Source organism: Streptomyces roseus, from assembly GCF_001044425.1.
Lineage (GTDB): Bacteria > Actinomycetota > Actinomycetes > Streptomycetales > Streptomycetaceae > Streptomyces > Streptomyces roseus.
Genome location: NZ_LFML01000122.1, coordinates 794 through 57649, shown reverse-complemented (window position 1 = coordinate 57649; position 56856 = coordinate 794). Strand labels below are relative to the sequence as shown.

At 70.4% G+C, this 56856-nt stretch carries 56 protein-coding genes, 2 tRNA genes and 2 pseudogenes; 46 read left to right on the top strand and 14 right to left on the bottom strand.

What is annotated here, in order from left to right:
- Positions 1-121 precede the first annotated feature (121 nt).
- The gene (locus ACS04_RS26855) at positions 122-607 is read left to right on the top strand and encodes a ribose-5-phosphate isomerase (RefSeq protein WP_030159399.1); all 486 of its coding nucleotides are present in this window, start codon (positions 122-124) and stop codon (positions 605-607) included.
- Positions 608-678: 71 nt separating this feature from the next.
- A complete protein-coding gene (locus ACS04_RS26850; protein WP_048479363.1) occupies positions 679-1485 on the top strand; it encodes an Fpg/Nei family DNA glycosylase in 807 nt (268 codons plus the stop codon).
- Positions 1486-1546: 61 nt separating this feature from the next.
- Here ACS04_RS26850 and ACS04_RS26845 read toward each other — a convergent pair whose 3' ends face one another.
- The gene (locus tag ACS04_RS26845; RefSeq protein WP_048479362.1) at positions 1547-2779 is read right to left on the bottom strand and encodes a GNAT family N-acetyltransferase; all 1233 of its coding nucleotides are present in this window, start codon (positions 2777-2779) and stop codon (positions 1547-1549) included.
- 118 nt (positions 2780-2897) lie between these two features.
- On the opposite strand from ACS04_RS26845, the gene ACS04_RS26840 reads away from it, so the two are divergent.
- The 3 genes from ACS04_RS26840 to ACS04_RS26830 all read left to right on the top strand — a co-directional run bounded on the left by ACS04_RS26840 (position 2898) and on the right by ACS04_RS26830 (position 7481).
- Positions 2898-4040, top strand: a complete 1143-nt coding sequence (locus tag ACS04_RS26840; RefSeq protein WP_048479361.1) for a PP2C family protein-serine/threonine phosphatase — start codon at positions 2898-2900, stop codon at positions 4038-4040.
- Between the two features lie 136 nt (positions 4041-4176).
- On the top strand, positions 4177-5082 hold the full coding sequence (locus ACS04_RS26835; protein ID WP_107438708.1) for an ABC transporter ATP-binding protein: 906 nt from the start codon (positions 4177-4179) through the stop codon (positions 5080-5082).
- Complete coding sequence (locus tag ACS04_RS26830; protein ID WP_048479360.1) at positions 5082-7481, top strand: ABC transporter permease; 2400 nt, start codon at positions 5082-5084, stop codon at positions 7479-7481. Before ACS04_RS26835 ends, ACS04_RS26830 begins: the two co-directional genes overlap by 1 nt.
- Positions 7482-7488: 7 nt before the next feature.
- Here the strand turns inward: ACS04_RS26830 and ACS04_RS38365 are convergent, their stop codons facing one another.
- A complete protein-coding gene (locus ACS04_RS38365; RefSeq protein ID WP_158977534.1) occupies positions 7489-7632 on the bottom strand; it encodes a hypothetical protein in 144 nt (47 codons plus the stop codon).
- Positions 7629-8129, bottom strand: a complete 501-nt coding sequence (locus ACS04_RS26825; RefSeq protein ID WP_053080955.1) for a DUF4232 domain-containing protein — start codon at positions 8127-8129, stop codon at positions 7629-7631. The genes ACS04_RS38365 and ACS04_RS26825 overlap by 4 nt, the downstream gene beginning before the upstream one ends.
- A 217-nt stretch (positions 8130-8346) precedes the next feature.
- Here ACS04_RS26825 and ACS04_RS26820 point away from each other — a divergent pair, with 217 nt between their 5' ends.
- From ACS04_RS26820 to ACS04_RS26805, 4 genes are all read left to right on the top strand, one after another.
- Positions 8347-9741 carry a pyridoxal phosphate-dependent decarboxylase family protein gene (locus ACS04_RS26820; RefSeq protein WP_048479358.1) on the top strand — a complete coding sequence of 465 codons (1395 nt, stop codon included), beginning with the start codon at positions 8347-8349 and terminating at the stop codon, positions 9739-9741.
- Positions 9738-10202, top strand: coding sequence for an HD domain-containing protein (locus ACS04_RS26815; RefSeq protein WP_048479357.1), 465 nt, complete (start codon positions 9738-9740; stop codon positions 10200-10202). The genes ACS04_RS26820 and ACS04_RS26815 overlap by 4 nt, the downstream gene beginning before the upstream one ends.
- A gap of 176 nt (positions 10203-10378) precedes the next feature.
- On the top strand, positions 10379-10573 hold the full coding sequence (locus tag ACS04_RS26810) for a hypothetical protein (protein WP_030159386.1): 195 nt from the start codon (positions 10379-10381) through the stop codon (positions 10571-10573).
- Between the two features lie 153 nt (positions 10574-10726).
- Positions 10727-11035 carry a hypothetical protein gene (locus ACS04_RS26805; RefSeq protein ID WP_158977531.1) on the top strand — a complete coding sequence of 103 codons (309 nt, stop codon included), beginning with the start codon at positions 10727-10729 and terminating at the stop codon, positions 11033-11035.
- Positions 11036-11063: 28 nt separating this feature from the next.
- On the opposite strand, the gene ACS04_RS26800 is transcribed toward ACS04_RS26805, so the two are convergent.
- Both ACS04_RS26800 and ACS04_RS26795 read right to left on the bottom strand, forming a co-directional pair.
- A complete protein-coding gene (locus tag ACS04_RS26800) occupies positions 11064-11600 on the bottom strand; it encodes a hypothetical protein (RefSeq protein ID WP_048479355.1) in 537 nt (178 codons plus the stop codon).
- 423 nt (positions 11601-12023) lie between these two features.
- Entirely contained in the window at positions 12024-12224 is a 201-nt protein-coding gene (locus ACS04_RS26795; protein ID WP_048479354.1) for a hypothetical protein, read from the bottom strand.
- A 70-nt stretch (positions 12225-12294) separates the two neighbouring features.
- Between ACS04_RS26795 and ACS04_RS26790 the strand changes: the two genes are divergently transcribed.
- Positions 12295-12684: a hypothetical protein gene (locus ACS04_RS26790; RefSeq protein ID WP_048479432.1), complete on the top strand. Its 390-nt coding sequence runs from the start codon at positions 12295-12297 to the stop codon at positions 12682-12684.
- Here the strand turns inward: ACS04_RS26790 and ACS04_RS26785 are convergent.
- Positions 12669-12938, bottom strand: coding sequence for a hypothetical protein (locus ACS04_RS26785; protein WP_048479353.1), 270 nt, complete (start codon positions 12936-12938; stop codon positions 12669-12671). The genes ACS04_RS26790 and ACS04_RS26785 overlap by 16 nt on opposite strands.
- Positions 12939-12969: 31 nt before the next feature.
- A pseudogene (locus tag ACS04_RS26780) lies at positions 12970-13727 on the bottom strand (GntR family transcriptional regulator).
- A gap of 77 nt (positions 13728-13804) precedes the next feature.
- Between ACS04_RS26780 and ACS04_RS26775 the strand changes: the two are divergent.
- Positions 13805-14083: a hypothetical protein gene (locus tag ACS04_RS26775; RefSeq protein ID WP_048479352.1), complete on the top strand. Its 279-nt coding sequence runs from the start codon at positions 13805-13807 to the stop codon at positions 14081-14083.
- A 296-nt stretch (positions 14084-14379) separates the two neighbouring features.
- Here the strand turns inward: ACS04_RS26775 and ACS04_RS40320 are convergent, their stop codons facing one another.
- Entirely contained in the window at positions 14380-14562 is a 183-nt protein-coding gene (locus tag ACS04_RS40320; RefSeq protein WP_209441786.1) for a hypothetical protein, read from the bottom strand.
- On the opposite strand from ACS04_RS40320, the pseudogene ACS04_RS26765 reads away from it, so the two are divergent.
- Together ACS04_RS26765 and ACS04_RS37700 are read left to right on the top strand one after the other, a co-directional pair.
- A pseudogene (locus ACS04_RS26765) lies at positions 14561-15199 on the top strand (GntR family transcriptional regulator); the annotation flags it as partial. The gene ACS04_RS40320 and the pseudogene ACS04_RS26765 sit on opposite strands and share 2 nt — an antisense overlap.
- A gap of 63 nt (positions 15200-15262) precedes the next feature.
- A complete protein-coding gene (locus ACS04_RS37700) occupies positions 15263-15589 on the top strand; it encodes a hypothetical protein (RefSeq protein ID WP_107438712.1) in 327 nt (108 codons plus the stop codon).
- Positions 15590-15851: 262 nt separating this feature from the next.
- Here the strand turns inward: ACS04_RS37700 and ACS04_RS36680 are convergent, their stop codons facing one another.
- From ACS04_RS36680 to ACS04_RS26755, 3 genes are all read right to left on the bottom strand, one after another.
- A complete protein-coding gene (locus tag ACS04_RS36680) occupies positions 15852-17462 on the bottom strand; it encodes an ATP-binding protein (RefSeq protein WP_158977528.1) in 1611 nt (536 codons plus the stop codon).
- Between the two features lie 534 nt (positions 17463-17996).
- Positions 17997-18206 (bottom strand): hypothetical protein, encoded by a 210-nt coding sequence (locus ACS04_RS26760; RefSeq protein ID WP_048479350.1) that lies wholly within the window; start codon positions 18204-18206, stop codon positions 17997-17999.
- On the bottom strand, positions 18203-18667 hold the full coding sequence (locus ACS04_RS26755; RefSeq protein WP_048479349.1) for an NUDIX hydrolase: 465 nt from the start codon (positions 18665-18667) through the stop codon (positions 18203-18205). The genes ACS04_RS26760 and ACS04_RS26755 overlap by 4 nt, the downstream gene beginning before the upstream one ends.
- Before the next feature lie 18 nt (positions 18668-18685).
- Between ACS04_RS26755 and ACS04_RS26750 the strand changes: the two genes are divergently transcribed.
- The 10 genes from ACS04_RS26750 (at position 18686) to ACS04_RS26710 (ending at position 25565) form a co-directional block, all read left to right on the top strand.
- Entirely contained in the window at positions 18686-19465 is a 780-nt protein-coding gene (locus tag ACS04_RS26750; protein WP_048479348.1) for a GntR family transcriptional regulator, read from the top strand.
- Between the two features lie 139 nt (positions 19466-19604).
- A complete protein-coding gene (locus tag ACS04_RS26745) occupies positions 19605-19961 on the top strand; it encodes an SCO3933 family regulatory protein (RefSeq protein WP_048479347.1) in 357 nt (118 codons plus the stop codon).
- A 2-nt stretch (positions 19962-19963) separates the two neighbouring features.
- Positions 19964-21304, top strand: a complete 1341-nt coding sequence (locus ACS04_RS26740; RefSeq protein ID WP_048479346.1) for an FtsK/SpoIIIE domain-containing protein — start codon at positions 19964-19966, stop codon at positions 21302-21304.
- A gap of 77 nt (positions 21305-21381) precedes the next feature.
- Entirely contained in the window at positions 21382-22023 is a 642-nt protein-coding gene (locus ACS04_RS26735) for a DUF2637 domain-containing protein (protein WP_048479345.1), read from the top strand.
- A gap of 12 nt (positions 22024-22035) precedes the next feature.
- Positions 22036-22227 carry a mobile element transfer protein gene (locus ACS04_RS26730; protein WP_030862311.1) on the top strand — a complete coding sequence of 64 codons (192 nt, stop codon included), beginning with the start codon at positions 22036-22038 and terminating at the stop codon, positions 22225-22227.
- 18 nt (positions 22228-22245) lie between these two features.
- Positions 22246-22404: a hypothetical protein gene (locus ACS04_RS37695; protein ID WP_107438707.1), complete on the top strand. Its 159-nt coding sequence runs from the start codon at positions 22246-22248 to the stop codon at positions 22402-22404.
- 167 nt (positions 22405-22571) lie between these two features.
- Positions 22572-22760: a hypothetical protein gene (locus ACS04_RS40315; protein WP_342449548.1), complete on the top strand. Its 189-nt coding sequence runs from the start codon at positions 22572-22574 to the stop codon at positions 22758-22760.
- Positions 22761-22850: 90 nt separating this feature from the next.
- The gene (repSA, locus tag ACS04_RS26720; protein WP_048479343.1) at positions 22851-24215 is read left to right on the top strand and encodes a replication initiator protein RepSA; all 1365 of its coding nucleotides are present in this window, start codon (positions 22851-22853) and stop codon (positions 24213-24215) included.
- Positions 24208-24411, top strand: a complete 204-nt coding sequence (locus ACS04_RS26715; protein WP_048479342.1) for an excisionase family DNA-binding protein — start codon at positions 24208-24210, stop codon at positions 24409-24411. Before repSA ends, ACS04_RS26715 begins: the two co-directional genes overlap by 8 nt.
- Entirely contained in the window at positions 24411-25565 is a 1155-nt protein-coding gene (locus ACS04_RS26710) for a tyrosine-type recombinase/integrase (protein ID WP_048479341.1), read from the top strand. The genes ACS04_RS26715 and ACS04_RS26710 overlap by 1 nt, the downstream gene beginning before the upstream one ends.
- Before the next feature lie 69 nt (positions 25566-25634).
- On the opposite strand, the gene ACS04_RS26705 is transcribed toward ACS04_RS26710, so the two are convergent.
- Positions 25635-25705 (bottom strand) — tRNA-Gly (locus tag ACS04_RS26705).
- Positions 25706-25873: 168 nt separating this feature from the next.
- On the opposite strand from ACS04_RS26705, the gene ACS04_RS26700 reads away from it, so the two are divergent.
- From ACS04_RS26700 to clpX, 5 genes are all read left to right on the top strand, one after another.
- Positions 25874-25950 (top strand) — tRNA-Pro (locus tag ACS04_RS26700).
- A gap of 165 nt (positions 25951-26115) precedes the next feature.
- Positions 26116-27504: a trigger factor gene (gene tig, locus ACS04_RS26695; RefSeq protein ID WP_048479340.1), complete on the top strand. Its 1389-nt coding sequence runs from the start codon at positions 26116-26118 to the stop codon at positions 27502-27504.
- Positions 27505-27788: 284 nt separating this feature from the next.
- Positions 27789-28406 (top strand): ATP-dependent Clp protease proteolytic subunit, encoded by a 618-nt coding sequence (locus tag ACS04_RS26690; protein WP_030862323.1) that lies wholly within the window; start codon positions 27789-27791, stop codon positions 28404-28406.
- Between the two features lie 86 nt (positions 28407-28492).
- Positions 28493-29164, top strand: a complete 672-nt coding sequence (locus ACS04_RS26685) for an ATP-dependent Clp protease proteolytic subunit (protein ID WP_048479339.1) — start codon at positions 28493-28495, stop codon at positions 29162-29164.
- A 153-nt stretch (positions 29165-29317) separates the two neighbouring features.
- Positions 29318-30604, top strand: coding sequence for an ATP-dependent Clp protease ATP-binding subunit ClpX (gene clpX, locus ACS04_RS26680; protein ID WP_048479338.1), 1287 nt, complete (start codon positions 29318-29320; stop codon positions 30602-30604).
- Positions 30605-30670: 66 nt separating this feature from the next.
- Here clpX and ACS04_RS26675 read toward each other — a convergent pair whose 3' ends face one another.
- Positions 30671-31606, bottom strand: coding sequence for a hypothetical protein (locus ACS04_RS26675; protein ID WP_048479337.1), 936 nt, complete (start codon positions 31604-31606; stop codon positions 30671-30673).
- A gap of 128 nt (positions 31607-31734) precedes the next feature.
- Between ACS04_RS26675 and ACS04_RS26670 the strand changes: the two genes are divergently transcribed.
- From ACS04_RS26670 to ACS04_RS26645, 6 genes are all read left to right on the top strand, one after another.
- Positions 31735-34356 (top strand): valine--tRNA ligase, encoded by a 2622-nt coding sequence (locus tag ACS04_RS26670; protein WP_048479336.1) that lies wholly within the window; start codon positions 31735-31737, stop codon positions 34354-34356.
- A 172-nt stretch (positions 34357-34528) separates the two neighbouring features.
- On the top strand, positions 34529-35923 hold the full coding sequence (locus ACS04_RS26665; protein ID WP_048479335.1) for a glycosyl hydrolase: 1395 nt from the start codon (positions 34529-34531) through the stop codon (positions 35921-35923).
- 8 nt (positions 35924-35931) lie between these two features.
- A complete protein-coding gene (locus ACS04_RS40120) occupies positions 35932-36678 on the top strand; it encodes a hypothetical protein (RefSeq protein WP_158977525.1) in 747 nt (248 codons plus the stop codon).
- A gap of 27 nt (positions 36679-36705) precedes the next feature.
- Positions 36706-38154, top strand: a complete 1449-nt coding sequence (locus ACS04_RS26655; protein ID WP_048479333.1) for a glycosyltransferase family 2 protein — start codon at positions 36706-36708, stop codon at positions 38152-38154.
- A gap of 17 nt (positions 38155-38171) precedes the next feature.
- Positions 38172-39503 carry a glycoside hydrolase family 113 gene (locus tag ACS04_RS26650; RefSeq protein ID WP_245236559.1) on the top strand — a complete coding sequence of 444 codons (1332 nt, stop codon included), beginning with the start codon at positions 38172-38174 and terminating at the stop codon, positions 39501-39503.
- Positions 39504-39599: 96 nt separating this feature from the next.
- Positions 39600-40748: a sensor histidine kinase gene (locus ACS04_RS26645; protein ID WP_048479429.1), complete on the top strand. Its 1149-nt coding sequence runs from the start codon at positions 39600-39602 to the stop codon at positions 40746-40748.
- Positions 40749-40780: 32 nt separating this feature from the next.
- Here the strand turns inward: ACS04_RS26645 and ACS04_RS26640 are convergent, their stop codons facing one another.
- Positions 40781-41830 carry a rod shape-determining protein gene (locus tag ACS04_RS26640; protein ID WP_048479332.1) on the bottom strand — a complete coding sequence of 350 codons (1050 nt, stop codon included), beginning with the start codon at positions 41828-41830 and terminating at the stop codon, positions 40781-40783.
- Between the two features lie 117 nt (positions 41831-41947).
- On the opposite strand from ACS04_RS26640, the gene folC reads away from it, so the two are divergent.
- The 12 genes from folC to ACS04_RS26580 all read left to right on the top strand — a co-directional run bounded on the left by folC (position 41948) and on the right by ACS04_RS26580 (position 56451).
- On the top strand, positions 41948-43477 hold the full coding sequence (folC, locus tag ACS04_RS26635) for a bifunctional tetrahydrofolate synthase/dihydrofolate synthase (RefSeq protein WP_048479331.1): 1530 nt from the start codon (positions 41948-41950) through the stop codon (positions 43475-43477).
- A 3-nt stretch (positions 43478-43480) separates the two neighbouring features.
- The gene (locus ACS04_RS26630) at positions 43481-43828 is read left to right on the top strand and encodes a DUF4233 domain-containing protein (protein ID WP_048479330.1); all 348 of its coding nucleotides are present in this window, start codon (positions 43481-43483) and stop codon (positions 43826-43828) included.
- 117 nt (positions 43829-43945) lie between these two features.
- Positions 43946-44356 carry a nucleoside-diphosphate kinase gene (gene ndk / locus ACS04_RS26625; RefSeq protein ID WP_048479329.1) on the top strand — a complete coding sequence of 137 codons (411 nt, stop codon included), beginning with the start codon at positions 43946-43948 and terminating at the stop codon, positions 44354-44356.
- Positions 44357-44651: 295 nt separating this feature from the next.
- Complete coding sequence (locus ACS04_RS26620; RefSeq protein ID WP_008738981.1) at positions 44652-45671, top strand: rod shape-determining protein; 1020 nt, start codon at positions 44652-44654, stop codon at positions 45669-45671.
- 125 nt (positions 45672-45796) lie between these two features.
- A complete protein-coding gene (gene mreC, locus ACS04_RS26615; RefSeq protein ID WP_048479328.1) occupies positions 45797-46741 on the top strand; it encodes a rod shape-determining protein MreC in 945 nt (314 codons plus the stop codon).
- 12 nt (positions 46742-46753) lie between these two features.
- The gene (gene mreD / locus ACS04_RS26610) at positions 46754-47458 is read left to right on the top strand and encodes a rod shape-determining protein MreD (protein WP_048479327.1); all 705 of its coding nucleotides are present in this window, start codon (positions 46754-46756) and stop codon (positions 47456-47458) included.
- A gap of 13 nt (positions 47459-47471) precedes the next feature.
- Positions 47472-49649, top strand: a complete 2178-nt coding sequence (gene mrdA, locus ACS04_RS26605; RefSeq protein WP_048479326.1) for a penicillin-binding protein 2 — start codon at positions 47472-47474, stop codon at positions 49647-49649.
- 7 nt (positions 49650-49656) lie between these two features.
- Positions 49657-50856, top strand: coding sequence for a rod shape-determining protein RodA (gene rodA, locus ACS04_RS26600; RefSeq protein WP_048479325.1), 1200 nt, complete (start codon positions 49657-49659; stop codon positions 50854-50856).
- Between the two features lie 81 nt (positions 50857-50937).
- Positions 50938-52461 carry a CYTH and CHAD domain-containing protein gene (locus ACS04_RS26595; RefSeq protein ID WP_048479324.1) on the top strand — a complete coding sequence of 508 codons (1524 nt, stop codon included), beginning with the start codon at positions 50938-50940 and terminating at the stop codon, positions 52459-52461.
- 80 nt (positions 52462-52541) lie between these two features.
- Positions 52542-54485, top strand: a complete 1944-nt coding sequence (locus ACS04_RS26590; RefSeq protein ID WP_209441785.1) for a TIGR03960 family B12-binding radical SAM protein — start codon at positions 52542-52544, stop codon at positions 54483-54485.
- 96 nt (positions 54486-54581) lie between these two features.
- Positions 54582-55556 carry a hypothetical protein gene (locus tag ACS04_RS26585; protein WP_048479322.1) on the top strand — a complete coding sequence of 325 codons (975 nt, stop codon included), beginning with the start codon at positions 54582-54584 and terminating at the stop codon, positions 55554-55556.
- Positions 55557-55671: 115 nt separating this feature from the next.
- Positions 55672-56451, top strand: a complete 780-nt coding sequence (locus ACS04_RS26580) for a TIGR03936 family radical SAM-associated protein (protein ID WP_048479428.1) — start codon at positions 55672-55674, stop codon at positions 56449-56451.
- Positions 56452-56856: the final 405 nt, after the last annotated feature.

Genomic DNA, 56856 nt, shown 5'->3' with positions numbered 1-56856 from the left:
CCTCCAGGACCCGGGGTCCGCCCTGTCCCATCTGCGTTCTTTGGGTTTACTTGAGCTTTAGAAGTGACTTACGCGACACCCCTCCGCAGTTCTCCCGGGGTGCTCGTGCCACACTCGTCGCATGCGCGTGTACCTCGGATCCGACCATGCCGGCTTTGAGCTCAAGAACCACCTGGTGGACTGGCTCAAGAACAACGGCCACGAGCCCGTCGACTGCGGGCCCCACATCTACGACGCGGTGGACGACTACCCGCCGTTCTGCCTGCGCGCCGCGGAGAAGACCGCCGCGGACGCCGACAGCCTCGGCATCGTCATCGGCGGCTCCGGCAACGGCGAGCAGATCGCCGCGAACAAGGTCAAGGGCGTCCGCGCCATCCTGGCCTGGAGCGTCGAGACCGCGAAGCTGGGTCGTGAGCACAACAACGCCAACGTGATCTCGGTCGGCGGCCGCATGCACACGCAGGACGAGGCCGTCTCCTTCATCGAGGCCTTCCTGGCGACCCCGTACTCCGGCGAGGAGCGGCACACCCGCCGCATCGACATGCTCTCCGCGTACGAGCAGACCGGCGAGCTCCCCCCGATCCCGGCCCACCACCCGCAGGGCTGATCCTCCGCTCGACCGTGCCGCCGTGGCTCCGGCCCGGCGGCACGGCTGTTTCCCGCCTAAGGAGCAGTGCAGTGCCCGAGGGGCATACGATCCACCGCCTCGCCCAGGACCACACCGAGCGTTTCGCCGGGCGGCCGGTACGGGTGAGCAGCCCGCAGGGCCGCTTCGCCGAGAGCGCGGCCCTGCTCGACGGGCGGGACCTCGACGCGGCCGAGGCGCACGGCAAGCACCTGTTCCTGGAACTCGGCGACGCCTGGATCCACATCCACCTCGGCCTCTTCGGCAAGCTCGGCTTCGGCCCCGCCCCGGCCCCGCCCGCCACCGACACGGTCCGGCTGCGCCTGCTGAACGAGGACCACTACGCCGACCTGCGCGGCCCCACCGCCTGCGCGCTGATCACGGACGCAGAGAAGAAGGCGATACACGAGCGGCTCGGCCCCGACCCGCTGCGCCCGTCCGACGATCCGGACCGCGCCTGGAAGCGGATCTCCCGCTCCCGCACCACCGTCGCCGCCCTGCTCATGGACCAGAAGGTGATCGCGGGCGTCGGCAACGTCTACCGCGCCGAGGTCCTGTTCCGGCACGGCATCGACCCGTACCGGCTCGGCAAGGACCTCACGCGCGGCGAGTGGGACGCGATGTGGGCGGACCTGGCGGCGCTGATGCGCGAGGGTGTGCGGAACAACCGGATCGACACCGTCCGCGACGAGCACCTGCCCGAGGCCATGGGCCGCCCGCCGCGCGTGGACGACCACGGCGGCGAGGTGTACGTCTACCGCAGGGCGAACATGCCCTGCCACATCTGCGGGACCGAGGTCCGCACCGCCGGCCTGGCGGCGCGGAACCTCTTTTGGTGCCCGTCCTGTCAGACCCGCTGAGGGTCCTGACGGCCCCGCCGGCGCCGCCGGGCGTGGCGGGCGCGGCGGGCCCGGCGTCCGCTCAGAACCCGTGCGGGAGCCAGGGGGCCACGTCGGAGGCGAAGGCCCGCGAGGCCTCCGCCAGGGTCCCCGGGCGCAGCTCGCGCACCCGGCCGGCCGCCGCCAGCGAGGTCAGGGTGGTCCCGCCGAGGTACGCCGCGCCCAGGTCCCGTACCGAGAGCTCCAGGTCCGCCGGGTCCGCGGTCCGCGTGCAGCCGACCGCGCCCTGCGCGTCGCGGACCAGCCGCCACCGCCCCTCGTTCCACGGGCAGAACGCGTCCTCGACCTCCATCACCACGTCCAGCGGAGCCCCGTACGACCGGGCCTCCAGAGCCGCCGGCAGGTCCACCAGCCGCAGGTGCAGGGAATCGCGCACGCTCGGGCGCGAGCGCCGGACGTCGCTGACCAGGTGGAGCAGCGGATCGTCCACCGGCCGCCGGCCCGCCCGTACGGTCGCGGTCAGGTCGATCCCGAACAGGTAGCGCCAGAGCGCCGCCGTCGCCGCCGGGTCCAGGGCGTCGAGGTCGGCAACCTCGACCTTGCCCTCCCAGCCGTGCTCGTACACCGGCTTGACCCGGTAGCGGGCGTACCCGGCGATCTCGCCGTCCGCCCGTTCCGCCACCACGCACTTGAGCGGTGAGGCCCCTTCGCGCATCGCCTCCGGGTCCAGCAGCGACAGCCGCTCCCAGCCCGGCTGCCGCGCCGGCATGCCGGGCCGCCGGGCGACCAGCTCCGCGTACACCTGCTCGCACTCCGGCAGCGACTTCTGCGGGTCGGCGAGCCGCAGCCGCACCTCGTCCGTCCCCGGCGGCACCGCGAGCCGTACGCGAGTGGTGTCGACGGTCAGGGACAGGGCGTACGTCGCGATGCCGTAGCCGAACCGCCCGTAGATCGCCGCTTCCGAGGCCGTCAGCACGGCGATCGGCTCGCCACCCGCCCGGATGTCGTCGAGCTGGCGGCGCATCATGGACGTGAGCACCCCGCGGCGGCGGTGCGTGGGCGCGACGCCCACCATCGTGACCCCGGCCGCCGGCACCAGCGCCCCGCCCGGCACCGACAGGCGGAAGGAGAAGGCGCCGGCCGAGCCGACGCAGGCCCCGCCGTCCCAGACGCCCAGCGAGCGGCCGGGCTCCGTCAGGGACTCGTAGAGTTCCCGCTCCTGGGGCGACTCCGGCACCCCGCCGAACGCCAGTTCCAGGTGGTCGTACCAGACATCCCACTCATCGGACTGCAATACGCGCATCTCAAGAGCCATGCGCCCATCCTTACCAGGGCATTCCGTCCCAGTCGACGGGTTTTCGACCAGTCGGAAACCCCCGGGTCCGGGGGTCCCCCTGCGCACGCACAGCCATGATGGATAGGGTCCCGAAGCAATGGCCGGAGCACGCATCGAGACGCTCATGGCCCGGACGCGCATGCTGTCGCACCGGGCCCGCACCGCCCTGCGCAAATCCGCCGTCGACTACTTCCGCGGGGACGCCTCCGACTGGCTCGCCTTCGCCGGCCTCCTCCTGACCGTGCCCGCGATCGCCTGCGGCACACTCATGCTGCCCGTCTGGTTCTCGCCCTCGGCCCTCGTCCTGCCGATCGTCGCGGGCGGCCTGCTGCTGCGCCCCGCCAGCCTGCTCGCTCTGTACGCGGCCTCCGCGGCCGCCCTCATCGTCGAGGCCCTGGTCCTCGGGCCGTACACCCTGGGACCGGCCCGGGTCACCCCCGGAACGGTCCTGGTCGTGGCCGCCTGCGGGTTCTTCGGGCTGGTCATCGCGCAGTTCCGCAGCCGCGTCGGCGTGCCCTGGCGGCGCGGCGGGACCATGCTCTTCGACCTGCGCGAACGCATCCGCGTACAGAGCAAGCTGCCCGCCCTGCCGCGCGGCTGGCACCGCGAGATGGCCCTGCGCCCGGCCGGCGGCCAGTCCTTCTCCGGCGACTTCGTCGTCGCCGCCCGGACGAACGGCGGCCGCACCCTGGAGGTCGTCCTGACCGACGTCTCCGGCAAGGGCATGGAGGCGGGCTCGCGCGCCCTGCTGCTGTCCGGCGCGTTCGGCGGCCTGCTCGGCGCCCTGCCCCCGCACGGCTTCCTGCCCGCCGCCAACGGCTACCTGCTCCGCCAGGACTGGGACGAGGGCTTCGCGACCTCCATCCACCTCGTCCTGGACCTGGAGACCGGCGACTACGAGCTCCTCTCCGCCGGCCACCTGCCCGCCCTCCAGCTCTCCGCCGGCACCGGCCGCTGGCAGGAGAAGTCCGGCGAGGGCCCGCTACTCGGCGTGTACGACGGAGCCGAGTTCGAGCCCGCCCGCGGCAACCTCCGCCGCGGCGACGTCCTCATGCTCTTCACCGACGGGCTCGTCGAGACGGCCGACCGCGACATCGGCGAGGGCATCGACCGCCTCACCGGCGAGGCCGACCGCTACGTCGCCGCCGGGTGGGAGGGCGCGGCCTGGCACCTCATCGAGAAGGTCGCCAAGGACGTCAACGACGACCGCGCCCTGCTGCTCATCCGCCGCTCACCCTGACCTCCCGGGGCCTTTCCCGTCCCTCGTACGGGGGTTTTCCCCACCCCCGATCCGCCTGGCTCCGCCATGTCCGCACCCCCACCCGGTCCGTAGCGTCGTGATCACGATCACCGGCGGGTACGGAAGGCGGCACACCATGGGGCTCCGGCGGAGCAGGCGGCAGCGCGAGAGCGCGCAGGCGGCGTACGAGGGCGCGGCGCGGGCAGCGTACGACGGCACCGGGCGGGCAGCGTACGACGGCGCCGGGCGGGCACCGTACGACGGCGCCGGGCAGGCCCCGGACCACGCCGCCGCCGTCGAGCTGCGCGGCGTACGGCGCGAGTACGGGCGGGGTGCCGCCGCCGTGCACGCGCTGCGCGGGATCGACCTCAGCCTGCCGCGCGGCAGCTTCACCGCCGTGATGGGGCCCTCCGGCTCCGGCAAGTCCACCTTCCTCCAGTGCGCGGCCGGACTGGACGTGCCCACCGCGGGCTCCGTCCGCCTGGGCGGCACCGAGATCACCGGCATGAACGAGAACGCGCTCACCGCGCTGCGCCGCAGCCGGCTCGGCTTCGTCTTCCAGGCCTTCAACCTGCTGCCCTCCCTCACCGTCGAACAGAACGTCCTGCTCCCGATGCGGCTCGCGGGCGGCGGATCCTCGCGCCAGGACCGGGACCGGGCCGCCGATCTGCTCGCCCGGGTCGGCCTCGAAGGCAAGGGCCGGCGGCGGCCCGCGGAGCTCTCCGGCGGCCAGCAGCAGCGCGTCGCCATCGCACGCGCCCTGGTCACCCGCCCCGACGTGGTCTTCGCCGACGAACCCACCGGCGCGCTCGACACCACCACCGCCGCGGAGGTCCTCGGACTGCTGCGGTCCGCCGTGGACACCCTGGGCGCCACCATCGTCATGGTCACCCACGATCCGGCCGCCGCCGCCTCCGCCGACCAGGTGCTCTTCCTCGCCGACGGCCTGATCGCCGACCGCCTCCCGCGGAGCTCCGCCGAGACCGTCGCCGCCCGGATGACCGCCCTCACCGCCCCGGCCTACGCGGGAGCGGCCGCCTGATGCCGCTGCGCCCCAACGGCCTGGCCCGGGCGGCGGTGCGGTTTCGCCCCGCCGCCTTCGCCGGCACCTTCGTCGCCCTGCTCATGACCGTCGCCATCGTCTCCGCCTGCGGCATCCTGCTGGAAAGCGGCATCCGGGCGAGCCTCCCGCCGACCCGCTACGCGCAGGCGCCCGTCGTCGTGGCCGCCGACCAGCAGATCCACTGGGAAGCGGGCAGCGGGGAGGGCGCCTACGAGGAATCGGTACGGGTCCCGGAACGGGCCAGGGTCGACGCCGCCCTGCTGGAGCGGCTGGCCCCGCTGGGCCGGGCCGTGCCCGACGTGGTGTTCCCCGTACGGGGCGACGCGGGCCCCGGCTCCGCGGAGGCCTCCGGCTGGGGCGCGTCCGCCTTCACGGGGGCGGCGCTCGCGGCCGGCCGGGCCCCGGAGGCTCCGGGGGAGGTCGTGCTGGGTGCGGGTGCTGCCGGTGCGGGTGCGGGTGCGGGGGGCGGATCCGCGGGGGACCGGGTCTCGTTCGACACCCCGGTCGGGAAGCGGGAGTTCCGGGTCGTGGGACGGGCCCGGGAGGCCGGCGTCTGGTTCTCCGACGCCGAGGCCCGCGCCCTGTCCGGACACCCCGGCGCACTCGACGCCGTCGTCCTGTTCGACGCCGACCCGGAGCGGGTGCGCGCGGCCGTCGACGGCCGCGCCCAAGTGCTGACCGGCGCCGCCCGCGCCGTCGACCCGCGCCTCGCGGGCGCCCGGGACCTCCTGACGGGCCTCGGCGGCTCCTTCGGCGGCATCGCCACCCTCGTCGCCGTCTTCACCGCCGCCGGAACGGTCGCCCTCTGCGTCGCGCAGCGCTCCCGCGAGTTCGCCCTGCTGCGCGCCGTCGGAGCCACCCCGCGGCAGATCCGGCGCATCGTCGCCACCGAAGCCCTGCTCGTCGCGCCCGTCGCGGGTGTGCTGGGCTGCGTACCCGGCCTCGGCCTCGCCGCCTGGTGGTTCGGACAGCTGAAGGCCAAGGGGGCGATCCCGGACGGGGTGGAACTCGCCGTCTCCTGGATCCCCCTCGTCTCGGCCGCCGGCATCGGCTTGGTCACCGCGCTGCTCGCCGGCTGGGCCGCCGCCCGCCGTCCCGCCCGGATCCGGCCCGGACAGGCGCTGGCCGCGGCCGCCGTGGAACGCGTGCGGCCGGGGTGGATCCGTACGCCGCTGGGCCTCGCCGCCGTCGCCGGCGGGGCCGCCTGCGCGCGGCTCGCGGCCACCTCCGGCGGGGAGGACGCCGCCAACGCCGCTCTGGGCGTGGTCATGCTCTTCATGCTGGCGGTGGCCCTGCTCGGTCCGCTGATCGCCCGCGCCTGCGCCGGCCTGCTCGGCCTCCCGCTGCGCGCCGCGGGCGCGTCCGGCTCCCTGGCCGCCGCCAACTCCCGGGCCCACGCCCGCCGGCTCGCCTCCGCGATCACCCCGATCGTGCTCGCCATGGCCTTCGCCTCCACCCTCGTCTTCCTGCAGACGAGCGAGGAGGACGCGACGCGCCGGCAGCAGAGCGCGGGCCTCCTGGCCGACCACGTGATCACCGACCCGCCGGCCGACGCGCGCGGGGGAGTCGCGCTCACCCGCACCTCGGTGCTGGCGATGTTCGGCGAGGGCGCCGAGCGGCGCTTCCAGTCCACCTCGGCCCAGGGTGTCGCGGGCGATGTCACCACCGTCCTGGACCTGGGCGTACGCGAGGGCAGCCTCGGCGCGCTGCGCCCCGGCACCGTCGCCGTGGACCGCAGCGTGGCGGAGTCCGCCCGGCTCGGCGTCGGCGACCACGTCGAACTCCGCCTCCCCGACGGGGTCCCGGCCCATCCCGAGATCGTGGCCGTCTATACCCGGGGCCTGGGCCTCGGCCAGATCACCCTCCCGGCGTCCGACCTGACCGGCCACACCACGGCGGGGCGCGCCACCGAACTTCTCGTCCGCGGCCCGCTCCCGGCGGGACTGGGGCCGGCGATGTCCCCCTCGGACTGGACCGCCGCCCAGAGCACGGACCGCGAGGTCGGCGCCTGGGCCAATGCCGTCATGGCGGCCGTCCTCGGCGGCTTCGCGGCCGTCGCCGCCGCCAACACCCTGGTCATGACCGTCCTCGACCGCCGCCGCGAACTGCGGATGCTGCGCCTGGTCGGCTCGACCCGGAGCCAGGTGCTTCGGATGCTCCGCTGGGAGGCCCTCCTGATCGGCGGCGCGGGCATCACCCTGGGCAGCGCGATCGCCCTGGCCACGCTGTTCCCGCTGACCAAGGCCGTGACGGGCGCGCCCCCGCACATCCCGCCCGCGCTGTACGCCTCCTTCGCGGCGGCGGCCCTCGCCCTGGGCCTGGCGGCCACCCTCCTCCCGGCCCGCTGGAGCCTGCGGCGGGACACGTACGCGTCCTGAGGGGTCTTCAGTCGAACCGCATGTGCCGGACGCCGACGAGCGCGCGCCGCAGCCTCGCGCGGAGCGGGCCGTCGGTGTCCGGGCGGCGCGCGGCCCGGTCCTGGCCGCGATCCGGTCCGCCCCCGAAGGGGCCGTTGATCCAGATGATCACCGGGCCGCCGCCTTCCAGGGACCGATCCCCAGCTTCCCGGTGTTCCCGAGGTCGACGGAGTGGCGCAGCTCCAGCTCCACCCGGGGCGCACCGGGTCGCGGGGTCACCTCGAGCACCCACCCCTCGGCGGCGGGCACGTTCGCGTCGGTCACCAGGTTCCGCCACACCATGCCGAAGCCGGCCGCCTGGCCGGGCCGGAGCTCCACCCTCTGCGGAGCGCCCTCGGCCCCGGTGGGTGCGGCGGCGATCTCCTCACCCCCTTGCAGGACGGCGACCTCGACGGGCGCCCGCGTGCCGTCCAGCAGCCGGATCTCCGGGTAGCCGTCGAGTACGTAGGGCTGCGTACCGCAGTTGACCAGCCGGACGTCGGCGACGCGCAGCCCCATCGCGGCGTCCCCGGCCCCTTCGACCAGCCGCACCCCGCCCTCGGGACACGCGGGGGCCGCGGCCTCGGGCGGGGAGGGCACGGCGGTGCGCGCCGGGGCGGGGGAGCGCACGGGGACGGGGGACCGAATCCCACTGGGCCCGGGCGCGGCATCGGGAGCAGGCGGCACATCGCATCCCGCCAGCACCCCCGCCGCAACCACCCCGACAGCAACTCCCGCCACCCACCGAGTCATCCCCCGACCCTACGCCGCCCCCGGCACCCCGGGACCGGCCAATCACCCCCGATTGGCCGGTCCGCCGGGCCCGCCGTGTCCCTACCGTGCCCCCATGGACCGCACGCTCGCCGCCGACCTCGCCCGCCTCCCCGACCTCCTGGAGGCCACCCGCCGTACCGCCGCCGACGCCCTCGCGGCCCTGGACGCCCGTCCCGTCGTACCGCGACCGCCCGCTTCGCCCCCGCACCGGCCCGAGCCCCTGCCCCGGCACGGATCCGGTACGGAATCGGCCCTCACCGCCTTCGCGGACCGCTGGGCGCCCCGCCTCTCCGCCTCCGCCGGCCCCCGCTACCTCGGCTTCGTCACCGGCGGCGCCACCCCCGCCGCCCTCGCGGGCGACTGGCTGACCTCCGTACACGACCAGAACTCCAACTCCGCCCTGGACGGGGCCGGCCAGGACCTCGAACGCGAGACCGTCACCTGGCTCCGCGACCTCTTCGGCCTCTCCGGCGCCCACACCGGAACCTTCGTCAGCGGCGCCACCATGTCCAACACCACCGGCCTCGCCATCGCCCGCGAGTGGCTCGGCGAGCGCCTCGGAGTCTCCCCCTCCGAGGACGGCGCGGCAGCGCTCGGACCGGTCCGGGTCCTCTCCGGAGCCCCGCACTCGTCCATCGCCAAGGCCCTCTCCGTCCTCGGCCTCGGCCGCCGCTCCCTCGTCCCCGTCCCCACCCTCCCAGGCCGCGAGGCCGTCGACCCCGCGGCCCTCGACCGCGCCCTCGCCGGCACCCCCGGCCCGGCCGTCGTCGTCGCCAACGCCGGCACCGTCAACACCGTGGACTTCGACGACCTGCGCGCCATCGCCGCCCTCCGCGAACGCCACGCCTTCTGGCTCCACACCGACGCCGCCTTCGGCGCCTTCGCCGCGCTCTCCCCGGACCACGCGCACCTCACCGCCGGCCTCGACGCCTCCGACTCCGTCTGCGTCGACCTGCACAAGTGGCTGAACGTCCCCTACGACAGCGCCGTCCAGTTCACCCGCCGCCAGGACCTCCAGGCCCGCGTCTTCCAGAACGCCGCCGCCTACCTCGGTCCCCTCGGCGAGCACCCCGACCTCGTCCACCTCACCCCGGAGAACTCCCACCGACTGCGCGCCCTCGCCGCCTGGTTCACCCTCCGCGCGTACGGCCGCGAAGGCCACCGCGAGATCGTCGAGCGCGACATCGCCAGCGCCCGGGCCCTCGGCTCCTCGCTGGAAGCGGCCCCGGTCTTCCGCCTGCTCGCCCCGGTCCGCCTGAACGTCGTCTGCTTCACCCTCGCCGAGGACCCCACCCCGGCCCGCCTGGCGGCCCTGTGCGAGGCCGCGCGGGAGGAGGTCTTCGTCACCCCGACCGTCTACGCGGGAACCCCCGCCCTGCGCGCGGCGTTCTCCAACTGGCGTACCACGCAGGCGGACGTGCGCCGGGCCGCGCAGGCCCTCCGTACAGCGGCGAAGGGGACGGCATGACGCAGAGGCAGCAGCAGCCGCTGACCCTGATCGAGGTCGAGGCCCTGGCGCGCTCCGTGCACGAGGGCCAGACGGACAAGGCCGGCCGGCCGTACGCGGAGCACCTCGCGGCCGTGGCCGAGGGGGTCCGCGTACGCGGCGGCAGCCCGGAGCAGCAGGCGGCGGCCTGGCTGCACGACGCCGTCGAGGACCACGCGCTCAGCCATGAGTGGCTGGAATCCGCCGCCCTGCCCCAGTCGGTCAAGGACATGGTGCTGGCGGTCACCAAACGCGCCGGTGAGCCGCTGGAGGTGTACGCGGCCCGGATCCTCGCCACTCCGGGCGCGCTCCTGGTCAAGGAGGCCGACCTGGCGCACAACGCGGACCCCGTCCGGCTCTCCGTACTGGACGGCCCCACCCGGGACCGACTGTCCGCGAAGTACGCGTATGTCCGCTCCCTCCTCGGCCTCCCCACGCCGTGACCCGGGTCACGTGCCCGAAATATGCCCACTGCATGGCGGGTTGGCGGGAAAGTGCCGACGCCGATTCGCCACGGGACGGATAGCCGGGGCCCGTTGGTGGGAGGATGGTCCATGTAGGGGCGCGCTTGGCCGCGCGCTCCAGGCCGACCAGGGGACGACCGAAGGTGTGATCAGTAGTGGCCATTTCGCTGTCAGTGGTGGTTCTGTTGGCGGTCATCCTGGTGGTGCTGATCCGCGGCAACCACATCAAGGCCGGCCCCGCGATCGTCGCGGTCCTCTTCGGTTTCTTCCTGGCGTCGAGCTCCATCGCGCCGGACGTGAACCGGTTCCTCAACTCCCTCGCGGACACCATCGCGGGAATCAAGCTCTGACGGACGGGGGCCGACCACTCCCGAACATGCCGCAGGACGAACCGGCCGATAAGGTGGAAGGCGTCATCAGCACGGCTTGATCGGGCAGGAGTCCAACGCCCCCGTGCCACCGCCAACGCTGCCGCACCGCCGGCGCCCAAGGCAGGTTGAACGATGAACCGGACACGTCGACTCGCAGCACTCGCGCTCATCATGGCCCCCGCTCTCGCGGCGGCCCCCGCCGTCGCCGCCGCACCCGCGGCCGCGAAATGCAACGTCGAGGTGGATTCCGCCGGCAAGTACCACGTGTGGGGCCAGGGCTTCCCGGCGGACACGACCGTCACGTACTCCGGCTCCAGCAAGGGCTCGGTCCCCATCGACACGAGGGGCCGCTTCGACCTCGGCGGCCTGAGCGGTGGCAAGTACGTGGTCAAGACGGCCGACGGCAAGACCACGGTCACCTGCACGGCGGTCCACTACTGACCCCCGCCCCCCCCAGCCCGGTCCGCACTCACGCGGACGAGGTCGGCGCCACGTCTGCCCGTCGTACGGACCAGGGCTGCCGGGAGCGTCGGTGCACCTCCGGACGCTCCGGGTCGGAGAGTTCCGCCCGCAGGGCGCCCTCCAGGAGTGCCAGCGCTTCCTCCACGGCCTCGAGAGGGGCCCGCTCGGCAGTGGAGGTGCGGCTGAGGATCGCGTGCTGAGCGGCGAGGAACCTGCGGCGCAGCTCCTCAACGGCGGTCCGGGCCGGCTCCGACGCGATGAGGGAAGCCTCGACGCTCCACTTGTACGCAGTCGCCCGCGTCTGCGCGAGCCGGCCGTCGTCCTCGTCGCGCCAGACCGACACCAGCGAGTCGTGCCAGCCGTTCATCGCGATCAGAAGGTCGCGATAGAGGCCCTTCTTGTCGTCCAGCCAGCGCACGCGTTCCGCGTAGGCCCGCTGCTCCCGCTGCTGGCGCAGCTGCCCGCGCTGGGCGAGCCAGGCGCCCGCGAACCCCGCCAGCGCACCCACGGTCGTGCCTGCAAGTCCCGCCAGAGCCGCGTCCATGGCCGCTTCTTATCAAAAGGAGAGCCATCTCCGCCGGACAATGGGCTCGTCCGCCCATGACGGTGGTGGGATGCGCGGGTGCGACACATCGGCTGCCGATCGCAGGACGCCACCCAGGGAGGCGCCATGGAGCGACACGCGCCGATGCAGCTGCTCCGCGGCGACGACGAGAGGTCGCAAACACCGGGAACGACCGAGGGCCAGGTCGGAGGAGATCTCCTCCGACCTGGCCCTTTCGGCTTCAGAGCGGGCGACGGGAATCGAACCCGCGTAGCTAGTTTGGAAGATCGCGTACGCACTCCCACCTCGACCGGCCAAGCCCCTGACCTGCACCCGAGCCGAGCACCCACCGCAGATGACCGTGGTTCCCCACCGCTCGCCGTCTGATCGGGCACACGAAGGGCACGCGTGCGGACACGGATGTCAGCGGAACGCCTCCGGTATCGGGCACGCCTCCAACGTCTCGTCCGGCCGGTCGGCCCAGTGCCACCAGACGTGCCGAGCGGGGCACTTCCACAGCGACCGGCAGACCCGTTCGCCGTCGTCCTCCCGGCGACAGAGCACGAATCCGCCGAACTTCATGGCTTGGCTGCACTCCGGGCAGGTAGGCGCGCTGCTGGTCATGCCGAGGACCCTAACGGCGTTGCGGCGCCTTGCCGCGATCCACCAGGATTCAGGAGGGGGAGGGGTGACCATGGAACGACATGAGCTGATGCGGCTACTGGCCGGCGACGACGCGGCCTCCAAGGCTGCTCTGGCGGCCCTTGCCGACTGCGCCGACTACTTCGTATTGGAGGCCGGGCCCAGGCTTTCGGACGGCCATGCAGGCACCTTCGCGATCCGGCATCGGTGCATGCAGCGGAAGGGCGCCGAGACCCTGGGATGGGAACGAGCGGTAGAACTGCTCCGTGAGCGCGCTGAGCCCATCCGTATCGGGCAGGTCAAAGCCTGCGACGGGTCGTGGATTTACACGTTCTTCCTCACGGAAGACGGTGGCGCCCTGATCGCCTGTGCTGGCGTACGAATGCCGGACGGGGCCCCACCCGAGTCAGGAGTGGTCCGGAGGGGTCAGGCGTCGCCCTGAGACCGCTCAAGGGCTTCCATGAATGCGTTGTGGAAGGCGAGCTCCGAGGCCCGGCAGGGCGCGGTGAGGAACATTTCCTGAGCCTCGCCGAGACTGCATCCGACCACTTGCCTGGTCACCATGACCGCGTCCACGCCGTCACAGCCGATCTCCTTCAGGAACTCCTGAAGAGCCCCGCCGTCGCGGTCCTCTGCCCACACCGGCCGCGCTCTCGCGGCCAGCTCCGCTATGCGAGCCTCTCGCTCCGCGTCCAAGGCGGTACCCCTCCATCCTCCGCCAGCCGCTCTAGCGACCGACAGGAATCTCGTAGACGACCTCGCACAGCGCGGCGGGGATGACGATGTCCGCCGTCTCCACGGGCCGCCCCTGGTCGCTGTAGTACGTCCGCCGGATGTGCGTGACCAGCGCGGCCTTCTGGATCCCGAGGAGCGATGCTTCCTCAGCAGTCGCCTGCCGCGGCTCCGGCTGCTCCACGGCGTGGCTGACCGTGATCCCGATCTCGCGGCCATCCGGTTCACGACGCCGACCCCCGCATGAGGCCCGCCCTCCGGCAGCACGACGAGCGTGCCGCCGGTCAGCTCGTAAGGCTCCCAACTCGTCGACAACTGCACCGGTCGGCCGTCACCCAGAAACTCGTAGACCGTACGCACGCACAGGTCACCCTCGCCGATACCAAGCCGCGCCGCGATTTCCGCCGGGGCCGGCACCTTCGCTTCGGTCCGGCTCTCCCAGTTTCCCTGCTTGCCCAGCGCCCGCATGTCCGCCCGGAACGGTGAGCCGTCCGGCTGCTCCCTGGCCGATGAACGAACCACGCGTACACGCTGCCGCGGCTCGGCCACGTACGTCCCGGACCCTGCACGTCCCTCCAGCACACCCTGGGAGATCAGGAGTTCCTGCGCTCGACGGACCACGTTCTCGCCGACCCCGCACTCTTCGGCGATCTGGGCACGCGACGGCAAGCGATCTCCGGCCGTCCACACGTGCTCCGCGATCCGCTGCCGCAGGACGTCGGCGATGCGGAGATAAGGCGGCTGCTCAGGCATGTGGAAAATCTAGTCCACTAGCTCTAATCTAGTTAACTAGCTTCACTCAACGTGTCCGGTCGGCGACGGAGGCCTCTGTGCCCGCTTCAGAAGCAAGGGCCAAGGATCTCGCCGCCCGGTTGTCGGCCCTCGGGCTGACCACGCGCGTGGAGCCGCACGCGACGTACACGTCGATCGAGGCGGAGGTGCCGGAAGCGCTGCCCGCCGAATCGTGGCGGGAGGTCTTGGAAGTGGTGGCGGAAGCCGACCGATTCGGGCTCGTCGCCAGCAGCTTGACCGGCCGCACCCTCTGGGCCGCCGTAAACAAAGCGGTCCCCGCGACGGGCGATGTCCGGGGACCTGGCCGTCAGCGATAGGAGCTGATCAGCGTGCACAACCGTACGGGCCCCACCAACGCCTACACCAGTGGGCCGCAACTCCCCCCACTCTCCTACGCCACGCACGCGAGGCTGACCTACCGGTCGACCTCATGCGCGATCGGCACCCACTCCGAATGCGCCCAGTCGTCTCCCGCCACGGCGCCCGTCGGCATCCCTGTGATCTACGAGGCCTGCGCCTGCTCTTGCCACGCCCCGGCCGAACCGTCGAACCCGCGGCAGGCGAACCAGTGAGGGCTCCCACCGGCTCGCTCGCCACGCCCGTCGAGATCACCTCAGACAGCGTCCAGCGCGGCGACGTCATCCAGATCGGCGGCCAGCCGTGCCGCGTGGCTGACCTCATCCAACTCCGCGCCGGCGCAAAGCGGCTGCTCTTCGAGACGGGTGAGGCCCTCACGATGCACGCAAGAACCCGACTGATCGCCCTCCGCATGACGAGGAAGTGGTGATCGGCTCATGCCCTCCCGCCGCCACGCCATCGCCGACGACCTCCGCCAGCAAATCCGAACGGGCCATTTCAAGGCCGGCGAACGCCTCCCCTCCGAGGCCCAACTCGCCACCCGCTACACGGTCAGCACACCAACCCTCCGCAGCGCCCTCGCACTCCTCCAAGGCGAAGGCCTGGTGGAGAAGATCCACGGCAGCGGCAACTACGTCCGCCGCCCCCTCCGAAGATTCACGTACGTCGGTGGCATCGGCACATCACCAATCCCACCCCTCCGAGCAACTGTCCGCACCACGAACCTCGAAGCGCACGGCGACCTGCCTGCCCTCTTGAACGTCCCGCCCCTCAGCCCGCTGACCGAGCTCCTCTACGTGTCCCACGACGGGAAGGCGCCTCACAGCCTGGCCCGCATCTACGTCCCCCGAGACCTGGCGCCAGCCGACTGTCCCTCACCCGAGCAGATGCGAGCGCGCCTGGCAGACCTCCGCCCACCGCTGTCCGAAATCCAAGAGCGACTCGGCGCCCGCCTCCCAACCCAAGAAGAGTCGACGGCCCTCCGGATCAGCACATCCCTGCCGGTCCTCTCACTCACCCGCGTGGCGACCAACATCGCCGGCCGCGTGGTCGAGGCGGCCCTCATCGTCCTCCCGGGCGACAGAGCGGACGCACTCTTCACCACCCGTCTCACGACCGACGAGGGGACCTCAACGGAAATGACGCCGAGCAACGGACTGCGCCTCCTCCCCTGGACAGGCCCCGACAACAAGCTCTGCTACCTGAGCACCGACGACCCCGCCGGCTACCTGTCCCGCTTGGCCGACAACACCGAAGAGATCCAGCTCGAAATGGGAGCCGAGTTCCTGGACCACGCCCTCGAAGTCCTCACCGACACGGCCTCGGACCCGGAGGAACTTCGCCTCCTTGCAACAGACCTTTCCAGCGCCCTCCGCGACACGCTCCGAGTAGCCACCAGCCGCGGCCGCCGCCTCAGGTCCCCAGGCCATCCCGCTCGCGAAGAACTGCCACCGCACCTCAGTTAGCGTGAGCGCGTACGAGACAACGAAGCGACCCCAGACTCTGTCAGGGGCCGCTTCTGCTTGGCGCACACGGCTCCGGAGGTCCCGTGCACCTCAGACGTTTCATCAGGTCAAGCCACGTTCGCCTGCTCCTCACGCCGCCACTGTCCATATATGGGCCACAGCCGACGGAAGTAGCTTCGAGTGCTCGTCGGGACGACCGTAGTAGGTCGTCCCGTGTGCGCGACGGCGCAACGAACCCAAAGCGAACAATAGGTTCGTTCTCTTAAGCTTCGCTGAGTCCACAGCATCGTTTGCGTTTAAGGCCGCTGCCACACTCGCAAGGGTGATTTCGAGCTGGTCCTGTGACCGCTCTGCGTGGCTTTAGTCGCTTGAGTGATCTGCGGGCGATCTCGCCGATAGGGCTGCTTTCCTGTGGCTGATTGATTGGATCACCCGTGACGTCACCGGAAGGTGCCTCAAGCTCAACCTTATATTCGCCGGTGATCACTTTTCGCCAGGCGGATTTATTACCCCTCTTGCCCGGAACCATCTCAAGTTTTCCGGCCTTGCGGAGGGCATAGAAAACATCCTTCATGCTATTTTCAGAAGGGATGCCGGTTAGGTCGCGCGCGATGACATTTGTGATCTCGTCGTGATTCGACAGGTAATCCATGACGATCTCGTGCGGGCGGGCCAGTGGCGTGTGTCCCAAGTTGACCACGAAGTAGTTTCCTTCAATGGCGAATTTAGGGGACTGTAGTTTCGCTTCGGCCATTTTTGCCACTACGGTACGCAGTCCTTCCCCGATATCCTTGTTAGGTGGATCGGGGTATTTGTTGAGTAGGCGTACGATGGTTGGATTCCGCGAGAACCGCTCCAGTAGCAGGTTGGTTAGAGTCATGTTTCCCGGCAAGACTCCAGGGCTTCGCACCTCCACCCGATTATCGAATACGTAAACCAAAATATCGTCGGATACGTTGTAGTCGCGGTGGATTACTGCGTTGACGATGATTTCCTTGAGTACCTCCGGCGGATACTTGACAGGTGCCATCTCTCCACTTGTCTGGAGCACCGAGACGGACTCGATCAACGACGTTACGGTGCTGATGGTCTCGTCGATCACGCGCCGGGCCGGTCCCTCGATGGTCAAGGGAGTGGCGGCCAAATGTTCACGCCGAGGATTCTGCTCCTTGGTGTTGTACCTAGCTACCTTTACAGCGCAGCGCTTGGGTACTACCGCCGGCGGCGATTCGGCGTAGAGAATTCCGGCCGATACTCTGGCGGCACCGGAGTTCCGGTCGATCAACCGCTGCTTGCGGATGAATTCGGCTGGGGAGGTTGATGGGCTAAGGCCTTGAAGAAAGAATTCCAGCTCCTCCTCTGCAGCCAAATCGTCTTTATCGTAGTCGGCCAGAAGCTGATCCTCGTAGCTTCTGGCGCCCTTCGCCAGAGTCAAGTCGGTGACGGCCTGTCCAGAGATGGGGAGCGTGGCTGCCGCGCGCCTGACGAAAACCTTATGGTCGGCCGTGAAGTGAATGCTCTCGCTTTTTCGAATACCGACCAGACATGCGAGCCCTCGTTCTTCGTTGCCGTCAACTGAAAGGAATTCAACGGAGAATGGCGCAGGTGGATTTACGTCACGCGCCAAGGCTTCCAAGACGATGGTAGCCTCTTCGATATTATTGAATCCGCGCCAACGATCCAAGCCTGCGGCGTCTTTTCCGCTGTCTTCGATTCCAACAATAAATTCTCCGCCGTCAGAGTTTGCGAGAGCGACTGCAATCTTCTGAATCACCGCCCCTTTGCTGCGAAAGCTCTTGTGGTCCCAGAAGTGCGACTCTTCACGCTCAATTAGCGTAAGAGCTTCGGACGCTGAGATGACCCGCTTCTCCATGGCGTGAGTGTAGGACCTTGGGGAGGTGAATGTGCCCATAATCCCGGATTCGGGGTTGGTGTGCGGCTGCCGGAACGTTTCACGCTCGCTTGCCCGGGGCTGGCAGCTGACAGTCTGCGCAGCGGCTGAAGCTCGACCCGCTGTCATCCCGGAGCCTGAGCGCCCCCGCCGGAGGCAAGGGCTCTGACCAATTGATGGCAACGAGCCTCGGGCTCAGGCGCAGCGTCCCGCGCGTGCCGACTGCTCCAACGGGCCTGGCGGAAAGGGCCAACCTTAAGGGGAGTTGTGAGGACGCCGGTTCTTGCACGGCGCAGGAGCCCCGGCCGGGAAGGTGCCTCCAGCCTCGGGCTGACTACAGCCAGCCTCTTCGGGGGCCTCCCGCCATCAGACCCGCGCTGTTCTGGCGCGCGACCGACGCCCGGGCTGGAGCGGGGCGCAGACAGGAGCGCAGGCCCGGGCGACGGGCGCGCTCGCCGCGCTGTGCGCGGCGGGTGCCCTTGATGAAGTAGGGAAACTCTTACCGCGCCGTCTGGCTCAGAGTGCGATCGGTTTGTATGCCAGGGCTCGGGCTACTACTTTCTCGGCGGTCAACTCTGGGGTGAAGTCCCAGTAGATGTAGCCGCTGATGTGGGGGCATCCCAACCCCACGCGTAGGGCGTCCAGGGTTGCGCTGGTTTCCGCCTCGTCGGTGATGCTGGAGTCCATGAGCTGCTGGACCAGGCGCACCGCTTCCTCTCGGGTCATGCTGTGAGGAGGTGGCGGCCGTCGTGGCTGCGGACGTGGGGGCCTGCGTGGTCCAGGGCGTCCAGGAGGCGGATCGCGTAGACCTCGGACATGCGAGCCGCTACCTCTTCCGGGGTGAGCCAGGCGACTGCGGTTGACTCGTTGGAGGTGCGTTCCGTGCCGCCGGAGGGCTTGCAGCGGAAGACCAGGGCGACGATGCCGCGGGTGGTGTTCTTGTAGACCCCGGTCAGGTCGTTGACCTCTACCTCGATGCCGGTTTCCTCCAGGACCTCGCGGTGGACGCCGGCCTCCGGGGACTCGGTGAGTTCGAGGACTCCGCCCGGGAGCTCCCAAGTGCCGTTGTCCGCTCGGCGGATCGCCAGGAGTCGGCCGTCCTCGCGCAGCACGGCCCCGGCCACGGACACGGAATGCAGTGGCGTTGACTTGTGCTGCGGGGAACCCGTACTCATGTACAGGAGCATAGGAGGAAGAGAAGGACTATGGGAACCGCAGTGGGAGGTGGCAAGGCTGTACCGAGGTACGTCCAGATCGCCGACGAGATCGTCCAGCAGATCCGGGCCGGGGTGCTGGGTGCCGGCGACATGGTGCCGAGTGAGTCCGAGCTCGTGGACCGGTATGGGGTTTCCGGCGGGACCATTCGCAAGGCCATGGTCGAGGTGAGGGCGAGTGGGCTCGTGGAGACTCGGCACGGCAAGGGGTCGATTGTTAAGGCCCGGCCGCCGGTGCGGCTCCGGTCTTCTGATCGGTTTCGGCGTACGCATCGGCAGGAGGGGCGAGCGGCCTACCTTGCCGAGTCCGCGCAGTCCGGCGCCGAGGCCAAGGTGAGCGTGCTGTTCATCGGGCCCATGGAGGCCCCGGAGGACATTGCCGGACGGCTTGGGGTCGAGGTCGGCACGCAGGTGCTTGCCCGGCGGCGGCTGTACTTCCGGAACGGGACCCCGGTGGAGACTGCGAGCTCCTACCTGCCGTGGGACGTCGTCAAGGACATCCCTGAGCTGTTCGCCGAGAATCCTGGTGGCGGTGGAATCTACGCCCGGCTTGAGGAACATGGGCATGTCTTCGCCGAGTTCGTGGAGACGCTTCAGGCTCGGCCGGCTTCTAAGGCTGAGACGTCCGAGCTGGCGCTGAGTCCTGGCGCGCCGGTCGTACATCTGGTGCGAGATGCGGTGACGGAGGCGGGTCGCGTGGTGGAGGTCTGTGACACCCTCATGGCCGCTGACCAGTTCGTTTTCGAGTACCGGATCCCAGCGCGCGACTGACGGCTCCTCAACTCCCCACGGCCCGCTGCGAGTTTTCTTCCGCAGCGGGTTGACTCATGTATAGGAGTCGGGCACTCTTCTTCATGTCACTCATGTACATGAGTGAAGGAGTCCAGCCCCTGTAGAGGAGTGATCTTCCGTGCGTCAGATCCCCGTCGACACCTCCGCCGCGATGGTGATGGTGGCCCAGCCGCCGACCGCCAAGGTCAAGGACCGCCGTACCGGCGAGATCGCCACCGACCCCGAGACCGGCGTCCGCATGATGACCGTGGACGTGCTCTTCGCCGCCTACGGCGATGCCGAGGTCCTCTCCGTCACCGTTCCCGAGACCGGCATCACCGGCGAGCTCGTGATGGGCACGCCGGTCGGGCTGACCGGACTCGTCGCCCGCCCGTGGGAGAACGAGTTCAACGGCCAGAAGCGGCACGGCATCAGCTTCCGCGCCGTCGCGGTGACCTCGCTCGTCCAGGCCGCCTCCACGCCGAAGGCCGCCTGATCATGGACGCCTTATGGGTCGTCCTGCCGCTGCTGATCATCGCCGTCGCGCTCGTCCTGCGGCGGTACCGTCCCGGCTGGTACTGGGTGACCTTCGGGGTCACCTGCGCTGGGGTCCGCGTCTTGGCCCGCTACCGGTCGGTGATGGAAGCCTGCGGGCTCACTGTCCCGCCCTCGCGCTGGCGCCTGGCACTGGCCCGGCTGACCGACCGTCCCGCGCCGGAATCCCGGTCACCCCGGATCCTGCGGATCCGCCCCACCCGCACCGGCCTGGTGCTCCGCCTCAAGATTCGGTCCGGGCAAGACGCGTTCGACTTCTCGGCCGCCTCGGACCGCCTCCGGCACTCCTTCGTGCTGCACGCCGTCACCGCGCAGGAGATCCGCTCCGGAGTCGTTGAGCTGCGGATGACCGGCTACGACGTCCTGCGGGACGTTCGGATGCCTGCTCCTGGTCCGGCCTCTGGAGTGCTTCGGGTTCCTGTTGCTCTGCGGGAGGACGGGGCCGTGCATCACCGCGACTACCGGTCGGTGCCGCATGCGCTGAACGTGGGTGCCACGAAGTCCGGGAAGTCCGTGTACCAGCGCAACTTGGTCGCCGGTCTTGCGCCGTGTGTCGTCGCTCTGGTTGGGATCGACTGCAAGAAAGGCGTCGAACTCGCGCCCCTTGCGAAGCGGTTCACGGCCTTGGCCGACAACCCCGATACGGCTGCTGACCTGCTCGCCGCCCTCGTCCAGTACATGGACCGGGTCTACCAAGTCATACGTGCAGAACAGCGGGTCAGCGCGGATCTGCCGGATGCGGAGATCACCGCCGATATCTGGGACCTGCCCGAACACCTGCGTCCCACACCTGTCGTGCTGCTCGTCGATGAGGTCGCCGAGCTGGCGCTCGCCGCGAACAAGAAGGAGGAGGTCCGGCGGGACCAGATCGTCACCCACCTCGTACGTCTTTCCCAGCTCGGTCGCGCCGCCGGCATCCACCTGGAGATCTGCGGCCAGCGCTTCGGCTCCGAACTCGGCAAGGGCATCACCATGCTCCGCGCCCAGCTCACCGGCCGTACCGCCCACCGCGTCAACGACGAGACCTCGGCCAACATGGCCTTCGGCGACATCTCCTCCGAGGCCGTGCTCGCCGCCATCCAGATCGACAAGGACCGGCCCGGCACCGCCGTAGTCGGCGACTCCTCCGGCGGCTGGACCCGTATCCGTACGCCGCACACCACGCTCCGCCAGGCCGTGGACGTCTGCAACGCCCACGCGTACCGCACGCCGCAGATCCCGGAGCTGGACCCCTTCCGCCCGGTGCTGCCTGCCCGCGTTCTCAGCGGGACTGTCCTGCCGTAGGCACCTGCCCCACTCGGTCGGCGTGACCTCTCGCGCCAAGTCCCTACCCCACCCATGCCCGAAAGGAGGTGAAGCACGTGGCCCGCCTCGTCCGCCCGGACGCCGTTCTCGTCCAAGCCGTGATTGCGGGGGCTCTGTCCTTCGCCCACCTGCACGACCTCGCCGAGGCGGCCGGACAGGACGGATGGAAAGCCTGGGCCTACCCGGTCAGTGTGGACCTGCTCCTCGTCGCCGCCTGGCGCCGACTTCGCAGCCTCCGGGATGCGGGGGAGTCGACCGGTCCCGCGTGGACCTGGTTCACCGTCGCCCTGGCCGCGTCGCTCGGCGCGAACGTCGCCACCGCCGGACTCCTCGACCTGGCCCACGTCCCGGACTGGCTGCGGATCCTCGTCGCTGGATGGCCGGCGCTCGCCTTCCTCGGCGGGACTCTGCTCGTCCACCCGCATGCGGCCCAGTCCGCTGCGCCCGAATCAGCTTCCGTGCCTGGCCCCGTGCTTGAGCGGGAACCGCCTGACGAGCCTGAACCCGCTCCGGCACTGGCTGCGCCGGTTCAGGAGGTGCCGAGTGTCATCGCTCCGCCGGCCCTCGTTGCTCACGCCCAGAAGCTCGCCGCCGATCACCGCACCCGCACCGGCTCGGAGATCGACACCGAGACCCTGCGCGCCCGGCTCGGCGTACCGCTCCCGATGGCAGAGGCCATCGCCGTCCAGCTCGTCTGAGGGGAGACCTCGATGCCCGTACGGAACTCGTTCCACTCGCTCATGAAGATCGGCCCGGTCCAGATCGGCACCTACCGCGACAACCGCGGCCGTACCAAGCACGCCGCCGTGTGCACCGCCGACGGCTGCGGCTGGTCCGCCGACTACGCCAGCTCCGCCGCCGCTCAGCTCGCCGCCCGCTCCCACCGCTGCCGCATCAACTGACCTGAAGGACACACCGCCGTGGATGTTCCGCTCTGGCTCGCCCTGATCGTCGTCGGTGTTCTCGGCTACAAGCTCATCCGCCCGCCGCTGTGGCTCGTCGCCGTGATCCTGCTCGGCGGCTTCCTCCTCGCGGACAGCTTCCTCGCCCCGGTCATCGACACCGCGATCAACAAGTAACCCCGCCCCGGAAGGAGAACCACATGATCCGGCCCAAGATCCCGGTCAACCCGCTCCCGACCGGCCTCGTCATCCCGCTCGACCGACCTACCACCGCCGTTGAACCCCACACGGGTACGGCTCCCGCCTGCGACTGCCAACACGCCCCGGTTCAGCCGACGTCTCGTGTGCAGCTGCCCGCCGTCCGCCTCACTCCGGCCGGCCTCGTCGCCGCCGTCGCCGGGGGAGCGGGCCTGGTCCTCCTCGTCGGCGCCGTACTCGTCTCGATGCTCTTGGCCGTCGCCATCACCGGCGCCTCGGTCGCCGTCTGCGCCGTCGTCCTGCGCTCGCTGCTCAACGGCCAGCACCACCGCTGACCGGCCCCGGGACGGCCTCAACTGCCAAGTCTCCGCCGCCCCGGCGCCGTGCTCCTGCCCGAACCAGAAGATCCGGAAGGAAACACCATCATGTCCCGGCACCACCCCGCCCCGGGCCTCCTCAGCGAAATGCTGAAAGTGGCCGCGGCCCCCGACTACGCCCGCTGGGAGGACCAGATCCGCCGTACGGGCGGCTGCTCCGACCCGATCCACATCACCGGCTGGACCGTCTCCAAGGACAAGGCCTCCGGCGAGACCCTGCACCGCTACTCCACTCAGAACGAGCCCGGTGGCCGACTGCGGATCGCCTGCGGCAACCGCCGCGCCTCCCGCTGCCCGGCCTGTGCCTGGACGTACGCCGGAGACACTTACCACCTGATCCGGGCCGGTCTCGCAGGCGACGAACGCCGGGACATCCCGGCCACCGTCCGCGAACATCCCCGGGTCTTCGCCACCCTCACCGCCCCGTCTTTCGGCCCGGTCCACAACCGGCCCGCCGGCCGTGCCTGCCGCTGCGGCAAGCACCACCAGGAAGACGCCGCCGAGCTCGGTACCGCACTCGACCCGGACGCGTACGACTACACGGGCGCCGTCCTCTTCAACAACCACGCCGGCCAGCTCTGGCAGCGGTTCACCACCCGCCTGCGCCGCGAGATCGCCGCGTACGCCGGGCTGACCCAACGGGAGCTCAAGGAGGTGGCCCGGCTCTCGTACGGGAAAGTCGCCGAGTTCCAGAAGCGCGGGGCGATCCACTTCCACGCCGTCGTACGGATCGACGGTCCCGCCGGGCCGGACAGTCCGCCGCCTGCCTGGGCCACGACGGAACTCCTGACCACCTCGATCCGTGCCGCCGCCGCTCACTCGTACACATCTGTCAGCGTGCCGGCCGCAGGAGACCAGCCCGCCCGGTCCTTCAGCTGGGGTACACAGCTCGACATAAGGCCGATCAAGGCGTTCGGGGACGGCTCCGACATCACCGAGCAGGCCGTGGCCTCGTACGTCGCCAAGTACGCGACCAAGGCGGCCGAGAACACCGGGACGCTCGATCGGCGCGTCGGGAATCGCGAGGCCCTGGTGCTCCTTGACGTGCCGGACCACACCGCCCGGCTGATCTCGGCCTGCCTCGACCTTGAGCCGCTCTACCCGGACCGGCGCCTCGCCGCCTGGTCGCACATGCTCGGGTTCCGCGGCCACTTCTCCACGAAGTCGCGCTCCTACTCGACCACCCTCGGGGCCTTACGGCAGACCCGCGCCGACTACCGCGCCGCCCAGGAACGAGAGGCACGCGGCCTGGACGACTTCGAGCCGGACACGGTGCTCGTCCTCACCTCATGGCAGTACGCCGGCCACGGACACAGCCCGGGCGAGTCGGTCCTCGCCGCCACCATCGCCCGAGACATCCAGCTCAACCGGGAGACCGCCCGCGAAGCCCTGAAGGGGGAGCAGCATGAATGAGCGGTACCTGTCCGTCGTCCAAGTCGCCGAGCTCCTCGGGACCACCGTGAGGTTTCCTCGCAGGCTGGTCGAGGAGCGGCGGATCACGTACGTGAAGGTCGGGCGTCACGTCCGGATCCCCGAGAGCGCCGTTCAGGCGTTCATCAGCGCGAACACCATCGAGCCGCGCCGTCGCCGGTTGGGGGTGGTTGCCTGATGGCCGGGAAGCGCCGCCAGTTCGGCCGGGTCCGCAAGCTGCCTTCCGGCCGGTACCAGGCCCGGTACCTCGGCCCGGACGGACAGCTTCGTCCCGCGCCCGAGACGTTCCGTACGAAGAGGGACGCTGACGACTGGCTCGCCGACAAGCAGACCGAGATGCGCCGTGGCGACTGGCAGGATCCGGACGCCGGGAAGGTTGCCTTCGGGCCGTACGCCGTCGCGTGGATCAAGGAGCGTGAGCTGACCAGTACCACGCGGCAGCTCTACGGCTCGCTCCTCGAGCACCACCTGGAGCCGGTCCTCGGCGCCGTCAACCTGGCGGAGATCTCGCCGCCGCTCGTACGGAGCTGGCGTGCGGACAAGCTGGCCGGCGGGACCGGGCCCACCACCGTGGCCAAGGCCTATGCCCTGCTGCGGGCCATCCTGGGGACTGCCGTGTCCGACGAGCTGATCAGGCGAAACCCCTGCCAGATCAAGGGGGCCAGCTCCGTGCACACGCCCGAGCGGCCGACCGCCGCGGTCGAGGAGGTCTACGCGCTGGCCGAGGCGATCCAGCCGCGCTATCGGGCACTCGTCCTCATGGCCGGGTTCCTGGGGCTGCGCTGGGGCGAGCTCATCGGACTGCACCGGCGGGACGTGGACCTGGAGCACGGGACCGTGCGCGTCCGGCGGGCCGTCGCCGAGCTGGGCAACGGGCAGCGGGAGATCAAGGCGCCGAAGAGTGCCGCGGGCAAGAGGACCGTCTCCATCCCCGGCGTGATCCTTCCGGATATTGGCGAGCACCTGAAGCAGTACGCCGAGGCCGGCGCCGACGGCCGCGTCTTCATCGGGGCCAAGAAGGCCACCCCGCGCCGGAACCACTTCAACCGGCTGTGGCACAAGGCCTGCCGTGAGGCGGGGATCAAGGGGTTGCATTTCCATGATCTTCGGCACACGGGCAACACGCTCGCCGCGTCAACGGGCGCCAGTACGCGGGAGTTGATGACGCGGATGGGCCACAGCACCGCCCGCGCCGCGCTGATTTATCAGCACGCCAGCGCCGACCGGGACCGGTTGATCGCCGACGCGCTCAGCGGGCTCGTCAAGAAGAGCCGCAAGGGCACGAAGGAAGATCCACCGCGCAAGGGGCACGCAGGGGGCACGACGGGCTGATCGCGGATCCCGGAAATGACTCAGGGCCAGGCGAGGAAACATCCTCTGACCTGGCCCTGAGCCGTTCAGAGCGGGCGACGGGAATCGAACCCGCGTAGCTAGTTTGGAAGACTAGGGCTCTACCATTGAGCTACGCCCGCAACACCTGCGCCGCAGGTCCGGGGACCGCGGCACGGACAGCATCCTAGCGGGTCGGGCCGGGTGAGCGCACACCCCATTGCGGGGGCGTGGTGCGGCGTCCGGAAACGTTCGCTCGAAACTCCGCGCATCAGAGGGTCTCCGGCCATGTACCCTACGTGTCGCACCGACGGGGTGTGGCGCAGCTTGGTAGCGCGTCCGCTTTGGGAGCGGAAGGTCGTCGGTTCGAATCCGGCCACCCCGACCACCACCACCGCCATCACAAGATCGCGTTGTGGGCTGATTGCCGCTTGCGGTTACTATGCAAGCTGCGTGCCCGTGTGTCTGATGTACCGGGCCGAAGTCCGCCGAACCGCTGAATCACAGCGCGACGGCAGAATCCCCAGCAGTCAGCCACCAAGGAGACCGAACCGTGAAGAGCGCCGTGGAGACCCTGAACCCGACTCGGGTTCGGCTCACTGTTGAGGTGCCCTTCGAGGAGCTCAAGGACAGCCTCGACGCGGCGTACAAGAAGATCAACCAGCAGGTCACGGTGAAGGGCTTCCGCAAGGGCAAGATCCCCGCCCGGGTCATCGACCAGCGCTTCGGTCGCGGTGCGGTGCTGGAGGAGGCCGTCAACGACGCCCTCCCGAAGTTCTACACCGAGGCGGTCAACGAGGCCGACCTGAACCCGCTGGGCCAGCCCGAGGTCGACATCACGGAGCTGAAGGACGGCGAGCTGCTGGCCTTCACCGCCGAGGTCGACGTCCGCCCCGAGATCGAGATCCCGGACTACTCCGGCATCGAGGTCGAGGTCGACGCGGTCGAGGTTTCCGACGAGGACGTCGAGAAGTCGGTCGAGCAGCTGCGCGGCCGTTTCGCGTCCACGAAGGACGTCGAGCGCGCCGCCGCCGAGGGTGACGTCGTCACCCTCGACCTGGAGGCCAAGGTCGACGGCGAGGTGCTGCCCGACGGCGTCGCCTCCGACGTCTCGTACACCATCGGCTCGGGCGAGCTCCTCGACGGCATCGACGAGGCCGTGAAGGGCCTGGAGGCCGGTGGCGAGGCCACCTTCACCTCCCAGCTGAAGGGCGGCTCCGCCGAGGGCAAGGACGCCGAGGTCACCGTCAAGGTCACCAAGGTCTCCGCCAAGGAGCTCCCGGAGCTGGACGACGAGTTCGCGCAGATGGCGAGCGAGTTCGACACCCTCGAGGACCTCAAGGCGGACAGCCGCAAGCGCCTCGAGAACATGAAGCAGTACGACCAGGCCACGCAGGCCCAGGAGCGCGTCCTGGAGAAGCTGCTGGAGCTCGTCGAGGTGCCGATCCCCGAGAAGCTGCTCGAGGACGAGGTCAACACCCGCAAGCACAACCTGGAGCACCACCAGCTCGGCCAGATGGGCCTGACCATCGAGAAGTACCTGGAGTTCCAGGGCAAGACGGTCGAGGAGTTCGACGCCGAGACCAAGGAGCAGGCGGTCAAGGGCATCAAGACCCAGTTCGTCCTGGACGCGCTGGTCAACAAGGAGAAGCTGGGCGTCGACCAGGAGGAGCTCACCGAGCACCTCATGCGCCGTGCGGCCTCCTCCGGCATGTCCCCCGACCAGTTCGCCCAGGCCGTCGTCGAGGGCGGCCAGGTGCCGATGCTCGTCGGCGAGGTCGCGCGCGGCAAGGCGCTCGCCGTCGTCGTCGAGGCCGCCAAGGTCGTCGACACCAACGGTGAGGTCGTGGACCTGTCCGACGAGGACGAGGAGACGGCCGCCGAGGCCGTCGAGACCGCCGCCGACGGTGACGCCGAGGGCGACGCCGAAGAGGCCAAGTAACACCCTGGGCGGCGCCCTGAGCGCCGCCCGCCGAGCAGCATCGGGAAGGCCCGTACACAGCCGTGTGCGGGCCTTCCCGCATCCCGTCCCGGCGCCCGCGGAGCTTGCGCTCCGAGCGAACAGTTCGGGAAGCGGGATGGCGTTGTCCGACCTGCGCGTTAGGGTCCATGAATACGAGGGCACGGGAGTAACCGGACGCCGGCGGCCACGCCGCCCGAACGGTCCGCGCCCCAGAACGAGACGCTGAGACGGCAAGTGGCCGTCGGAGACGAGCAGGTGGATACGTGACGAATCTGAAGCCTTACGCCGCGGGTGAGCCGTCCATCGGTGGCGGCCTCGGCGACCATGTCTACAACCGGCTGCTCGGCGAGCGCATCATCTTCCTCGGCCAGCAGGTCGACGACGACATCGCGAACAAGATCACGGCGCAGCTCCTCCTCCTGGCCGCGGAGCCGGAGAAGGACATCTACCTGTACATCAACAGCCCCGGCGGCTCGGTGACGGCGGGCATGGCGGTCTACGACACCATGCAGTACATCCCGAACGACGTCGTCACCATCGGCATGGGCATGGCGGCCTCCATGGGCCAGTTCCTGCTCACCGGCGGCGCCCAGGGCAAGCGCTTCGCGCTCCCGAACACGGACATCCTGATGCACCAGGGTTCCGCCGGCATCGGCGGCACCGCGTCGGACATCAAGATCCAGGCCGAGTACCTGCTGCGCACCAAGCAGCGCATGGCCGAGATCACCGCCCACCACTCCGGCCAGACCGTGGAGGCGATCATCCGCGACGGCGACCGCGACCGCTGGTTCACCGCGGAGGAGGCCAAGGAGTACGGCCTCATCGACGAGATCATCTCCGCCGCGTCGCTGGTCCCGGGCGGCGGCGGCACCGGGGCCTGATCCCGGCCCCGGCGCGCGGGTCCTCGTACGAGGGCCCGTACGCCCGCCCGCACCCGGCAAGCCCCAGCCCGCAGAACGCCACCAGGATGGTGAACACCCAGATGCACATGAACAACCTCTCTCCCGCGAGCGGCCTCCACACCGGCATGCCGGTGGACAACCGCTACGTCGTCCCGCGCTTCGTCGAGCGCACCTCGCAGGGCGTGCGCGAGTACGACCCGTACGCGAAGCTCTTCGAGGAGCGCGTGATCTTCCTCGGCGTGCAGATCGACGACGCCTCCGCCAACGACGTCATGGCGCAGCTGCTGTGCCTGGAGTCGATGGACCCGGACCGCGACATCTCGATCTACATCAACAGCCCCGGCGGCTCCTTCACCGCGCTGACGGCCATCTACGACACGATGCAGTTCGTGAAGCCGGACATCCAGACGGTCTGCATGGGCCAGGCGGCCTCCGCCGCCGCCGTCCTGCTGGCCGCCGGCACCCCGGGCAAGCGCATGGCGCTGCCGAACGCCCGCGTGCTGATCCACCAGCCGTCCGGCGGCACCGGCCGCGAGCAGCTCTCCGACCTGGAGATCGCGGCCAAGGAGATCCTGCGCATGCGTGACCAGCTGGAGACCATGCTGGCCAAGCACTCCACCACGCCGATCGAGAAGATCCGCGAGGACATCGAGCGCGACAAGATCCTGACGGCCGAGGACGCGCTCGCGTACGGCCTGATCGACCAGATCGTCTCGACCCGCAAGAACTCCCACTGATCCTTGCCGTCAGTTGGCGTGGGCACGTCGTCACATTCGGCGATGTGAACCACGTCAAGGGGGCCCCGTACGGGGCCCCCGGCAAGGTACCGTCGGATATGAGGCACCAGGAGCGCTGAACCAGGCGTCTCCCAGGCGAAGGGGAAGCACCTCGTGGCACGCATCGGTGACGGCGGCGACCTGCTCAAGTGCTCGTTCTGCGGAAAGAGCCAGAAGCAGGTGAAGAAGCTCATCGCAGGACCCGGTGTGTACATCTGCGACGAGTGCATCGACCTCTGCAACGAGATCATCGAGGAGGAGCTCGCCGAGACCTCCGAGGTCCGGTGGGAGGAACTCCCCAAGCCTCGTGAGATCTACGAGTTCCTGGAGAGCTACGTCGTCGGCCAGGAGCCGGCGAAGAAGGCCCTCTCGGTGGCGGTGTACAACCACTACAAGCGCGTCCAGGCCGGCGAGAACGGCGGCGCGCAGGGCCGGGACGACGCGATCGAGCTCGCGAAGTCCAACATCCTGCTGCTGGGCCCCACCGGCTCCGGCAAGACGCTGCTGGCCCAGACGCTCGCGCGCATGCTCAACGTCCCGTTCGCCATCGCCGACGCGACGGCGCTGACGGAGGCCGGGTACGTGGGCGAGGACGTCGAGAACATCCTGCTCAAGCTGATCCAGGCGGCCGACTACGACGTCAAGAAGGCCGAGACCGGGATCATCTACATCGACGAGATCGACAAGGTCGCCCGCAAGAGCGAGAACCCGTCGATCACGCGCGACGTGAGCGGCGAGGGCGTGCAGCAGGCCCTGCTGAAGATCCTGGAGGGCACGACGGCGTCGGTCCCGCCGCAGGGTGGCCGCAAGCACCCGCACCAGGAGTTCATCCAGATCGACACGACGAACGTGCTGTTCATCGTGGGCGGTGCGTTCGCGGGCCTGGAGAAGATCATCGAGTCGCGGGCCGGCGCCAAGGGCATCGGCTTCGGAGCGACGATCCGCTCGAAGCGCGAGATCGAGGCGAGCGACCAGTTCCAGGAGGTCATGCCGGAGGACCTGGTGAAGTTCGGGATGATCCCCGAGTTCATCGGCCGTCTGCCCGTCATCACCTCGGTCCACAACCTGGACCGCGAGGCCCTGCTCCAGATCCTCATCGAGCCGCGCAACGCCCTGGTGAAGCAGTACCAGCGGCTCTTCGAACTCGACGGCGTCGAGCTGGACTTCGAGCGCGAGGCCCTCGAGGCCATCGCCGACCAGGCGATCCTGCGCCAGACGGGCGCGCGCGGTCTGCGCGCCATCATGGAAGAGGTCCTGATGTCGGTGATGTACGAGGTCCCGTCCCGCAAGGACGTGGCCCGCGTGGTCATCACCGCGGACGTCGTCCGCTCGAACGTGAACCCGACGCTGGTCCCGCGGATCGTCCCGAAGGACCAGGGCCCGCAGGAGAAGTCGGCGTAGCCGACCCGAAGCACGCGAAGGGGCGCCCGGCCATCGGCCGGGCGCCCCTTCGCATGTGGCTCGCGGTTACTTCTTGACGCGGGCGGTGTTGTAGAGCTTCGCCGTCAGGTCGGCGGTCTGCTCCAGGGTGTAGCCCGGCTTGCCCGCCAGGATGGAGGCGGCGTCGGAGGCGCTGACCAGGCTGAGGGTGCTGTAGTCGCCCCAGATGCAGATGGGGAGGGTCAGCTCCTTCGGTCCCTTCGTCGTCGTGGTGCTCGCGGCCGTGATCTTCATTTCCTGGCACTTCATCACGGCGCCGCTGAACCCCGAGGGGGACATCGACTTCGGGCTGCCGATCATCTCGACCGTCGCGGACTTGTCCTTGCCGGCGTTGAGCTTGGCGGTGGCGAAGTAGGCGTCCACCGACTTCTCCGGATCCGCGAGTTCGCCGTACAGGCCCTGGAAGCTCACGCCCTTGGTCGTCAGCGGGTTGGCCGGGTCGCCGGCGCTGTAGTCCATGGCGACCCTGGTGGGGTTCTTGACGCCGATGGCCTCCAGCTCCTGGCGGTCCTTGTCGGCGAGGGGCTTCTCCTTGTAATTCGGATTCTTCTTGAACTCGTTCACCGTCTCCGGGGCGACCAGCTTGTAGCCCTTGGTGTTCGCCGCGACGGCGCCGCCCGCGCCGCCGCCCTTCGTGAAGTACCAGCCCGCGCCGGCGACCACGGCGATGGCGACGACCACGGCGATCACCACGCCCGCCTTGGACTTCTTCGGCTGCTGCGGCTGCATGCCGTACGGGGGCTGCTGCGGCGGCATGCCCTGCTGGGGGTAGCCGTAGCCCGGCTGGGGCTGCTGGGGGTAGCCCTGCGGGGGGATGCCCGGCGGCGGGGGCTGCTGCGGGTAGCCGTAGCCGGGCTGCGGCGCGGGCTGGCCGTACGGTCCCGGCTGCGGCGGCTGGCCCCCGTACGGTCCCGGCTGCTGCGGCGGCTGGCCTCCGTACGGCCCCGGCTGGTTGTAGCTCATGCCCGCATCCCCCTTCAGGAATCCTTATGCGTTTCAGACATCCTGTCGGAAGGCCAACCCGCACAGGCCGCCGGGCCCCCGGATTACCGGTTTCATAGCTGGACTGTTACGGCTCTAAACTGTGCCTCGTGACCGAGAACGCGCAGACACCCAGCAGCCCCCACTCCGAACTGCCGACCGCGTACGCGCCGGCCGAGGTAGAGGGGAAGCTCTACGAGCGCTGGGTAGAGCGTGGGTACTTCACGGCGGACGCCGCGAGCGAGAAGCCCGCGTACACCATCGTCATCCCCCCGCCGAACGTCACCGGTTCCCTGCACCTGGGCCACGCCTTCCAGCACACGCTCATGGACGCCCTGACCCGCCGCAAGCGGATGCAGGGTTACGAGTCGCTGTGGCTGCCCGGCATGGACCACGCCGGCATCGCCACCCAGAACAAGGTCGAGCAGCAGCTCGCCGAGGAGGGCAAGTCCCGCCACGACCTGGGCCGCGAGGAGTTCGTCGAGCGCGTCTGGCAGTGGAAGGAAGAGTACGGCGGCAAGATCCTCGGCCAGATGCGGCGCCTCGGCGACGGCGTCGACTGGTCGCGCGAGCGCTTCACCATGGACGAAGGCCTCTCCAAGGCCGTCCAGACGATCTTCAAGAAGCTCTACGACGACGAGCTGATCTACCGCGCCGAGCGCATCATCAACTGGTGCCCCCGCTGCCTGACGGCCATCTCCGACATCGAGGTGGAGTACCAGGAGGACGCGGGCGAGCTCGTCTCGATCAAGTACGGCGAGGGCGAGGACACCCTGGTCGTCGCCACCACGCGCGCCGAGACGATGCTCGGCGACACGGCCATCGCCGTCCACCCGGACGACGAGCGCTACAAGCACCTGGTCGGCAAGCTCATCAAGCTGCCGCTGACCGACCGTTCCATCCCGGTCGTCGCGGACACGCACGTCGACCCGGAGTTCGGCACCGGCTGCGTCAAGGTGACCCCGGCGCACGACCCGAACGACTTCGCCATCGGACAGCGCCACGGCCTGCCCAACATGACGATCATGGACGAGCACGGCACCATCACCGTCCACGGCCCCTTCCTCGGCCTGGACCGCTTCGAGGCCCGCTCCGCGGTCGTCGGCGCGCTGCGCGAGCAGGGCCGGATCGTCGCCGAGAAGCGCCCGTACCTGCACTCCGTCGGGCACTGCTCCCGCTGCTCCACCACCGTCGAGCCGCGCCTGTCGCTGCAGTGGTGGGTCAAGGTCGAGACCCTCGCCAAGGCCGCCGGCGACGCGGTCCGCGACGACCGGGTCACGATCCACCCGAAGGAGATGGAGAAGCGCTACTTCGACTGGGTCGACAACCTCAACGACTGGTGCATCTCGCGTCAGCTGTGGTGGGGCCACCGGATCCCGGTCTGGTACGGCCCGGACGGCGAGATCGTCTGCGTCGGCCCGGACGACGAGGCGCCCACCGGCGAGGGCTGGCACCAGGACACCGACGTCCTCGACACCTGGTTCTCCTCGGGCCTGTGGCCGTTCTCCACGCTCGGCTGGCCGGAGAAGACCCCGGACCTGGCGAAGTTCTACTCCACCGACGTCCTGGTCACCGGCCACGACATCATCTTCTTCTGGGTCGCCCGGATGATGATGTTCGGCCTGTACGCCATGGACGGCGAGGTCCCGTTCAAGACGATCGCCCTGACCGGCCTGGTCCGCGACGAGCGCGGCAAGAAGATGTCGAAGTCCTTCGGCAACGTCGTCGACCCGCTGGACTGGATGGACAAGTACGGCTCCGACGCCGTCCGCTTCACCCTGGCCAAGGGCGCCAACCCCGGCACCGACGTCCCGATCGGCGAGGACTGGGTCCAGGCCTCCAGCAAGTTCGCCAACAAGATCTGGAACGCCACGCGCTTCGCGCTGATGAACGGCGCCACGATCGAGGGCGACCTGCCCCCGGTCGAGCAGCTGTCGGCGACCGACCGGTGGATCCTGTCCCGCCTGAACAAGACGGTCGCTCAGGTCGACGCGTACTACGAGGACTTCCAGTTCTCGAAGCTCAGCGAGGCGCTCTACCACTTCGCGTGGGACGAGGTCTTCGACTGGTACGTCGAGCTGTCGAAGACGACGTTCTTCGCGGGCGGGGAGCAGGCCAAGGTCTCGGGCCGGGTCCTGGGCGAGGTCATCGACGTCATGCTGCGGCTCCTGCACCCGGTGGTCCCGTTCGTCACCGAGACGCTGTGGACCACGCTGACCGGCGGCGAGTCCCTCGTCATCGCCGACTGGCCCAAGGACAGCGGTTTCCGCGACGAGGCCGCCGAGTCGGAGATCGCGACCGTCCAGTCCCTGGTCACCGAGGTCCGCCGGTTCCGCAAGGAGCAGGGCTTGCAGGACGGCCAGAAGGTTCCGGCCCGTCTGGAGCTGGGTGCCACCGCCCTGGGCGCGCACGAGGCGGCCATCCGGCAGCTGCTGCGCCTCCAGCCCGAGGGCGACTCCTTCAGCGCCACCGCGACCCTCCCGGTCGCCGGCGCCACGGTCGCGCTCGACCTGTCGGGCACGATCGACGTGGCCGCCGAGCGCGGGCGCCTCTCCAAGGACCTCGCGGCCGCGCAGAAGGAGAAGCAGCAGGCCGAGGCGAAGCTGGGGAACGAGGCCTTCCTGGCCAAGGCTCCCGACAACGTCGTGGACAAGATCAAGGGCCGGCTGTCGAAGGCCGAGGCGGACATCACCCGCATCCAGGCCCAACTGGACACCCTGCCCACCGCGTAGGGCGTACCGCGCACCAAGCGGCGTGTAACAAAAGGTGAACCATCGGCCCCCGGGCACATTGCCCGGGGGCCGACGCGTAGGGTGAATCCGGCCCCAGAGGTTCCGCACGACCCGAGGGGCCGATGCCTGCCGGCTGTCGACCGAGGGGGGTCTCGGGGTGTGGGGTCGTGACGTGCAGACCCGCGGGGTCTTGGACCGCGACCTGAAGCGCCGCAATCTCCTCCTCGGTGCGGCCGCCACCGTGGCGACGGGCGGCGCCCTCGCCGGAGTGGCCGCCTTCAACACCTCGCGCGCGCCGGCCGCAGGCCTCCAGAAGGACCTGCTGTCCCGGGATCCCAAGGCCTCCAAGACGGCCCAGGCCGTGTACCGGCTCCTGGTCGCGCTGGAGACGGACGCCCGGGCCGGCCGCCGCCGGGGCACCCTCATGGGCCAGCACGCCGAGGTCCACAACGAGCGGTACAACCCCGAGTACGGCGACCACACCGGTCCCAAACCTCCCGGCTACTACTACCGCAAACCCCGGGACATCACCGGCAAACTGCCGGCCTTCCTCGAACTCGACCTGGGACCCGGCTACCAGCAGCCGGGCTGGGGCGTGGGGGAGGCGCGGGACTACTCGCGCGCCGCCTGGCCCGCCCGCCGCGAGTTATGGACCTACGTGAACGACGTGGTCGACCTGGCCCTCGGCGTCTGGCACGGACTGCCCCGCGAGGAGGACGGCTCGTACAACCCCACGGGCACGGAAAGCCTCTGGAACGGCACCAAGACCGTGCTGCCGGAGAACGGGGGAGCACCCGCAGGCCTGGTCGGGATGTCGTTCCACCAGCCGTGGCCGGGCAGCCCCGTCAAGAGCTACGACCAGACCCTGCGCCGCAACGCGCCCTCCGCGAAGGACCCCGGCTGGATCGACCGGCTGCTCACGCCCGGTACCGCCGAGCACGCGGCGCTCCTGCTCGACCTGTCCTTCCTCGCGGACCACCTCGGCTACCTGGCCGCGCACGACGTTCCCGTACTGCTGCGCCCGTACCACGAGATGAACTCGCTCGGCGGGGAGCAGAGCTTCTGGTGGGCCGGGCTCGAGCCCCGGCAGTACACGGCTCTGTGGGAGTTGCTCCACCACTACCTGGTGGGCTCCCGCGGACTGCACAACCTGATCTTCGTATGGGCCCCCACCGCCTGGGACGGAGTCCACGGCAAAGAGCCCTGGGACTTCTACCCGGGCGGCGAGTACGTGGACGTGGTCGGCGTCGACGACTACAGCGGAACGCCGGACCGGCCCTTCGACCCGGGCGGCTGGACGACGACCTGGCACCGCGGGCTCGCGGACTACGGCAAACCGCGGATCCTCGCGGAGTCCTTCCACGTGCCGCTGGGCTCGGCGCAGCGCACGACCCTCGACCAGGCCCCGTGGGTGCTGTGGACCGTGTGGGGCGACGGCCTCACGGCGAAGAACTCGGACGCCGACGTGCGCCGGACGTACGACGATCCCAAGACGATCACCGGCGGCCGGGAGTCCGGCCCCGTGGGCGTGCGATGGCCCGCCCTGCACGACGGAACATTCGAATAGGAGTGAAGTTGAGCGCGTCAACGCCACGCGCCCACCGTGTGGCCGCCTTCGTGGCCATGGGCTGGGCGGGCATCCTGCTCCTCTGGGCCGTGTACAACTGCTTCTGGCAGGTCGGCGTCGCCGACTTCCTCCAGGGCATCGTGTATTACGGCACCGGTGACGGGTCCGGCACCGCAGAGACGTTCAACCTCAACTGGGGTGTCGTCTACGTGGCGGGCGGGCTGCTGGTCCTGCGCGGGAACACCCTCGGGCGGGGCATCATCATCGGCGGCGCCGCCATTGAGGGCTACAACCGGGTGCGCAGCCTGTCGGGTGCGCTCTTCGACGACAAGCAGGCCGAGTACTTCACCACGACCGTCCAGGGCGGGCTGAAGCTGGCGACGTTCGCCGTCGGGGCCGCGGTGACCTGCGCCCTCATCGTCCTGCTGCTGCGGGACTTCGCCGTGCGCGAAGCGTGGCAGCCGCCGGCGAACCCGTGGACCCGGCAGGCGAACGAGGCCCGCCGGGCGCAGCAGGCGCCCGCGCAGCAATCGCCGCAGCCCTCCCACGGGTTCGGGGCCCCGCAGGGCTACCCGCCGCACCCCGGGCCGCAGTTGCCGCAGACGGGCTACGGCCAGCCGCAGCCCCAGCCGTACGCGCCCCAGCAGGCCCAGCCCGGTTACGGGCCCGGCCCGTACGGCGGCCAACCCGCCTGGCCGCAGCCGCCCCAGGCCCAGCCGCCCCAACCCCAGTCGCCGCCGCAGCAACAGCAGTAGTCGTAGGAATCCCGAAGGACCTCTGCCATGACCTCCGCCCCCATACAGGAGCGCACGCCCGCCACCCGGCGCGACGCGAAACTCGTACAGCGCCATGCCGAGTGGAAGCCCGGCGTGCTCCCCTTCCTGCTGCCCTTCCTGCTCCTCGCGGGCTTCGGCCTGTGGTCGTTCAAGCCGAATCCGACCCCGTTGGGCTGGACCCTGTCCGTCGTCTGGTCGCTGCCCGGCGTGGGCGTGATGGTCGGCCTCCAGGGCGCCCTGCTGATCCGCCGCCGGCTGCGCAAGTCGCACGAGATGGTCCCGCCGACGCCGGTGGAGGAGGACTTCCTCATCGTGCTCGTGCCGACCATCGGCCGCCACGACACGTACCCGGCGCTGGAGCGCTCGGTCCTGAGCTACGTGGAGCACCTGCCCCCGTACTTCCCGCTCCTGCGGGTCGACGTCCTCACCGAGGAGGGCTGCGAGGCGGCCGCACGGATCGACGCCCTGGCCGCGACGAACCCGCTGATCCGCGTGGTCACGGTGCCCAAGGCGTACGAGACGGCGAACGGGACCCGGTTCAAGGCCCGCGCCAACCACTACGCCCACGAGCTGCGGATCGACGAGGGGGAGGCCCTCGACGACGTATGGGTGCTGCACATGGACGACGACACCGGTGTCGGCCCCGACACCGCCGCGTCGGTGGCCCAGTTCGTCAACCGCCAGCGGCGGGCCGGGGACGAGGGCAAGCACATGGCGCAGGGGATCCTCGCCTACCCGCGCGAGAACGCCGTGAACCGCTTCACGTGGCTGGCCGACGCGGTCCGCCCCGCCGACGACATAGCCCGGTTCCGCGCCCTCACCGGGCTCGGGACCCCGGTCGCCGGCGTGCACGGGGAGCTGCTGCTGCTCCGTGCGTCCGTCGAGGCGACGATCGGCTGGGACTTCGGGCCGAAGGCCATCGTCGAGGACGCCCAGCTGGCGCTGACGTTCTGCCGCATGTATCCAGGCCGCAGCGACTGGTTCAACGGCCGCTGTTACGGAGCTTCGCCGGCCACCACCAGGGACTTCGTCAAACAACGCGAGCGCTGGGCCTGGGGGCTGGTGGCCCTCTGCTTCAACCGCACGGTGCCGTTCCGGTACCGCTGGTTCCTGCTGCTCTGTGTGGCGACCTGGGTCTTCGGCCCGCTCCAGCACGTCGCGACCGTGCTCTTCGTGGCCTGGCTCATCGGCGACTTCAACACCTCGCCCGTGGCCCAGACCGTCGTGATCATGTGGGCGCTCAACTTCGCGTACGTCATCTGGACCTACTGGGAGGGGCTGCGGCTCAACGCCCTGGTCTCGGCGAACGGCCGGCGGCGCTGGTGGGAGCCGATCGTCGTGTTGGGCCTCATCCCCGTCTTCTCCGTGATGGAAGGGCTCGGCGGCCTGCGCGGACTGTTCAAGTTCGTCAAGCGCGAGGAGAACAAGTTCGTCGTCATCGCCAAGCCCGCGTGAGAAACCGAGAGCCCCACGTGAACGAGAACGAGAGCAGCGAGAGCGAGAGCAGCGCGAGCAGCGACAGCCGGAACGAGAGCAGGAAGGGCAGGGCGGCCCGGCGTTCCAAGGTCCCCCTGCTCGCGATCCTGCCGGTGACCGTGACCTCCCTGGTCATAGGCCTGCCGTTCGTGGTCGGAGACCACCCCCTGCGCTGGCGTCAGGGATCCCTGGAGCCGGCCCTGGTCCTGCGCGACTCCCCTTCCGGCCCCGCCCGCACCGCGGCCCACGGCGCCACCACCGCTCCCACCGGCGGCGCAAGCCCGGCCGAACAGACCCAGGAGGCCCCGCCCGCGGGTCCCGCGCCGAAGGTGGACAAGCCCTGGAAGGCGGGCATGCCCGAATGGGGCGTCCAGATCTTCTGGGAGGACAAGAAGGACCGCGACGACGCGTACATCGAGAACCAGGCGCGCAAGCACGCCGCCTACCTCGTCGGGCTGAAGGCCAACGCCGTCTCCGTCTCCTTCCCCTTCTACACGGAAGGCCGCACCTCGACGAAGCTCTCGGCCGGCCACGGCACCCCGACGCCCGAGCACCTGGAGACGGTGCTGCGCGTCTTCCGCGAGGCCGGGCTGCGCACCACCGTCCGCCCCACGCTGGACGAGGTCGTGCTCGTACCGCCGGAGGGGTGGCGCGGCAACATCAAGCCGACCGACAAGGCGGCCTGGTTCGATTCGTACGAGGCCCTGCTCGGCCCGTACCTCGACGTGGCCCAGCGGCAGCGGGCGGCGACGTTCGTGATCGGCACCGAACTGAACTCGATGGAGGGCGACCCGGGCTGGAAGTCCCTCATCGCGACGGCGGAGAAGCGGTTCAAGGGCGAGGTGTCCTACGACGCCAACTGGGACAACTACGTGGGCGGCCACATCGACGTGCCCGTCGAGCGGCTCGGCGTCGACGCGTACTTCCCCGTCAAGGTCCCCGACGACGCCCCCGTGGATCGGCTCGTCGACGGCTGGAACGCCTGGCTGGACAAGAAGACCAAGGGCCCGCTGCCGCGGATCGTGCTCGCCGAGGCGGGCATCAGCGCCATGGACGGCGCGTACTCCGCACCCGGCGACTTCTACGCGCGGCGCAAGCTGAACCCCCTCGTGCAGGCCAACTGGTACAAGGCGGTCTGCCAGGTCGTCCGGGAGCGGAAGATGACCGGCGTCTACTGGTGGTCGGTCTCGTTCAACGCCGACCCGAAGGCCGCCCCGAAGGAGGAGGACTCCCGGCTCAACTTCGCGGGGCGCCCGGACTCCGAGCGCGAGATCCGGTCCTGCTTCGGCTCGGACTACGCGGGTCCGGGTGCCGGTACGACGCCCTGACAGGGTGTGTCCCGAGTTGTCCGGGGTGTCGCACATCACCATTCCGGCCGGGTTGGCCGATCCGATACCCCTTGCCGAGCACGGATGATGGAAGGCATGTACGTCCCGCCCGTCGCCTCGGCGCTCCACCGGGCCGCGGCCGCCGGCCGCAGGCTCGCCGCGAGCTGGGCGGGGTCCCCCCGGGCGCTTGACGTGCTCACCGCACTCAGCTGCCTCGGCCTGATGGCGCTGGACCTGCCCGGCCTGGCCGCCGCGGACAACTCGCTCAACGGTCCGATGGCCGCCGCCGTGCTCGCCGCCGGATGCTGCTCCCTGGTGGTACGGCGCCGCCTGCCCTGGGTCTCGTACCTCACCGCGCTCGTCTTCATCGGCTGGCTGCACGAGCTGACGCTGATCCAGTTCGCCCTGTACTCGGTCGGGCGCTACCGGGGGCGGCGGCCGGCCCTCCTGGCCACCCTCGGGTACATCGCCTTCGCGCTGGCCGTCTTCAGCGTCCCGGGCTGGCCCGAACCGCACGCCCACACGCTCAGCGCGTTCCTGAGCCTCGTCGTGCCGATCGGGGTGCTCGCCTCGGCCGTCGGCATCGCCGCCTACCGGCACGACCTCGTGGCGGAACTGGCCGCCCGGCGCGCCGAAGCGGCGGTGTTCCAGGCCGTCGAGCAGGAGCGCACCTCGGTCGCCCGGGACGTCCACGACTTCGTCGGCCGCGAGCTGACCCTGCTGACCGTGCGCTCCGAGGTGCTCTCGGCGCGGGCTCGCGAGACGGCGTACGCCAAGGACTTCGAGGAGCTCGCCGACACCGCGCGCCGGGCCCACCTCGTCCTCAACGAGATCATCGTGCAGCGCGGGGAGCGGGCCTCGACCCCGGGCGTGGAAGGGCTGGCGGCCCTCGCGCAGGAGAGCGGCCGGGCCGGTTCGCCCGTACGGCTGGCCCTGGATCCGCAGGCGCACGGGCTGTCGCCGCTGCGGCAGGCGGCGGTCTACCGGGTGGTCCAGGAATGCCTGACCAACGCGGCCAAGCACGCCGGCGGCGAAACGATCGACGTGTCGATCGAGGCGGACGGCCCGCGGTTGCGGATCGCCGTCAGCAACGGCCTGCCCGTCCGGACGCCGGCGCGCGCCCCCGTCTCGGCGGGCTCGGGCACGGCGAGCATGTCCGAGCGCGTGCGCAGCCTGGGCGGAACGCTCACGGCCACGCGCACGCAGGACTCGTACACGGTCGTGGCCACCCTGCCGCGCGGGTAGCCGCCGCCGGCCGCCACCGCCGAGCGCCGCCCTCAGGCCTTCGCCGGGACCAGCAGGCTGTTCAGCTCGTCCAGTTCCTCCACGCACCGGCCCGAGCCCAGCGCCACGCAGTCCAGCGGGGAGTCGGCGACGAACACCGGGATGCCCGTGGCCGAAGCCATCCGCAGGTCCAGGCCCGGCAGCAGGGCCCCGCCGCCGGTCAGCACGATGCCGTGCTCCATCACATCGCCCGACAGCTCCGGCGGGCACTCCTCCAGGGTGGCCCGCACCGCGGCGATGATCGCCTCGACCGGCTCGTCGAGGGCGGCCCGTACGTCCGCCGCCCCCAGCGCGAGCGTTTTCGGCATGCCTGCGACCCGCTCCCGGCCGCGCACCGTGAAGGTCCGCGTCTCCAGCTCCGGCCGCTCCGGCACCGGCCAGGCCGATCCGATGGCGACCTTGACGTCCTCGGCGGTGCGCTCCCCGATCAGCAGGCCGTGCTCCTTGCGCACGTGGTCCGTGATCGCGCCGTCCATCCGGTCCCCGCCGACCCGCAGCGACCGGGCGGTGACGATCCCGCCGAGCGAGATGACGGCGACCTCGGTGGTGCCGCCGCCGATGTCGACCACCATCGAGCCGCGCGGCTCGGCCACGGGCAGGCCCGCGCCGATCGCCGCCGCCATCGGCTCCTCGATCAGGTGGACGGCCCTGGCACCGGCCCGCGTCGAGGCGTGGACGATGGCCCGCCGTTCGACCGGGGTGACCCCGGAGGGCACGCAGATCACCATCCTGGTGCGCGGCCGCCGCCCGGGCACGGCCTTGCGGACGAAGTGCCGGATCATCTCCTCGGCGGCCTCGTAGTCGCAGATCACCCCGTCCTTCAGGGGGCGGATCGCGGTGATGGAGCCGGGGGTGCGGCCGATGGTCTCCTTGGCCTCGGTCCCCACGGCCAGGGCCGTGGTCGTGCCCGCCTTGACCGCCACCACGGACGGCTCATTGAGGACGATCCCGTGCCCCCGGGCGTAGACCAGGGTGTTCGCGGTCCCCAGATCGATCCCTATGTCGCGGCTGGAAGCGGACTTGTCGGTGCTGGCCTGCGGCATTTGTTCCCCTATCTCCTGTCCGCAAGGCTTGCATAACGATCAGGTCGCAGCGGCCGCCGAAGGTCCTGAAACGGCCGGGTCGAAAGTCCCCGGGCCCCCCGTCCGTAGACTGGCCCCGTGAGTGAGCAGCAGCCCGAGAGCAACGGACCCGACGACCGCGACGAGACCTCCGATCTCTTCGAACGGATCGTGGCCGAAGAGTCCGACCGCGACCCCGACCTGGCGGTGATCGAGGCCGGCAGCCGCACCCTGCGCGCCCAGGCCGGACCGCCCCAGGGCGACCCGGTACCGTCGCAGCCCCTCGACCCCGAGGTGGCGCGGGCGCTCCAGGAGGTGGAGCAGGAGCTCTCCACCCGCTGGGGCGAGACCAAGCTGGAGCCGTCCGTCACGCGGATCGCCGCGCTGATGGACGTCCTGGGCGAACCGCAGCGCGCGTACCCCTCCATCCACGTCACCGGCACCAACGGCAAGACCAGCACCGCCCGCATGATCGAGGCCCTGCTGAACGCCTTCGAGCTGCGCACCGGGCGCTACACCAGCCCGCACGTGCAGTCGGTCACCGAGCGGATCAGTCTCGACGGGGCGCCGATCACCGCCGAGCGCTTCATCGAGACGTACTACGACATCAAGCCCTACGTGGAGATGGTCGACTCCCAGGAGGAGTACCGGCTGTCCTTCTTCGAGGTGCTCACCGGTATGGCCTACGCGGCCTTCGCGGACGCCCCCGTCGACGCGGCCGTCGTCGAGGTCGGCATGGGCGGCACCTGGGACGCGACCAACGTGATCGACGGCGCGGTCGCGGTGATCACCCCGATCAGCCTGGACCACACGGACCGGCTCGGCTCCACGCCCGGGGAGATCGCCCAGGAGAAGGGCGGCGTCATCAAGCAGGACGCCACCGTGATCCTGGCGCAGCAGCCGGTGGACGCCGCGCAGGTGCTGCTGAAGAAGGCCGTCGAGGTGGACGCGACCGTGGCCCGCGAGGGCATGGAGTTCGGCGTCGTCTCGCGCGAGGTGGCGGTCGGCGGGCAGATGCTGACGCTGCGCGGCGTGGGCGGCGAGTACGACGGCATCTTCCTGCCGCTGTACGGCGCCCACATGGCGCACAACGCGGCGGTGGCGCTGGCGGCGGTCGAGGCCTTCTTCGGGGTCGGCGCGCAGCAGTCGCGTGAGCTGGACCTGGAGACCGTGCGCCGGGCCTTCGCCTCGGTGACCTCGCCGGGCCGGATGGAGGTCGTACGGCGCAGCCCGACGGTGGTCCTGGACGCGGCCCACAACCCGGCCGGCGCGCAGGTCACGGCGGAGGCGGTGACCGAGGCCTTCGGATTCAGCCGGCTGATCGGGGTCATGGCCGCGAGCGAGGGCAAGGACGTCAAGGGGGTCCTGGAGGCCTTCGAGCCGATCTTCGCGGAGATCGTGGTCACGGAGAACTCCAGCCACCGGGCGATGTCCGCGGACGAGCTGGCGGCGGTCGCGGTCGAGGTCTTCGGGCCGGACCGGGTGCAGGTGGAGCCGCGGCTGGACGACGCCCTGGAGGCGGCGATCACCCTGGCGGAGGAAGAGGCCGAGTACGGAGGGGCCGGGGTCCTGGTGACCGGTTCCGTGATCACGGTGGGCGAGGCCCGCCTGCTGCTGAAGAGGGGCTGAGGGATGCGCACGCTGTGTGCTTCGACGCTGATCGGCGAGTTCTTCGTGATCGGTTTCGCGGGGCTGGTGGCCATGAAGAACCCGTATCTGACCCAGGCCACGGTCTGGACGGTCTGCGGGATCGCCATGCTGCTGTCGGTGCTGCTGTGCGGGATGCTTTCGCGTCCGGGCGCCGTCCAGATCGGCTGGGCGCTCCAGATCGGGCTGATCCTGAGCGGGTTCGTGGTCCCGATGATGTTCATCCTGGGCGCGGCGTTCGCGGGCCTGTGGTGGTGCTCGGTGCACTACGGAACCAAGATCGACGCGATCAAGGCCCGCTGGGCGGCGGCGCAGGGCGAGGCCCAGGCCTGAGGCCGCGCGGCCCCGCTCCTCCGGGCCCGTTCGGCGCGGCCCGGGGTCCGCGCGAAGGCCCCGCTGACTCCCTGTAGCCTCGTCGGACCGCACCCGTATGCCGCAAGGAGCCGCAACATGACCCAGCGCACGCTCGTCATCCTCAAGCCCGACGCCGTCCGGCGGGGCCTGATCGGCGAGATCATCGGCCGCATCGAGCGGAAGGCCGGCTGGACCGTCCCCGCGATGGAGCTGCGCACGCTGGACCAGGAGACCCTGGAGACCCACTACGGCGAGCACAAGGGCAAGCCCTTCTACGAGCCGCTCATGGGCTTCATGGCGAGCGGTCCGGTCGTGGTCCTGGTGGTGGAAGGGGAACGCGTGATCGAGGGTGTCCGCCAGTTGGCCGGACCCACTGACCCGATCGCCGCGGCGCCCGGCTCCATCCGGGGGGACTTCGGCACCGTCACCCGGGAGAACCTGATCCACGCCTCGGATTCCGAGGAGTCCGCGGAGCGCGAGCTGAAGCTGTTCTTCCCCTCGCTCTGACGAGTCCTTCCTGACGTAACATCAGCCGAATAGCGCTCATGACCTGGGGCGACCGAAGTAATTTCGGTCGCCCTTCGGTATTACCGGGCGGGAGCGGGAACGCATGTGCAGGACACGTCGTCACCACTAGGGGGCGGGTTTCGGTTCCGGCGGGATTGCCGGAGTCCCGTCGCGCGGTGTTCGTACTTGCGGCATTACGATGGGGCCTCCACCCACACACCCACCTCGCCGACCTGACAGCAGCCGCTATCAACTGGAAGGCCAGACGCTCCTCATGGGGAACAAGGGGAACAACATGTCGTTCATCGGCCGTGACATGGCGATCGACCTCGGGACCGCCAACACGCTGGTGTACGTGAGGGGCCGGGGGATCGTCCTGAACGAGCCGTCCGTGGTCGCCATCAACACGAACACCGGTGGCATCCTGGCGGTCGGCTCCGAGGCGAAGAAGATGATCGGCCGGACGCCCGGCAACATCGTCGCCGTACGGCCCCTCAAGGACGGCGTGATCGCCGACTTCGAGATCACCGAGCGTATGCTCCGGTACTTCATCCTCAAGATCCACAAGCGCCGCTACCTGGCCCGTCCGCGCGTCGTGGTCTGCGTCCCCTCCGGCATCACCGGAGTCGAGCGCCGCGCCGTCATCGAGGCGTCCACGCAGGCCGGCGCCCGCCAGGTGCACATCATCGAGGAGCCCATGGCCGCCGCCATCGGCTCGGGCCTGCCCGTCCACGAGGCCACCGGCAACATGGTCGTGGACATCGGCGGCGGCACCACCGAGGTCGCCGTCATCTCCCTCGGCGGAATCGTCACGGCGCAGTCCATCCGGGTCGCCGGCGACGAGCTCGACAACGCGATCATCCAGCACATCAAGAAGGAGTACTCGCTCCTCCTCGGTGAGCGCACGGCCGAGCAGATCAAGATCACCATCGGGTCGGCCTACGACCTCGACAAGGACGAACACACCGAGATCCGCGGCCGGGATCTGGTCTCCGGCCTCCCGAAGACGGTCGTGATCTCCGCCGCCGAGGTCCGCAAGGCCATCGAGGAGCCGGTCAACGCCATCGTCGACGCGGTCAAGACCACCCTCGACAAGTGCCCGCCCGAGCTCTCCGGCGACATCATGGACCGCGGCATCGTGCTGACCGGCGGCGGCGCCCTGCTCCGCGGACTCGACGAGCGGCTGCGCCGCGAGACGGGCATGCCGATCCACATCGCCGAGGACCCGCTCGACTCCGTCGCCCTCGGCTCCGGCAAGTGCGTGGAGGAGTTCGAGGCACTCCAGCAGGTTCTGGACGCCCAGCCCCGGCGCTGACACACCCCCGTCCGGGGGCCATGCGGAACACAAGGATCCGCCGTACGGGTGCTGCCGCGCCCGTGCGGCGGATCGTTGATATACAGACCCATAAGTTTCCGACGAGGAAGGCACGGCCGCCGCACGTGAGGGACACACGAGAAAGCCGGCTGCTCCTGGTGCTTCTGATCGCCATCGCGTTCGCATTGATCACGGTGGACATCAGGGCAGGCGAGGAGTCTCCGGTCGACGGCGCCCGGCAGGCCGCCGCAGCGGCCTTCGGCCCCGTGGAGAAGGGGGTCGCGACCGCGGTCGACCCCGTCGCCAACGCCATAGGGGCCGTAAGGGACTCCGGCGAACGCCACAACCGCATCGCCACGCTGGAGCGCGAGAACGCCGCCCTGAAGGCCAAGCTGGGCAGCGACGACCAGACCCGCAGCCGCATCCACGAGCTCGACGAGATGCTCAAGCGGGCCGGCGCCGGACAGTACGGAATCAAGGGCGCCGAGGTCATCGCCATAGGAGCGGCCCAGGGCTTCTCCTGGACCGTCACCATCGACGCCGGCAGCAAGGACGGCATCGAACGCGACATGACCGTACTGAACGGGGAGGGACTCGTCGGCCGGGTCGCCACCGTGGGCCCCGACACCGCCACCGTCGTCCTCGCCAACGACCCCGACTTCACCGTGGGCACCCGCCTGGAGAAGACCGGCGAGCTCGGCTTCGCCACCGGACAGGGCGACCGCGCCCTCTCCGTCCAGATGCTCAACGGCAAGGCCAAGGTCGCCCCCGGAGACCGGCTCGTCACCTTCGGCTCCCGCGGCAACAAGCCGTTCGTACCCGGCGTCCCGATCGGAGAGGTCGTCAAGGTCGACCCCTCGCGCGGCGATCTGACCCGCACCGTCTGGGTGCGTCCCTTCGTCGGATTCTCGCGCCTGGACATCGTCGGCGTCGTCGTCATGCCGCCCCGCGAGGACCCGCGCGACGCCGTACTGCCGCCCAAGCCCGAGGTGAAGCCCACCCCGACGGTCACCGTCACCGTCACGCCTTCGCCGTCCGCCAGCGTGCCCGGCAAGCCGGCCGACGAGTAGGAGCTGACCGTCATGCGCTTCAACCGGATCCTGCTTTCGGCCACGCTGATCGTGGTCGCCCTCGTCGTCCAGGTCTCCGTCCTGGGCCGGCTGCAACTGCCCGGCGCCGTACCCGACCTGGTCCTGCTCACCGTCGTCGCGCTCGCCCTGGTGTACGGGCACCTCAGCGGCGCGCTCATCGGCTTCGCCGCCGGACTCCTCGCCGACCTGGCCCCGCCCGCCGACCACGCCGCCGGGCGGTACGCGCTCGTGCTCTGCGTCATCGGGTACGCCGCCGGCCTGGCCCGCCCCGACTCCGGGCGGTTCCGCTCCGCCTGGGGCCCGATGCTGACCGTCGTCGCCGCCGCGATCGGCTCCACCCTGCTCTACGCCGGGGTGGGCGCCCTCGTCGGCGACACGGCCGCCCGCCACGTCGGACTCACCGGGCTGCTGTTCACCGCGACCCTCTACGACCTGCTGCTCGCCCCCTTCACCGTGCCGTTCATCATGGCGCTGGCCCGCCGCGCCGAGAACGACCCGATGGCCGTCGAAGCGGGCGGCGGCCAGAGCACGGCCGCCGACGTGTCCTCCGGCTGGCTCGCCGGCGGCACCGGCCTGCGCATCGGCAGCCAGCGCGGCGGCCTGCGGCGCGGGCTCGCACGCGGCCGCGCCAACAAGGCCGGCCGGATAAAGGGCGTCAAGGCGATCAAGAGTGTGAAGAGCGTCAAGAAGCTGTGAGGGAGGAGCTCCCGTGACCAACGCCCCCGAGACCGGCCGCACCTCCCGCGTGCGGATCAGACTCGTGATCATGCAGGTGCTCCTCCTCTCCTTCCTCTGCACCCTCGGCGGGCGCCTGTGGTACCTCCAGGTCCGCAACGGCGCCGAGTACTACCACGAGGCCAAGAGCAACCACGTCCAGCAGGTCGTCCAGCCGGCCGTCCGCGGCTCGATCCTGGACGCCCGCGGCGTCCCCCTCGCCGACAACGAGACCCGCCTGGTCGTCTCCGCCAGCCGCACCGCGCTGATGAAGATGAAGGACAAGGGCAAGGGCGTCCTGACCCGGCTCGCGGGCGTGCTGGACATGACGCCGCAGGACGTCATGAACAAGGTCCGCGTCTGCGACTCCCAGACCCCCAAGCCCTGTTGGAACGGCTCCCCCTACCAGCCGATCCCGGTCACCACCGAGGCCACCACCCAGCAGGCCCTCCAGATCCGCGAACGCCCCGAGGAGTACCCCGGCATCACCGCCGAGCCCACCGCCGTACGCCGCTACCCCGCGCCCGGCGGCGCCAACACCGGCCAGGTGCTCGGCTACCTCTCCCCGGTCACCGACGACGAGATCCAGAAGGCCAAGAACACCAACTCCCCGCTGCTGCGCTCCGACCAGGTCGGCCGCTTCGGCCTGGAGCGCACGTACGACCGCACCCTGCGCGGCAAGTCCGGCGTCACCCGCTACGAGGTCGACAACCTCGGCCGGGTCATGGGCCAGGCCAAGAACGACCCCACCGTCGCCGGCGCCCACCTCGTCACCAGCATCGACGCCCGCGTCCAGGGCGTCGCCGAGTACGAGCTGAACGCGGCCATGGTCGAGGCCCGCAAGCAGATCGACCGCAACACCGGCGTCCCCTACAAGGCCGACGCCGGCGCCGTGGTCGTCCTGGAGTCCAAGACGGGCCGGGTCGTGGCCATGGCCTCCATGCCCACGTACGACCCGAACGTCTGGGTCGGCGGGATCTCCGGCAAGGACTACGCCAAGCTGACCGCCAAAGAGGCCAACGTCCCGCTGATGAACCGGGCGATCCAGGGCCAGGCCGCCCCCGGCTCCATCTTCAAGGTGATCCCGACCGCCGCCGCGGTCAACGCGGGCTACGACTTCGACGGGGACTACCCCTGCCCCAGCTCGTACGCCATCGGCGGCCAGGTCTTCAAGAACTTCGAGTCCCAGGGCCACGGCAACATCACCCTCGGCCGCGCCCTCGAAGTCTCCTGCGACACCGTGTTCTACGCCCTCGGCCACCAGCAGTGGATCAAGGACGGCGGGCTCCACCCGAAGAAGCCCCCGGCCGAGATCTTCTACAAGACCGCCCACCAGTTCGGCCTCGGCGCCGAGACCCACGTGGACCTGCCGGGCGAGGAGAAGGGCCGGGTCCCCGACCGGGCGTGGAAGCAGAAGTTCTGGCAGGCCAACAAGGACATGTGGTGCAAGAGCGGGAAGAAGGGCGGCACCTACGTCGAGCTGCTCTCCTACGAGAACTGCCTCGAAGGCAACCTCATGCGCGCCGGTGACGCCATCAACTACTCCATCGGACAGGGCGACACCCTGGTCACCCCGATCCAGATGGCCACCATCTACGCGGCCATCTCCAACGGCGGCACCATGTGGAACCCGACCATCGGCAAGGCCGTCATCAGCGCCGACGGCAAGCACGTCGAGCCGATCCCGCCGCAGTCCCACGGCAAGCTGCCCATGACCGAGGCCACCCGCGTCAAGATCAACGCCGCCCTGGAGGGCGTCGCCACCCGCGGCACCGCGGCCTGGCGCTTCGGCGGCTGGCCGCAGAAGCAGATCCCCATGCACGCCAAGACCGGTACCGCCGAGGTCTACGGCAAGCAGACCACCTCCTGGTTCGCCACGTACACCGAGGACTTCACGATCGTGATGACGATCTCCCAGGGCGGTACCGGTTCGGGTGCCTCCGGACCCGCCGTCCGCAACATCTACAACGCCATCTACGGTCTGAGCATGTCCGGCAAGCAGGACACCGAGAAGGCCTTCCTGCTCAAGCCGGAGGCCAAGCTCCCCACCATCGGGCCCGACGGAACCATCGACGCCCCCGACATCAAGCCGTACGTGCCCCCGTCCCCGGAGGACCTGGCGCCCCCCGCGCTCGCCGGTCCCCCCGCACCACCCGCCGCGCGGCAGGACTGAGACCCCGATGCAGACCGCGAACAAGTTCTCCGTATCCCGGTACGCGCCCGAGCGCGGCACGATGGCCAAGCTGACCTCGCGCGACTCCGTGCTGCGCCGGCTCGACTGGCCGATACTCCTCTCGGCGCTCGCCCTGTCCTTCATCGGCGCCCTGCTGGTGTGGTCGGCGACCCGCAACCGCACCCAGCTCAACCAGGGCGACCCGTACTACTTCCTCATCCGGCACGCCCTGAACACCGGCATCGGCCTCGTGCTGATGATCGGCACCGTCTGGCTCGGCCACCGCACCCTGCGCGGCGCCGTCCCGATCCTGTACGGGCTCTCCCTGGTGCTGATCCTCGCCGTGCTCACCCCGCTCGGCGCCACCATCAACGGCGCCCACGCGTGGATCGTGATCGGCGGCGGCTTCTCGCTCCAGCCCTCCGAGTTCGTCAAGATCACGATCATCCTGGTCATGGCCATGCTGCTGGCCACCCGGGTGGACGCGGGTGACCTCGTCCACCCGGACCACCGCACCGTCGTCAAGGCGCTGTGCCTGGCCGCCGCGCCGATGGGCATCGTCATGCTGATGCCCGACCTCGGCTCCGTCATGGTCATGGTCGTCATCGTGCTCGGCGTGCTGCTCGCCTCCGGCGCCTCCAACCGCTGGGTGGTCGGCCTGATGGGATCCGGCGCGGCCGGGGCCGTCCTGATCTGGCAGCTCGGCGTGCTCGACGAGTACCAGATCAACCGCTTCGCGGCCTTCGCCAACCCCGAACTGGACCCCGCCGGCGTCGGCTACAACACCAACCAGGCCCGCATCGCGATCGGCTCGGGCGGGCTGACCGGCTCCGGGCTCTTCAAGGGCTCGCAGACCACCGGCCAGTTCGTGCCCGAACAGCAGACCGACTTCGTCTTCACGGTGGCGGGGGAGGAGCTCGGCTTCCTCGGCGCCGGGCTCATCCTGGTCCTGCTCGGCATCATCCTCTGGCGGGCCTGCATGATCGCCCGCGAGACCACCGAGCTGTACGGGACGATCGTGTGCGCAGGCATCATCGCCTGGTTCGCCTTCCAGGCCTTCGAGAACATCGGGATGACCCTCGGGATCATGCCGGTGGCCGGCCTCCCACTGCCGTTCGTCTCCTACGGAGGCTCGTCCATGTTCGCCGTCTGGGTGGCGGTCGGGCTACTCCAGTCGATCCGGGTGCAACGGCCGATGTCGGCCTAGCGGGGCCGATCTTCGGCCGGTTCGGCCGCGGATCCCCCGTTCACCCTGCCGTCGTGATCCGTTCAGGATTAAGTTCGATGCATGGCGGACACGAAACGCGAGATCGAGCGCAAATTCGAGTTCACGACGGACAAGGCCGCGCGCCGCGGAATCCCGGACCTGACCGGCACGGACGCGATCGCGTCCGTCGCCGACCAGGGCACCGTCGACCTCGACGCGGTCTACTACGACACCCCCGACCAGCGACTCGCCGCCGACGGCCTCACCCTGCGGCGGCGCACCGGCGGCGCGGACGCCGGCTGGCACCTCAAACTGCCCGTCGCCCCGGGCGTCCGTGACGAGATCGGCGCCCCCCTCGCCGACACCGTCCCGCGCGCCCTCGCGGCCCTGGTCCGCTCCCGGGTCCGGGACGCCGCCCTGGAACCCCAGGTCCGCCTGGTCTCCTCGCGCCGCGTGAGCCACCTCCTCGACGCCGAGGGCATGCTCCTCGCGGAGCTCTCCACCGACGCCGTCCGCGCCGAACGGGACGAGGCCGCCGTTTCCTGGACCGAGGTCGAGGTGGAGCTCGCCGACGGCGCCGACCCGGCGCTCCTCGACGCCGTCGAGAAGAGGTTCCGCAAGGCCGGGCTCAAGGTCTGCGACGCCCCGTCGAAGCTGGCCCGGGCCCTCGCCGAGACGGGCACCGAGCCGCCGGCCCGGCCCCGCCCCGCCGCCGAGGAGGGCACCGCGGGCGCGCTGGTCCTCTCGTACCTGCGCGAACAGCGCGACACCCTCGTCGCCCAGGACCCGGCCGTCCGCCGCAACCTGCCCGACTCCGTCCACCAGATGCGGGTCGCCTGCCGCCGGGCGCGCAGCGCCTTCAAGACGTACCGCAAGATCCTGGACCGCGCCGTCACCGATCCGCTCGGCGAGGAACTGCGCTGGCTCGCCGCCGAACTCGGCCTCGACCGGGACCAGGAAGTCCTCTACGACCGCATCCAGACCCACCTCACCGAGCTCCCCCGCGCCCTCGTGGTCGGCCCGGTCCGCGGCCGCCTGCGGACGTGGAACAACGCGCGCCGCGCGGGAACCCGGCGGCGGGCCGTCGCCGCCCTCGACGCCAAGCGGTACACGGCCCTGCTCGACGCCCTCGACGCGCTGCTGGCCGAGCCGCCCCTGCTCCCGCGCGCCGCCGAGCCGGCCGCCCGGCCCGTGCCCAAGGCCGTACTCAAGGACCACGAGCGGCTCGCCAAGCGGGTCGCCGGCGCACTCGACCTGGACCCGGGCGTGGAGCGCGACCTCGCCCTCCACGAGGCCCGCAAAGCCGCCAAACGCGCCCGCTATGCGGCGGAAGCGGCCGTACCCGAGCTCGGAAAGCCGGCGAAACACCTGGCCAAGGCCGTGAAATCGGTCCAGAGCCTGCTCGGCGACCACCAGGACAGCGTCGTCGCCCGCGAAGCCCTGCGCGGCCTCGGCGCGCAAGCGGCCGGAGCGGGCGAGTCCGCATTCACCTGGGGCGTGCTCTACGCCCGCGAGGAGGCCCTGGCCGCACGGGATGAGCAGGAGCTGGTGGACGTATGGGCACAAGCCGCCGACCCCGCGCTCCGGGCGGAGCTGGGCGGCTAGGCGCCGATCACGGCGGCAGGGGGCGGCTGCGCCTCGGGTTACGCTTGAGAGTCGCCCCCTGCCCGCTTCACGAAAGTCGCGTGATGTCCGAGTCGGTCTTCCCACAGCTCGAAGCTCTGCTCCCGCATGTGCAGAAGCCCATCCAGTACGTAGGCGGTGAACTCAACTCCACCGTCAAGCCGTGGGAATCCTGCGACGTCCGCTGGGCGCTCATGTACCCGGACGCGTACGAGGTCGGGCTGCCCAACCAGGGCGTCATGATCCTGTACGAGGTGCTGAACGAGCGCGAGGGCGTGCTCGCGGAGCGCACCTACAGCGTGTGGCCGGACCTCGAAGAACTGATGCGCGAGCACAAGGTGCCGCAGTTCACCGTGGACAGCCACCGCCCCGTGGGCGCCTTCGACGTGTTCGGCCTGTCGTTCTCCACGGAGCTGGGCTACACGAACATGCTGACGGCCCTGGACCTGGCGGGCATCCCGCTGGAGGCCAGGAACCGTACGGTCGACCACCCCATCGTCCTCGCGGGCGGCCACGCGGCCTTCAACCCCGAGCCGATCGCGGAGTTCATCGACTGCGCGGTCATCGGCGACGGCGAGCAGGCCGTCCTCGACATGACCGAGATCATCCGCACGTGGAAGGCCGAGGGCCGTCCGGGCGGGCGCGAAGAGGTCCTCTTCCGCCTGGCCAAGACCGGCCAGGTCTACGTGCCGGGCTTCTACGACGTCGACTACCTGCCCGACGGCCGCATCGCGCGCGTCGCGCCGAACAAGTCGGGCGTCCCGTACCGCGTGTCCAAGCACACGGTCATGGACCTCGACGAGTGGCCCTACCCGAAGCAGCCGCTGGTCCCGCTCGCCGAGACCGTCCACGAGCGGATGTCCGTCGAGATCTTCCGCGGCTGCACCCGCGGCTGCCGTTTCTGCCAGGCCGGCATGATCACGCGCCCCGTGCGGGAGCGAAGCATCACCGGCATCGGCGAGATGGTCGAGAAGGGCCTCAAGGCGACCGGCTTCGAGGAGGTCGGCCTCCTCTCGCTGTCCTCCGCGGACCACTCCGAGATCGCCGACATCGCCAAGGGCCTCGCGGACCGCTACACCGACGACAAGGTGGGCCTGTCCCTCCCGTCGACCCGCGTGGACGCGTTCAACGTGGACCTGGCGAACGAGCTGACCCGCAACGGGCGCCGCTCCGGCCTGACCTTCGCCCCCGAGGGCGGCTCCGAGCGCATGCGCAAGGTCATCAACAAGATGGTCTCGGAAGAGGACCTGATCCGCACCGTCGCCACCGCCTACGGCAACGGCTGGCGCCAGGTGAAGCTGTACTTCATGTGCGGCCTGCCGACCGAGACCGACGAGGACGTGCTCCAGATCGGCGACATGGCGGTCAACGTCATCGCCAAGGGCCGCGAGGTCTCCGGCCAGAACGACATCCGCTGCACGGTGTCGATCGGCGGTTTCGTGCCGAAGCCGCACACACCCTTCCAGTGGGCGCCGCAGCTGTCGGCCGAGGAGACGGACGCCCGCCTGGGCAAGCTCCGCGACAAGATCCGCGCCGACAAGAAGTACGGCCGCTCCATCGGCTTCCGCTACCACGACGGCAAGCCGGGCATCGTCGAGGGCCTCCTCTCGCGCGGTGACCGCCGCATCGGCGACGTCATCCGCGCCGTGTACGAGTCGGGCGGCCGCTTCGACGGCTGGCGCGAGCACTTCTCGTACGACCGCTGGATGCAGGCCGCGGAGAAGACGCTGCCGGCCTACGGCGTGGACGTGGCCTGGTACACGACCCGCGAGCGCACCTACGAGGAGGTCCTGCCCTGGGACCACCTGGACTCCGGTCTCGACAAGGACTGGCTCTGGGAGGACTGGCAGGACGCCCTCGACGAGACCGAGGTCGAGGACTGCCGCTGGACCCCGTGCTTCGACTGCGGCGTCTGCCCGCAGATGGACACCCACATCCAGATCGGCCCGACGGGCCAGAAGCTGCTCCCGCTGAGCGTCGTGGGCGGCGGCCCGAAGAGCGCGTGACACCACACGGATGTCCCCCGTCGGAAGGCGGGGGACATCCGTGTTTCCACAGGCCGGAGCCGCAACGGCCGGGGGGTTTTGGGTGTCCTTACGGGTATGGAACTCGACAAGCGGCAGGTCCCGGACGGTGGCGAGGGCTGCCTCGTGGGCGTGGTGCGGGTGCCCGTCAAGATCGTGGCCTTGATCGTCGTACTGCCCGTACGGGTGGTTTGGGATCTGCTCGTCGCGTTCGGGCAGGCCGTTCACCGGTACCTGCTGGGGCCGCTCACCGTGTACGTGCTGGAGCCGCTGCTGCGTGGAATCGGCCTGGTGCTGACCGTGCTGCTCAAGCTGGTGTTCGTGTGGCCCTGGGTGGGGCTGTGGCGGTACGTGCTCCAGCCGTTCCACGCGCATCTGCTCGCGCCCGTCGGCCGCGGCCTGTACGCGTACCTCCTGCGCCCGCTCGGCCGGGCTCTGGCCTGGGTCGGGCGCGGCGGACTGCGGTACCTGCTCGCTCCGCTGGCCAAGGGCGTGTCGTGGCTGCTGTGGGCGCTCGCCATGACCCTCTTCGTCTGGCCCTGGGTCGGGCTGTGGCGGTACGTGCTCACCCCCGTCGGACGGGGACTGGCCCGGGTGGGCGCGGTGCTCCACCGGTACGTGCTCACCCCCGCCGGGCAGGCGCTGGCGTGGACGGGCGCCGTGTTCCACCGGTACGTCCTGCGGCCGGTCGGGCTCGGGGTGTACCGGTACCTGCTCGCGCCGCTCGGGCAGGTGCTCGTCTGGGCCTGGCACGTCGCCGGGCGGATCGTGCGCGCGGTCTGGCGCGGAGTCCGGCTGCTCGGGTGGGTGCTCGTCGGCTGGCCGGCGGCGCAGGTGTACCGGCACGTGCTGACACCGGTCGGACATGTCGTACGGGATGTGTGGCGCACCGTCCGCAACACCGTCCGCGAGGTGCGTGCCGAGGTGCGAAGGGCCCTGTTCGGGGGCCCCGGCCGGGAACCGGCGAGGTCGCGGGCGCGTACTCTGGGTAGTACGACAGCCGTGGGCGACACGCCCGCCGCTCCCGAGATCTCCTGGCGCAAGCGAGGGTGAGCCGGAGAGCGCCGGCTCACCAGACCTCAGGGCGACGCGCGAGCCGCGGAGCCCCGCACAAGGAGAAGAACCACTGGGCAAGCGACAGCCCGAAGGCCCGCCCCCCGCACCGGTGGTGCAGCGCATCCGACTGCGCTACACCAAGCGCGGCCGCCTCCGGTTCACCAGCCACCGAGACTTCCAGCGCGCGTTCGAGCGCGCCCTGCGCCGCGCCGAGGTGCCCATGGCGTACTCGGCCGGCTTCACCCCGCACCCCCGCGTGTCGTACGCGAACGCCGCGCCGACCGGGACCGGCAGCGAGGCGGAGTACCTGGAGATCGCCCTCGCGGAGCCCCGCGACCCCGAGAAGCTGCGCGAGCTGCTCGACGAGTCGATGCCGGTCGGGCTCGACATCACCGAGGCCGTCGAGGCCCGTACCTCCGGGCTCGCCGACCGTCTGACCGCCTCCGTGTGGGAGCTGCGGCTGGAGGGTGTGGAGGGCGCCGACGCCCAGCGCGCGGTCGAGGCCTTCCTCGCCGCCGAGGCGGTGGAGGTGCAGCGCCGCACCAAGAACGGCATGCGCACCTTCGACACCCGCGGGGCCGTGGTGAGCCTCGAGACGGTTCCCGCCCCGGCTGATAGGACGCCGGACAGTGCTTGTGCGATACTGCGGCTGGTTGTTCGGCATCTGACACCTGCCGTTCGACCCGACGACGTCCTGTCCGGTCTCCAAGCTGTGGCCGACCTGGCGCCGCCGGTCCCCGCAGCGGTGACCAGGCTGGCGCAGGGGCTCTTCGACGAGGAGTCCGGCACGGTGACCGACCCGCTCGCGCCCGACCGCGAGGCTGTCACGGCCGCCCCACCCACGGCCGCCGTAGCAGCCGACGCGAAGGCGCCGGAAGGTCCCGCCGCGTAGGGATCGTCGTCGTCGCGCAGCCCTGGCACTCGGGAGCCACCTGGGTCGGGCCGCGCACAGACCTGAAGACTTCCGCCAGGCCGTACGACAAGACGTACGGAACCGGCGGCCATGGACTACAGCTCCCGTGTGGCGAACGCGCCCCGGAGGCCGGGACCGCGCTGATCGCGCGGAACCGTGCCGGACCGGAAGTCAGCCGCGGCGCCCGGGGGCGTGACGGGAGAACCGCCCGCATGCTCGACAACGAAACCAACAACACCACCGGTGGCGCCGACAGCGGCAGCCCGAGCGACAACCTGCCCCCGCGCAGGCGCCGCCGCGCCGCGTCGCGGCCGGCGGGCCCGCCCGGTGGGACCGCCGCCGAGGCCGCTCCGGCCGCCGCGGTGACCGAGGCCGAGGCCGCTC

Coding starts and splice junctions, on each gene's coding strand:
- ACS04_RS26630 (WP_048479330.1), top strand. CDS start 43,481: ATGCGCACGCTGTGTGCTTCGACGCTGATCGGCGAGTTCTTCGTGATC.
- ACS04_RS26805 (WP_158977531.1), top strand. CDS start 10,727: ATGAACCGGACACGTCGACTCGCAGCACTCGCGCTCATCATGGCCCCC.
- ACS04_RS26815 (WP_048479357.1), top strand. CDS start 9,738: ATGACGCAGAGGCAGCAGCAGCCGCTGACCCTGATCGAGGTCGAGGCC.
- ACS04_RS26675 (WP_048479337.1), bottom strand. CDS start 31,606: ATGAGCTACAACCAGCCGGGGCCGTACGGAGGCCAGCCGCCGCAGCAG.
- ACS04_RS26845 (WP_048479362.1), bottom strand. CDS start 2,779: ATGGCTCTTGAGATGCGCGTATTGCAGTCCGATGAGTGGGATGTCTGG.
- ACS04_RS26840 (WP_048479361.1), top strand. CDS start 2,898: ATGGCCGGAGCACGCATCGAGACGCTCATGGCCCGGACGCGCATGCTG.
- ACS04_RS37700 (WP_107438712.1), top strand. CDS start 15,263: ATGACGCCGAGCAACGGACTGCGCCTCCTCCCCTGGACAGGCCCCGAC.
- ACS04_RS26800 (WP_048479355.1), bottom strand. CDS start 11,600: ATGGACGCGGCTCTGGCGGGACTTGCAGGCACGACCGTGGGTGCGCTG.
- ACS04_RS26760 (WP_048479350.1), bottom strand. CDS start 18,206: ATGACCCGAGAGGAAGCGGTGCGCCTGGTCCAGCAGCTCATGGACTCC.
- ACS04_RS26620 (WP_008738981.1), top strand. CDS start 44,652: ATGTCGTTCATCGGCCGTGACATGGCGATCGACCTCGGGACCGCCAAC.
- ACS04_RS36680 (WP_158977528.1), bottom strand. CDS start 17,462: ATGGAGAAGCGGGTCATCTCAGCGTCCGAAGCTCTTACGCTAATTGAG.
- ACS04_RS26715 (WP_048479342.1), top strand. CDS start 24,208: ATGAATGAGCGGTACCTGTCCGTCGTCCAAGTCGCCGAGCTCCTCGGG.
- ACS04_RS26640 (WP_048479332.1), bottom strand. CDS start 41,830: ATGCCGCAGGCCAGCACCGACAAGTCCGCTTCCAGCCGCGACATAGGG.
- ACS04_RS26820 (WP_048479358.1), top strand. CDS start 8,347: ATGGACCGCACGCTCGCCGCCGACCTCGCCCGCCTCCCCGACCTCCTG.
- rodA (WP_048479325.1), top strand. CDS start 49,657: ATGCAGACCGCGAACAAGTTCTCCGTATCCCGGTACGCGCCCGAGCGC.
- ACS04_RS26585 (WP_048479322.1), top strand. CDS start 54,582: ATGGAACTCGACAAGCGGCAGGTCCCGGACGGTGGCGAGGGCTGCCTC.
- ACS04_RS26730 (WP_030862311.1), top strand. CDS start 22,036: ATGCCCGTACGGAACTCGTTCCACTCGCTCATGAAGATCGGCCCGGTC.
- ACS04_RS26855 (WP_030159399.1), top strand. CDS start 122: ATGCGCGTGTACCTCGGATCCGACCATGCCGGCTTTGAGCTCAAGAAC.
- repSA (WP_048479343.1), top strand. CDS start 22,851: ATGTCCCGGCACCACCCCGCCCCGGGCCTCCTCAGCGAAATGCTGAAA.
- ACS04_RS26755 (WP_048479349.1), bottom strand. CDS start 18,667: ATGCTCCTGTACATGAGTACGGGTTCCCCGCAGCACAAGTCAACGCCA.
- mreD (WP_048479327.1), top strand. CDS start 46,754: ATGCGCTTCAACCGGATCCTGCTTTCGGCCACGCTGATCGTGGTCGCC.
- ACS04_RS26595 (WP_048479324.1), top strand. CDS start 50,938: ATGGCGGACACGAAACGCGAGATCGAGCGCAAATTCGAGTTCACGACG.
- ACS04_RS26645 (WP_048479429.1), top strand. CDS start 39,600: ATGTACGTCCCGCCCGTCGCCTCGGCGCTCCACCGGGCCGCGGCCGCC.
- ACS04_RS26655 (WP_048479333.1), top strand. CDS start 36,706: ATGACCTCCGCCCCCATACAGGAGCGCACGCCCGCCACCCGGCGCGAC.
- ACS04_RS26685 (WP_048479339.1), top strand. CDS start 28,493: ATGGTGAACACCCAGATGCACATGAACAACCTCTCTCCCGCGAGCGGC.
- ACS04_RS26835 (WP_107438708.1), top strand. CDS start 4,177: ATGGGGCTCCGGCGGAGCAGGCGGCAGCGCGAGAGCGCGCAGGCGGCG.
- ACS04_RS26740 (WP_048479346.1), top strand. CDS start 19,964: ATGGACGCCTTATGGGTCGTCCTGCCGCTGCTGATCATCGCCGTCGCG.
- ACS04_RS26790 (WP_048479432.1), top strand. CDS start 12,295: ATGGAACGACATGAGCTGATGCGGCTACTGGCCGGCGACGACGCGGCC.
- ndk (WP_048479329.1), top strand. CDS start 43,946: ATGACCCAGCGCACGCTCGTCATCCTCAAGCCCGACGCCGTCCGGCGG.
- ACS04_RS26795 (WP_048479354.1), bottom strand. CDS start 12,224: ATGACCAGCAGCGCGCCTACCTGCCCGGAGTGCAGCCAAGCCATGAAG.
- ACS04_RS26750 (WP_048479348.1), top strand. CDS start 18,686: ATGGGAACCGCAGTGGGAGGTGGCAAGGCTGTACCGAGGTACGTCCAG.
- ACS04_RS26830 (WP_048479360.1), top strand. CDS start 5,082: ATGCCGCTGCGCCCCAACGGCCTGGCCCGGGCGGCGGTGCGGTTTCGC.
- ACS04_RS26710 (WP_048479341.1), top strand. CDS start 24,411: ATGGCCGGGAAGCGCCGCCAGTTCGGCCGGGTCCGCAAGCTGCCTTCC.
- ACS04_RS40320 (WP_209441786.1), bottom strand. CDS start 14,562: ATGAGCCGATCACCACTTCCTCGTCATGCGGAGGGCGATCAGTCGGGT.